At 62.9% G+C, this 57,317-nt stretch carries 50 protein-coding genes (2 of these 50 running past the window's edge); 29 read left to right on the top strand and 21 right to left on the bottom strand.

Annotation, left to right across the window (positions count from 1 at the left end):
• From ACWPM1_RS13485 to ACWPM1_RS13475, 3 genes are all read right to left on the bottom strand, one after another.
• Positions 1-229 carry the beginning of a PD-(D/E)XK motif protein gene (locus ACWPM1_RS13485; protein ID WP_455695423.1) on the bottom strand. The gene continues 782 nt to the left of window position 1, outside the view, so the window shows 229 of its 1,011 coding nt (coding positions 1-229); its start codon is at positions 227-229; the stop codon falls past the left edge of the window.
• Positions 222-2,834 (bottom strand): Z1 domain-containing protein, encoded by a 2,613-nt coding sequence (locus ACWPM1_RS13480; protein WP_455695422.1) that lies wholly within the window; start codon positions 2,832-2,834, stop codon positions 222-224. Before ACWPM1_RS13480 ends, ACWPM1_RS13485 begins: the two co-directional genes overlap by 8 nt.
• 108 nt (positions 2,835-2,942) lie before the next feature.
• The gene (locus ACWPM1_RS13475; RefSeq protein ID WP_455695421.1) at positions 2,943-4,487 is read right to left on the bottom strand and encodes a DNA cytosine methyltransferase; all 1,545 of its coding nucleotides are present in this window, start codon (positions 4,485-4,487) and stop codon (positions 2,943-2,945) included.
• Positions 4,488-4,552: 65 nt separating this feature from the next.
• Between ACWPM1_RS13475 and ACWPM1_RS13470 the strand changes: the two genes are divergently transcribed.
• The 6 genes from ACWPM1_RS13470 (at position 4,553) to ACWPM1_RS13445 (ending at position 12,882) form a co-directional block, all read left to right on the top strand.
• Entirely contained in the window at positions 4,553-4,990 is a 438-nt protein-coding gene (locus ACWPM1_RS13470; protein ID WP_455695420.1) for a very short patch repair endonuclease, read from the top strand.
• Positions 4,991-5,045: 55 nt separating this feature from the next.
• Positions 5,046-6,206, top strand: a complete 1,161-nt coding sequence (locus tag ACWPM1_RS13465) for an HNH endonuclease (protein ID WP_455695419.1) — start codon at positions 5,046-5,048, stop codon at positions 6,204-6,206.
• A 682-nt stretch (positions 6,207-6,888) separates the two neighbouring features.
• A complete protein-coding gene (locus tag ACWPM1_RS13460; RefSeq protein ID WP_455695418.1) occupies positions 6,889-7,344 on the top strand; it encodes a hypothetical protein in 456 nt (151 codons plus the stop codon).
• Positions 7,344-8,138: a hypothetical protein gene (locus tag ACWPM1_RS13455; protein WP_455695417.1), complete on the top strand. Its 795-nt coding sequence runs from the start codon at positions 7,344-7,346 to the stop codon at positions 8,136-8,138. Before ACWPM1_RS13460 ends, ACWPM1_RS13455 begins: the two co-directional genes overlap by 1 nt.
• A gap of 339 nt (positions 8,139-8,477) precedes the next feature.
• Positions 8,478-10,913 carry an ATP-binding protein gene (locus tag ACWPM1_RS13450; protein ID WP_455695416.1) on the top strand — a complete coding sequence of 812 codons (2,436 nt, stop codon included), beginning with the start codon at positions 8,478-8,480 and terminating at the stop codon, positions 10,911-10,913.
• Positions 10,906-12,882 (top strand): hypothetical protein, encoded by a 1,977-nt coding sequence (locus ACWPM1_RS13445; RefSeq protein ID WP_455695415.1) that lies wholly within the window; start codon positions 10,906-10,908, stop codon positions 12,880-12,882. The genes ACWPM1_RS13450 and ACWPM1_RS13445 overlap by 8 nt, the downstream gene beginning before the upstream one ends.
• Before the next feature lie 391 nt (positions 12,883-13,273).
• Here the strand turns inward: ACWPM1_RS13445 and ACWPM1_RS13440 are convergent, their stop codons facing one another.
• Positions 13,274-15,364, bottom strand: a complete 2,091-nt coding sequence (locus ACWPM1_RS13440; RefSeq protein WP_455695414.1) for an alpha-galactosidase — start codon at positions 15,362-15,364, stop codon at positions 13,274-13,276.
• A gap of 152 nt (positions 15,365-15,516) precedes the next feature.
• On the opposite strand from ACWPM1_RS13440, the gene ACWPM1_RS13435 reads away from it, so the two are divergent.
• Together ACWPM1_RS13435 and ACWPM1_RS13430 are read left to right on the top strand one after the other, a co-directional pair.
• A complete protein-coding gene (locus ACWPM1_RS13435; RefSeq protein ID WP_455695413.1) occupies positions 15,517-17,853 on the top strand; it encodes a TonB-dependent receptor in 2,337 nt (778 codons plus the stop codon).
• A gap of 103 nt (positions 17,854-17,956) precedes the next feature.
• Positions 17,957-18,721, top strand: a complete 765-nt coding sequence (locus tag ACWPM1_RS13430) for an SDR family NAD(P)-dependent oxidoreductase (RefSeq protein ID WP_455695412.1) — start codon at positions 17,957-17,959, stop codon at positions 18,719-18,721.
• 6 nt (positions 18,722-18,727) lie between these two features.
• On the opposite strand, the gene ACWPM1_RS13425 is transcribed toward ACWPM1_RS13430, so the two are convergent.
• From ACWPM1_RS13425 to ACWPM1_RS13415, 3 genes are read right to left on the bottom strand one after another with little or no spacing between them, the layout of a single operon-like run.
• Complete coding sequence (locus tag ACWPM1_RS13425) at positions 18,728-19,378, bottom strand: TetR/AcrR family transcriptional regulator (protein WP_455695411.1); 651 nt, start codon at positions 19,376-19,378, stop codon at positions 18,728-18,730.
• A gap of 45 nt (positions 19,379-19,423) precedes the next feature.
• The gene (locus ACWPM1_RS13420; protein WP_455695410.1) at positions 19,424-20,503 is read right to left on the bottom strand and encodes a VOC family protein; all 1,080 of its coding nucleotides are present in this window, start codon (positions 20,501-20,503) and stop codon (positions 19,424-19,426) included.
• The gene (locus ACWPM1_RS13415; protein ID WP_455695409.1) at positions 20,500-22,350 is read right to left on the bottom strand and encodes an outer membrane protein assembly factor BamB family protein; all 1,851 of its coding nucleotides are present in this window, start codon (positions 22,348-22,350) and stop codon (positions 20,500-20,502) included. The genes ACWPM1_RS13420 and ACWPM1_RS13415 overlap by 4 nt, the downstream gene beginning before the upstream one ends.
• 52 nt (positions 22,351-22,402) lie before the next feature.
• On the opposite strand from ACWPM1_RS13415, the gene ACWPM1_RS13410 reads away from it, so the two are divergent.
• Complete coding sequence (locus ACWPM1_RS13410) at positions 22,403-23,410, top strand: alpha/beta fold hydrolase (protein WP_455695408.1); 1,008 nt, start codon at positions 22,403-22,405, stop codon at positions 23,408-23,410.
• On the opposite strand, the gene ACWPM1_RS13405 is transcribed toward ACWPM1_RS13410, so the two are convergent.
• Positions 23,363-24,832: a sodium:solute symporter family transporter gene (locus ACWPM1_RS13405; protein WP_455695407.1), complete on the bottom strand. Its 1,470-nt coding sequence runs from the start codon at positions 24,830-24,832 to the stop codon at positions 23,363-23,365. The two genes, ACWPM1_RS13410 and ACWPM1_RS13405, sit on opposite strands and share 48 nt — an antisense overlap.
• A 69-nt stretch (positions 24,833-24,901) precedes the next feature.
• Between ACWPM1_RS13405 and ACWPM1_RS13400 the strand changes: the two genes are divergently transcribed.
• The 3 genes from ACWPM1_RS13400 to ACWPM1_RS13390 all read left to right on the top strand — a co-directional run bounded on the left by ACWPM1_RS13400 (position 24,902) and on the right by ACWPM1_RS13390 (position 28,216).
• Positions 24,902-26,785: a beta-galactosidase gene (locus ACWPM1_RS13400; protein WP_455695406.1), complete on the top strand. Its 1,884-nt coding sequence runs from the start codon at positions 24,902-24,904 to the stop codon at positions 26,783-26,785.
• A 244-nt stretch (positions 26,786-27,029) separates the two neighbouring features.
• On the top strand, positions 27,030-27,440 hold the full coding sequence (locus ACWPM1_RS13395) for a hypothetical protein (protein WP_455695405.1): 411 nt from the start codon (positions 27,030-27,032) through the stop codon (positions 27,438-27,440).
• Between the two features lie 248 nt (positions 27,441-27,688).
• Positions 27,689-28,216 (top strand): response regulator transcription factor, encoded by a 528-nt coding sequence (locus ACWPM1_RS13390; RefSeq protein WP_455695404.1) that lies wholly within the window; start codon positions 27,689-27,691, stop codon positions 28,214-28,216.
• A gap of 18 nt (positions 28,217-28,234) precedes the next feature.
• On the opposite strand, the gene ACWPM1_RS13385 is transcribed toward ACWPM1_RS13390, so the two are convergent.
• Positions 28,235-28,597 (bottom strand): hypothetical protein, encoded by a 363-nt coding sequence (locus tag ACWPM1_RS13385; protein WP_455695403.1) that lies wholly within the window; start codon positions 28,595-28,597, stop codon positions 28,235-28,237.
• On the opposite strand from ACWPM1_RS13385, the gene ACWPM1_RS13380 reads away from it, so the two are divergent.
• Together ACWPM1_RS13380 and ACWPM1_RS13375 are read left to right on the top strand one after the other, a co-directional pair.
• A complete protein-coding gene (locus ACWPM1_RS13380; protein ID WP_455695456.1) occupies positions 28,596-29,207 on the top strand; it encodes a hypothetical protein in 612 nt (203 codons plus the stop codon). The two genes, ACWPM1_RS13385 and ACWPM1_RS13380, sit on opposite strands and share 2 nt — an antisense overlap.
• The gene (locus ACWPM1_RS13375; RefSeq protein WP_455695454.1) at positions 29,114-29,434 is read left to right on the top strand and encodes a JAB domain-containing protein; all 321 of its coding nucleotides are present in this window, start codon (positions 29,114-29,116) and stop codon (positions 29,432-29,434) included. The genes ACWPM1_RS13380 and ACWPM1_RS13375 overlap by 94 nt, the downstream gene beginning before the upstream one ends.
• Here ACWPM1_RS13375 and ACWPM1_RS13370 read toward each other — a convergent pair.
• Complete coding sequence (locus ACWPM1_RS13370) at positions 29,353-29,832, bottom strand: hypothetical protein (RefSeq protein ID WP_455695455.1); 480 nt, start codon at positions 29,830-29,832, stop codon at positions 29,353-29,355. The genes ACWPM1_RS13375 and ACWPM1_RS13370 overlap by 82 nt on opposite strands.
• 372 nt (positions 29,833-30,204) lie before the next feature.
• On the opposite strand from ACWPM1_RS13370, the gene ACWPM1_RS13365 reads away from it, so the two are divergent.
• Positions 30,205-30,807: a response regulator transcription factor gene (locus ACWPM1_RS13365; protein WP_455695402.1), complete on the top strand. Its 603-nt coding sequence runs from the start codon at positions 30,205-30,207 to the stop codon at positions 30,805-30,807.
• A gap of 222 nt (positions 30,808-31,029) precedes the next feature.
• A complete protein-coding gene (locus ACWPM1_RS13360; RefSeq protein ID WP_455695401.1) occupies positions 31,030-31,326 on the top strand; it encodes a hypothetical protein in 297 nt (98 codons plus the stop codon).
• A 292-nt stretch (positions 31,327-31,618) separates the two neighbouring features.
• On the opposite strand, the gene ACWPM1_RS13355 is transcribed toward ACWPM1_RS13360, so the two are convergent.
• A complete protein-coding gene (locus ACWPM1_RS13355; RefSeq protein ID WP_455695400.1) occupies positions 31,619-32,401 on the bottom strand; it encodes a DUF3703 domain-containing protein in 783 nt (260 codons plus the stop codon).
• Positions 32,402-32,838: 437 nt separating this feature from the next.
• Between ACWPM1_RS13355 and ACWPM1_RS13350 the strand changes: the two genes are divergently transcribed.
• Positions 32,839-33,546, top strand: a complete 708-nt coding sequence (locus tag ACWPM1_RS13350) for a helix-turn-helix domain-containing protein (protein WP_455695399.1) — start codon at positions 32,839-32,841, stop codon at positions 33,544-33,546.
• Positions 33,547-33,763: 217 nt separating this feature from the next.
• On the opposite strand, the gene ACWPM1_RS13345 is transcribed toward ACWPM1_RS13350, so the two are convergent.
• The gene (locus ACWPM1_RS13345; RefSeq protein WP_455695398.1) at positions 33,764-34,171 is read right to left on the bottom strand and encodes a MerR family transcriptional regulator; all 408 of its coding nucleotides are present in this window, start codon (positions 34,169-34,171) and stop codon (positions 33,764-33,766) included.
• Between the two features lie 46 nt (positions 34,172-34,217).
• Between ACWPM1_RS13345 and ACWPM1_RS13340 the strand changes: the two genes are divergently transcribed.
• From ACWPM1_RS13340 to ACWPM1_RS13295, 10 genes are all read left to right on the top strand, one after another.
• Entirely contained in the window at positions 34,218-35,012 is a 795-nt protein-coding gene (locus ACWPM1_RS13340; RefSeq protein ID WP_455695397.1) for a MauE/DoxX family redox-associated membrane protein, read from the top strand.
• A 19-nt stretch (positions 35,013-35,031) separates the two neighbouring features.
• Complete coding sequence (locus ACWPM1_RS13335; protein ID WP_455695396.1) at positions 35,032-35,427, top strand: hypothetical protein; 396 nt, start codon at positions 35,032-35,034, stop codon at positions 35,425-35,427.
• 43 nt (positions 35,428-35,470) lie between these two features.
• Complete coding sequence (locus tag ACWPM1_RS13330; RefSeq protein WP_455695395.1) at positions 35,471-35,767, top strand: hypothetical protein; 297 nt, start codon at positions 35,471-35,473, stop codon at positions 35,765-35,767.
• A 90-nt stretch (positions 35,768-35,857) separates the two neighbouring features.
• Positions 35,858-37,645, top strand: coding sequence for a copper resistance system multicopper oxidase (locus ACWPM1_RS13325; protein ID WP_455695394.1), 1,788 nt, complete (start codon positions 35,858-35,860; stop codon positions 37,643-37,645).
• A 593-nt stretch (positions 37,646-38,238) separates the two neighbouring features.
• Complete coding sequence (locus ACWPM1_RS13320) at positions 38,239-38,904, top strand: copper resistance protein B (protein ID WP_455695393.1); 666 nt, start codon at positions 38,239-38,241, stop codon at positions 38,902-38,904.
• Positions 38,895-39,449 (top strand): hypothetical protein, encoded by a 555-nt coding sequence (locus tag ACWPM1_RS13315; RefSeq protein ID WP_455695392.1) that lies wholly within the window; start codon positions 38,895-38,897, stop codon positions 39,447-39,449. Before ACWPM1_RS13320 ends, ACWPM1_RS13315 begins: the two co-directional genes overlap by 10 nt.
• Positions 39,450-40,004: 555 nt before the next feature.
• Positions 40,005-40,730 carry a PepSY domain-containing protein gene (locus ACWPM1_RS13310; RefSeq protein ID WP_455695391.1) on the top strand — a complete coding sequence of 242 codons (726 nt, stop codon included), beginning with the start codon at positions 40,005-40,007 and terminating at the stop codon, positions 40,728-40,730.
• A 390-nt stretch (positions 40,731-41,120) separates the two neighbouring features.
• Positions 41,121-41,444: an ArsR/SmtB family transcription factor gene (locus ACWPM1_RS13305; RefSeq protein ID WP_455695390.1), complete on the top strand. Its 324-nt coding sequence runs from the start codon at positions 41,121-41,123 to the stop codon at positions 41,442-41,444.
• Positions 41,441-41,965 (top strand): SRPBCC family protein, encoded by a 525-nt coding sequence (locus ACWPM1_RS13300; protein WP_455695389.1) that lies wholly within the window; start codon positions 41,441-41,443, stop codon positions 41,963-41,965. Before ACWPM1_RS13305 ends, ACWPM1_RS13300 begins: the two co-directional genes overlap by 4 nt.
• 94 nt (positions 41,966-42,059) lie before the next feature.
• Positions 42,060-43,922 carry an ABC-F family ATP-binding cassette domain-containing protein gene (locus ACWPM1_RS13295; RefSeq protein ID WP_455695388.1) on the top strand — a complete coding sequence of 621 codons (1,863 nt, stop codon included), beginning with the start codon at positions 42,060-42,062 and terminating at the stop codon, positions 43,920-43,922.
• An 18-nt stretch (positions 43,923-43,940) separates the two neighbouring features.
• Here the strand turns inward: ACWPM1_RS13295 and ACWPM1_RS13290 are convergent, their stop codons facing one another.
• From ACWPM1_RS13290 to ACWPM1_RS13255, 8 genes are all read right to left on the bottom strand, one after another.
• Entirely contained in the window at positions 43,941-45,149 is a 1,209-nt protein-coding gene (locus ACWPM1_RS13290; RefSeq protein ID WP_455695387.1) for an MFS transporter, read from the bottom strand.
• Between the two features lie 75 nt (positions 45,150-45,224).
• Positions 45,225-45,821, bottom strand: coding sequence for a 3,4-dihydroxy-2-butanone-4-phosphate synthase (locus ACWPM1_RS13285; protein ID WP_455695386.1), 597 nt, complete (start codon positions 45,819-45,821; stop codon positions 45,225-45,227).
• Positions 45,822-45,823: 2 nt separating this feature from the next.
• Positions 45,824-46,393, bottom strand: a complete 570-nt coding sequence (locus ACWPM1_RS13280) for an NADPH-dependent FMN reductase (protein WP_455695385.1) — start codon at positions 46,391-46,393, stop codon at positions 45,824-45,826.
• Positions 46,390-47,865, bottom strand: coding sequence for a glycerol-3-phosphate dehydrogenase (locus tag ACWPM1_RS13275; protein ID WP_455695384.1), 1,476 nt, complete (start codon positions 47,863-47,865; stop codon positions 46,390-46,392). The genes ACWPM1_RS13280 and ACWPM1_RS13275 overlap by 4 nt, the downstream gene beginning before the upstream one ends.
• Positions 47,866-47,880: 15 nt before the next feature.
• Positions 47,881-48,975 carry an LLM class flavin-dependent oxidoreductase gene (locus tag ACWPM1_RS13270; protein ID WP_455695383.1) on the bottom strand — a complete coding sequence of 365 codons (1,095 nt, stop codon included), beginning with the start codon at positions 48,973-48,975 and terminating at the stop codon, positions 47,881-47,883.
• Positions 48,972-49,886 (bottom strand): aldo/keto reductase, encoded by a 915-nt coding sequence (locus tag ACWPM1_RS13265; protein WP_455695382.1) that lies wholly within the window; start codon positions 49,884-49,886, stop codon positions 48,972-48,974. The genes ACWPM1_RS13270 and ACWPM1_RS13265 overlap by 4 nt, the downstream gene beginning before the upstream one ends.
• Complete coding sequence (locus ACWPM1_RS13260) at positions 49,886-50,896, bottom strand: LacI family DNA-binding transcriptional regulator (protein WP_455695381.1); 1,011 nt, start codon at positions 50,894-50,896, stop codon at positions 49,886-49,888. The genes ACWPM1_RS13265 and ACWPM1_RS13260 overlap by 1 nt, the downstream gene beginning before the upstream one ends.
• Entirely contained in the window at positions 50,893-52,893 is a 2,001-nt protein-coding gene (locus tag ACWPM1_RS13255) for an alpha-glucosidase (RefSeq protein WP_455695380.1), read from the bottom strand. The genes ACWPM1_RS13260 and ACWPM1_RS13255 overlap by 4 nt, the downstream gene beginning before the upstream one ends.
• A 132-nt stretch (positions 52,894-53,025) precedes the next feature.
• On the opposite strand from ACWPM1_RS13255, the gene ACWPM1_RS13250 reads away from it, so the two are divergent.
• A complete protein-coding gene (locus ACWPM1_RS13250) occupies positions 53,026-55,341 on the top strand; it encodes a TonB-dependent receptor (RefSeq protein ID WP_455695379.1) in 2,316 nt (771 codons plus the stop codon).
• Positions 55,342-55,418: 77 nt separating this feature from the next.
• Here ACWPM1_RS13250 and ACWPM1_RS13245 read toward each other — a convergent pair whose 3' ends face one another.
• Positions 55,419-56,702 carry an MFS transporter gene (locus ACWPM1_RS13245; protein WP_455695378.1) on the bottom strand — a complete coding sequence of 428 codons (1,284 nt, stop codon included), beginning with the start codon at positions 56,700-56,702 and terminating at the stop codon, positions 55,419-55,421.
• Positions 56,703-56,779: 77 nt separating this feature from the next.
• Here ACWPM1_RS13245 and ACWPM1_RS13240 point away from each other — a divergent pair, with 77 nt between their 5' ends.
• Positions 56,780-57,317, top strand: the 5' portion of a protein-coding gene (locus tag ACWPM1_RS13240; protein ID WP_455695377.1) for a YeiH family protein. It continues 584 nt past the right edge of the window; the window shows 538 of its 1,122 coding nt (coding positions 1-538); the start codon lies at positions 56,780-56,782; its stop codon lies beyond the right edge, outside the window.

Below are 57,317 nucleotides of genomic sequence, written 5' to 3'. Positions count from 1 at the left end.
AGTGCTCGTCGACGATCCTCAGCGTGGGTGTCTCCGCGATCGCCGGCACCCTCTCTGACGTACTCAACGGCACAAGCAGGCGGCCCTCACCATGCCGGCCCAGGGCAAATCGCACCGGCCCCGCATCGGCATCGATCCCGGAGAGCAGGCTGGGAACATCCTCGCCGTTCGAATCGTGGCCGCCCTGCCTGAGCCGGCGCCAGCATTCGGCCGCAGGACGATCAGACAAGGCCCCCAGCCTCCATTTCGCTGATCTCGGCTTCAAGGTCGTCGAGCTGCTCGGTGTCCTCCGGATTGAGGTCGACATGATAGTATCCGCCAGAACCGGTGGTCGAGCCCGGGAAGACGATTCCCAGACCCACTTGGTCGCCGACAGCGTCGAGAGGCACGCGCTCCCTTGAACCGGTGCGCGGTTCGGAATACCGGTCGATCGGGTAGAGAAGAAGAAGCGGTCGGTCCCCGATCCGGGCCCGCCTCAGGTTCTTGAGTTCCGTCCACTTGGTGTCTCGCCTGAATTCGGCATCGGGACAGTCGAGCATCACATCCTGACGCGACATGAGCGCCTTGATGTTGGCGGGACCTTCTGCCTTCGGCTTCAGCTTCGAGCGGTTGACCATGGGGACCGCACCAAGCGGTCCCAGCTCCCTTTCCGAACGGTGCGCGCCGCCTGACGTGATGACCCCGACATTCCAAGTCTCGAGGTCCTCGTCCTCCCGGTTGATGTAGCCCCTGAGGAATTCCGTCTTCATGTCGTTACGTGAAGTCTCGACATGGAACTTGCGAAGGAACTGCATGATGAGGTTCTTCGGCACCTCCTCGAACAGGATCCGGTCGTCACGGGGCGACCGGCAGCCGACGCTAGTTGCCGTCGCGAGCAGATCGGCTGCGGCCTGCCAGTTCCTCGACGTGATGGCCTGGTCCAGCTCGGCGAACTGGATGGTCTGGATGTGCTGACCCGAATAGCTGATGTCGCACTCGATCGCGTGCCGCATCTTTGCGGCCGCCGTGATCGCCATTCCCGGGATCGAACGGACACGCACGGCAAATTCCATCGGCGATACGCCGCGCTCGGAATACTGCGCCACATCCTCGCGGATTTCCTGCTCGATCGAGGCCAGCGCTCGGAATGATTCCTCGAGAGCCGCTGTCATCCAGATGCGCGGCAGGTCCTCGTATCCCTTCCGGTAACCGAACCACCGCCCCATCTGCAGCAATGTGTCATACTGGCTCGAGCTGCGCAGGAAGTAGCTGACCATCAGGCCTTCGAGCGTCAGACCCCGCGCAAGCACCGATCCGCCAACAACGATGTATGTCTTGGGTGCGCCGGCGTAGTCGATGCGATCCTCGCTTACACCGTTCTCTATCGGCACCTCGAGGACGTTGAGAACCTCATCGAGCTTCTGTGTCAGCTCGTCGAAGCTGACCGGTTCCTCCAGGGTGATGCCGTCTGGAAGACGGCCGGCTTCCTCCTCCCAGACCGTCTTCATGCGCTCGCTGATTTCGCTACCCGGCGTGAGGATACCGGTGCGATTCTTCTTGAGCCAGGCCTCGATCAGGCCGGCAAGCTTCTCGTGCATGATCACGAAGCTCGAGGTGTGCACGAGCATGGACATGTGTTGTCCGGCCTGACCCCTGACGCGCCGTGCCGCACAGCACGCGAGAAAGTACAGCACCGATTTCTCGAGTGTGGAAACGAGAAGCGGCTGGAACGCGTCCTTTTCGTCCCGGCGCCGCGGCTGGAGCAGGGCAATCTCCTCGTCCGGTACGGTGCGTATCACGTCTAGACCCTCCTCGCCCTGTGAGGGGTTTGAAGGATCGACAGGCTCTACGCCGAACAGCTGTTCCGTCCCGAAATATCCGTCGGGTCGTTCCAGCGCCGTAATGAAGTCCTTGGGATATAGATCGTCGAGATTGCCGTGCCGGTCGTGAGGGCTGATAAAGACATTGGCGAAGGGCGTCGCAGTGTACCCCACATAGGAATTTGCCGGCAGCACATGCAGCAGTTTGCGCACGAGCTCATTTATCCGCGTCATGTTGAGCTCGTTCGAGGCCGAATTAACGCTGGCCTGATCGGCTTCGTCGTCGATGATCAAGATCCTCATTTGGCGAAGCACTGAAAGCGGTGTGCGCTCGACCGTCTCGATGAGACGCTTCAGCGGCGCCACGTTCTTCTTGACGATCGCCATCTGGACCGACGGCGCCGCGGGAACGAAGAAGGCCCGGTTGGCGAGCCCCCTGAAGTCGCCAGCGTCGTCACCTGTCGTGAGCATCTGCCAGAGCGTGCGGTGGCGATCCGCCACGTCGGCCTCAAGCCTGCGCTGGGTTTGCTGCCGTAGCTTGTTGGTCAGGCCCGCAAGAACGATGATCGTGTTGTAGCCAGCGTCGAGGGACTTGGCGATCACCGCAGTCATGTTCGCGGTCTTGCCTGACTGGACATGGCCGATCACGAGCCCCCGACACGCGAACTTCTCCTGGCTCGGGTCGCCGAGCAGGGAGACGATCTCCGTCGAACTGTCGCCGATCGTCTTCAGGACAGTTCCTTCGCTCCATCCCTTCGCGTTGACGAGATAGGCGGAAAGCGCCGGCCAGTGTCGATCGGTCGAAGTGGGCCCGGCGTACCATTCCGGCTTCGGATCGAACATCGAACTCCGGCGCAGGATCTCGACCTGCTCCTCCTCCTCCTGGCGGACAAGCTGGTACGCTTCCTCCAGCCGCTGGATCTGCAGATCGGAAAGTGCCTCACCGAGATTTTCCTCGGTCTCGGCACGGAAGGCATCGCGCGCCGCCTCCAGCGAAGCGTGCTCCGCACGGTGGCGGCGAAGCGCCTTCGCCATCGACCTTATCTGTTCAGAACTCATGCGTCCCCTTCGCAGTCCGTTTCGACAAGCTCCTGAAACAGGACATCCAAGTCAACGACTTACTCCGAACAAGGTAACATAATGTCACCGCATTCTATGCTGATCGATGTCGGTTCCGAGTAATCGCGCGACGACAAGCGCTATCTGTCTCGCAAGCAGGGGGGGGACCGCGTTACCGACCTGGACGAACTGCTGGGTTCGATTGCCTTCGAAGAAGTAGTTATCAGGAAACGTCTGCAGCCGTGCGGCCTCCCGCACTGTCAGGCTTCTGCACTGCGTGAGATCAGGATGGATGAAGTAGTGGCCATCCTTCGAGATGTGGCTCGTTACGGTTGTCGAAGGGCGGCCCCAGACCTGGACCCGGAAACGATCGGCGAATTTCCCGGAATCCCAGTTCTGATGGTCGGGCGCCAGATCGCGCGGAAACTCGCTCGCCTTGGGTGACCGCTCGTGGATTTCCGCAAAGGCCGCCGCGAATGCATATCTCGCGAGATCGGCTTCCATGTGCCCTCGACTCTCGTGGTTCGGCAGGAAGTCGAGATCAGGATCCGAAATCCAGTCTCCCAGACAGTTGCTCCTAACCGAGCTCGGGCGGGTCGAACTTCTTGGCAGGGCTTCTCCCCGGTTCCTGATCTCCTTGGCGGCACTGGATAAGCGTTTGGCCACCGAAGAAAGCCATGGCTCGTCACTCCGACACGACGTCGCAGCCTTTCTGAAACCTTTCGATACCGCGGCTATCCATGCAGCATCAGAATCCTCACCGCGGCTAAGTCCGCTGCGCAACTCGGGCATCCCTTTCAGAACGTCTTCCACGGTAGCAGATGGCTCAGTCAGTTGCAGAAAAGCGTCGTCCAATGTGCCCGGCGGCAGTCGGTCGGCGATGTCCTTGCGCAGACCTACAAGGATGACTCGATGCCTGGCTTGCGGAATACCGAAGTCCTCGCTCCTTATCAGAAACCCGGGCAGGACTCCGCGCGCGTCGACTACGATCGGAATGAGAAGGTAGCTGTCTTTCGTGCCGCCTGCGGCTCTCAGATCCTCGAGGATGAGGTCGACTATGCGTTGTCCGCCGACCTTGGCGGAGGCCATTCCCTTGACATTTTCCATCACGAAGGCCGCAGGCTTGAGCTTCCGCAGAATGCTGATGTATTCTCGATAGAGAAAGTGACGATGATCCTCGGCTGGGTCATAGCCCTCGATACCCTTGTTCCGGGCGCGTCCGACCAGCGAATAGGCCTGACACGGCGGACCTCCAATGACGACGGTTTGCGCAGCGCCTTCGGCAACGAGATCCGAAAGACGGGTCGTCAGTTCCGCATCAGCTTCGGGCTTGCCCAGCTCCAGCATTGCGGTCTCCTGCTGTGCCTTCACCCATTCGGCCGGATGCGTGTCGATCATCTCCTGCTTGGAAATGCGACCCGAGACATAGTAGTGGTATTCCCGAGGCGCCCTGTCGAATTGCCGCACAAACGAGCGAAGCCTCAGCGTGGAAAACGCCGAGGGTTCCTTTTCGACGGAAAGCGCGATCGGAAATACACGCGCGCCCGACGAATTTCTGACACTCGAGAACCCTTCGGCGAGACCACCGGGGCCAGCAAATAGGTCTATGGTCTTGTAAGTACGGCCCATCGCGACAATGATTCTCCTCGAGCGCTTCCTGATACCAGGTTGCCCGAGGAGCACCAGGGTCAGAATTGGCAGATATCGTTGATCCCGAAACCCGATCGCGAATGATGGCTGGGATTCGCGGAAGGAATACCAGGCCGGAACTAGCTTTGCGCCATGCACTTCATGCGGCCGGCTACAGATATCGACTTCATCGCAGGGATCTGCCGGGGAGCCCGGATCTCGTCTTTTCGCAGTACAGGGCAGTCATCTTCGTGAATGGTTGCTTCTGGCATCGCCACGAAGGCTGTCGATTTGCGACGACACCGGCAACGAGAACCGAGTTCTGGCAGCAGAAGTTCGATGCAAATGTCGAGAGAGATGTCAGGAACAGAAATGAACTAAGTACGGCTGGCTGGCGCACGGGAATCGTCTGGGAATGCTCACTCAAGACATTGGGCGCTGAAGAGATGGTGACGAGGGTGGCCGACTGGTTGAAATCATCCAGCGAGTTTTTCGAAGCGTAATTACCGTGACTCTTGAGACCTCACAGCACCGGTCTCGGTCAATCAGGGGGGCAAGTTGGACTATTTCCTGCAATCAGACGATGACGGCCTGATCGAGGCTCGTATCACAATCGAAATCGGATCAATCGTCCTTCATAGTCGCAGTGGGGCGAGCAAGACAGCGCCGGCACGAAACCCGCAGTATGACATCGCGCTCACCGCCATTCTTGACCGGCTGGCACCCTACGTAGCCAAGGTTCATTCGATATATCTGGACAGCGAACCTGCTCGTCTCCGACCTGAATCAGAGCGCCTCCTCGCAGACACGGAGGCCATCGGGAAAATAAGCATCGGAGAGCTGCGAACGCTCGTCAGGCGGCGCATGAAGGCTTTCGGTCGAACACCCGGAATGCCGAAGGGTCAGGGTAACGCCAACAAGAGGCTCAGGATCGAGACAGACCTAGCCGGCAGCGAGCTTCTGGGACTGTTGCGAGCCAAGCCGCTTGCATCAGACGCTGCAACTTCGATCACGAATAAGACGACTGCCATTGTCCAACGCCTGCCGTCCTCCGAGCTGCGCAAGGTGAAGCCTGAGCACATCGAGAAAGCTCTGCACCGTTTGACGACAGGCGACGAGGCAACAAACTTTGCTGATTCCACCGACTATGATGTCCTCACGCCTGACGGTAGAGCCTTTGCCCCAAAGAAAGTGTTTGGTCTGGCCCTCGAAGAGGCACTGGAAATTGAGGCAATGCCCGGACATTTCAGTGCCGGATGGGGCACGCCGTGCTTTGACATCCTCGAAGACTGCAATCTCTGGATCGTTGCCAAGCGCCCGGAAGCTGTCCGACCGCCGCAGCCAAACGCCAATACCGGCCTGAGTGACAATGCAGTTCCCGCTTCGGACGAGGAAAGGGTCTGGATCGAAGGCAATCCGCGTATGGTTCGTCACTTGCGTCGAGAACGCAAGGCTGGACTTGCCAAGGCCAAACGCGAGGAATTCAAGGCACTCCACGGCGAGCTCAAATGCGAGAGCTGCGGATTCCAGCCAAAGGTATCATTTGGAGATGAGACTGGTGATGCCTGCATTGAGGTTCATCATGCTGCGATCCAGGTCTCGGAAATGGAGGGCGCTCACGAGACCAAGCTTTCTGATCTCAAATGCCTTTGCGCAAACTGTCATCGAGTGCTGCATCGAAGGCTGGCGCTCGGCAGGCAAGGCGGCAAATTTGCCTGAAGCCATCAGCAAATGCAGCATCTTCTGGCTGCAGCGGTCAATTGCTCCTCTTAGCCTAAGAAATTCGCCTAGTGGAAACCAGCAGGTCCTTTCCGTAAATTTCACTAATTCAGCAACAGATCAGCGGACCTTTTAATTTCAGCTGTGAGGGAAACGACGTTTGGCCACCCTATTCAAGAAGGATGATGCTGGCTTTATCAGCTGGCGAAACCGTAATCCGAGCGGTTACATCTGCAACATGCCAAACCCTGTGGCGGGCAATGAGCGCGACTATTTCCTAGGCCATATTTGCCTACATAAGGTTGGCTGTTGCACGATTTCGCCAAACAAGAACGGCGAAAAACCTTGGACTAGCACTGACTACTTCAAAGTTTGCGCAGGTGAAATTCGAGAGATCGAGTCCTGGATCCGCCACAATGCTGATTTACCTGCGAACTGGAACATCAAGCGGTGCGCCAAGTGCGCGCCTTAGGAAGCAAGGAAATTCAAAAGCTGAACACGCGGCCAGCCAGTCGATGGCCACGGCGAACCAGTCCGGACCCCGATCGACTGCCATCCCTTGAGAAACGCAAGACCAAACCCGTTGTTCGCAATCAAACGCGACTGAAGCGTTCGCGGCGTCGCCTTCAGCGCGATCTCGCCAAATGGTACTACTCCTGTCAAAACGTCGGCAGGAGACATTATGGCCGTCAACGAAGATGTCATGACAATCATCCGCATCCTCAACGAGGAAGGATTCAGCGTCCTTGCCGGCGACCTCATGGTCGAAATCAGCCAGGGACGAGACTCACGCCAACTCGATGAAGAGGCGCTCGATACCGAGAAAGCCGATTACGATGCGCGAGATCCGATCTCGCCCGAGGATCAGCTCCCGGCAGCCATGCAAATCCTGCATCGCCGACTCGTCGCACCGGCAAGGGCGCTTGCCGAAGCGGAGCGTCTGCTGGGTGAACTTGGGAAGGGCAAACCGGTCCGCATCCGGTTCGTCGACCCCGTCGAAGGCACCGACCGGCTGGCGACGGCCCGCGACGACAATCCCAATTCTCCGCTCGGCCGCGACGAAATTGGCCAGAGCGATGTTGCCGACAAGCTCGACCAACTGTTGGCCCGGATCGCAACACCCGGGGCGATCGTCTGATGGCGCTCAACTCCACCGCCGAGACCGAATTGCGCAACATGCTGCGCGCGTTTCGCGCGGCGCACGGACCGACCGCCGTGCCCAATGGCGATGGTAAAGCGCTCGAAGCGTGGCTGCTTGTGAAGATTGCCATGGAAGCGAGACGGACCGGTCACTGGACGGTCGAGTTGCGACGCGGCGACGGCTCACCGCTCCCCGCTGGCCAGCCTTTTGACTTGCCGGGAGGTCCGAGCCAATTGCGCCCGAGCAATCCGTCCGGTCCCTGTTTCGTCCATCTCGAGCACAATCTGCATGGCACCCGGCTCGAGATCCACGGTAGCCTGCAATGGATGGGACGCAGCAATGCGCGGCACGAGTGCGATGTCTCGGTAATCCCGGCGGAAATCGCTGAGCGGCTTCGGTTCAACGGTGGTGGCTATCCGCACGGACTCCCAATTGCTGCCATCGAGTGCAAGGACAAGACGGGGGACGGCGTGCTCGACGAAACGCGCCAAACTCTAGCACGGATGTTCGACCTTGCCTTAATCACGGCGCCGCAGGGCATTGGCGAGTGTCGTATTTTCGAAGTGTCTACCAACTCCCGCTGGGGAATTCGCAACACCACCTATCGCGGACTTTATTCGACCGGCACATTTGCCATTGCTCGCGCTGGCAATTTCCAACCTGGCGCGCGGCGCTTGGCAACGCACTACTACATCGCAACGCTGGATTCGATTTACGCAGCGCCGGGAGCATCGGTGGGTGCCCTGATGTCGCGATGGCGGATGACACTCGCAGGCATCACCACCTTCTAAGGGGCGTCTGGGGTCGATCCACATGGCGGCTGCCGTCACGCCTAATCTCGCGCCCTGTCCAGCGATGACCCCTGCCGGACATTTGCGCCGAGCGGCTGGCAGCCCGCCATAGCGAGTACTCTTCCGCTGAGTGAACTGGAAGGGACCCCGCGGGGCCTTCGCCAGATAGTTGCGGCGAATGTTGCCCAATTCCAGCAGCCTTGTTCAGCGGCGTGGCGAAGCGGCTCTGCCGCCGACTGCGGCGAATAATCTTTCAAAAGCGAGACGGGACTAGGGCGCCGGTTGTCAAAGACCGTCCGCTACGGTTAGGCCAAGGATCAACCCTGAACGACGGAAATCATGACCAGCAGCCTCAGCCCCAGCCCCGCCAGCGCAACCCTCGAAGACTATCTGGCCAGCGACTACCATCGTGATGTGGCCGACATCCGCGAGCTTGAAGGGATGATCGAGCGCGCAGCGAATGTGTTCCTCTACGCGCAGGCAGACGACGGAACATGGGCGTACGACATTTCCCGGGACGAGAAGCCGGTCGTGCCGGAGAGTCCGAAATTGTCGCATGGTACGCAGGGCATGATCGCCGCCGTCCTTTCGAAGATAACCGGAGACTCCCGTCTTCGGGCAGTGAAGCTTGCCCGGCTGAAGCCGGAGTTCAGACGGCATCTCGGAGCGGCGCTGAACGCGGGCCTGAACCGGCTGGAGCAAGATGTTGCCGATAAGATGGCCCTCATCTCCGGGTCGTTCGGCCGGAATGACCCGATCACCGCGAGCCACGTCAGCGAGCTTCGAGGAGGGCAAGTCGGCAACGACATCTGTACGAGCGCGTCCAAGATCCTAGGTTCGGCATCCGTGGCAATCACCAAGTTGGTGAGTGTCGATCCAAATGGTGACAGCTCCTTGCTGCCGACGTTACCCTTTTACTATACAAAGCCTACCGACGCGCTGGATGCAGAGGGCACGAAGCCTACGGATGAGGCAGAGGCAAAGGGCACGAAGCCGCCAAAGTATCTGCGCAACGCATTTGTGCCGCTGCGCATCGCTCGCATGGTTGCCGAGTCCGACGCTTACAAGAAGAACCTGACCAGCTCGAGTGACGTTCAGGATCAGACATGCGAAGGCATTTTTGAAGTACAACCGAGCTTCAAGGCGAACTACCGGCGTTTCTTCGAGTCGACCCTGCATGAGCAGCTTTCGTACAGCGACATACCCGACAGCCGGTTCGATCCGGCTGAGCTCATTTTTTGCCTTGAGGGCTTGCTGATCGTTTCCCGGCGATCGGTGGACGAGCGGCTGATGGCTCGCGTTCTCGATGTTCTCGAGGCGAGGCAGGACGAAAGCGCACACTGGCGGCCAAATCGCCCTCTTTACGCCACCCCGCAAGGCATGACGATGCTTCCGATCAGCGTCGAAGGCGCCGTTTCCGTGATGCGATCGATCGCGGCCTTCGACGAGAACAGCGATTTTCAGGAGTTCAGCCGTCGCGCCGTCGGCATGCTGCGTCGCTTCTGGCAGTGGCTGCTCGCCCGGTCAGTGGCATTCGAGCTAGAGCCGAAAGTCGTGACGGCGCAGACGCTGGCGGAAGCGGCAGGCGATGGCTCTCAGCCGGAAGCCGGGAAGGGCAACTACCACAAGCTTTTGGGCTGGCACTCCGAGCATGTGAACAACCCAGGCCTGATCCAGCTTTGGGACACAAGCCAGGTCGTCGAGTTCATGCTCGGCTATCGCGACTTGCTCCAGCGCTCGGTGGCCGGACAGACGCTGGAGCTTTCTGGCCTGAAGGTGAATCGCTCCGCCGGTCGCCGCTCGGATGACCCCGTCAAGAAATGGGCCGAGATCGAAAGGGATTTCGAACCACAACTTGGTTCCTCGAAGGAAGACCAAGTCTACGACAAGATCAGGAAATCCTTCATCGTGCCCTGGGCTGAGAACCAAGAGGACAAGGTCTCCTCGATGCTGCTTTACGGGCCGCCGGGCACCGGCAAGAGCACGGTCGGGGAGAATATCGCCAAAGCGCTGGGCATGCGCATGATCACCGTCACTGTGAGCGACTTTCTCGGCCGCGGCGGCGCTTACGTGGAGGCGCGCGCCAAGGCCATCTTCCAAACACTCGAAGCGCAGTTCGACACCGTCATCCTGTTCGACGAAATCGACGCCTTCCTCCTCGATCGGGACAGCGCGCGCTATGATAAACAGGACACTTTATTCCAATTCCTGACGCCTGGGATGCTCACCAAAATCAACGACCTGCACAAGCTCGCGCGATCGATCTTCATCATCGCCACTAACTACAAGGACCGGATCGATCCCGCCATCCAGCGCAAGGGGCGCATCGACCAGCATTATCTTCTCGGCCTGCCGGACAAGAAGCGGCGAGAGGCGATTTTGAGGAAGGAGATTGGGCTTCGAGACGACAGCACAGTTCTAAGCGAGCTCGTCGATAGATCTGTGTTTTATGGCTACTCGGACATCAAGGCTGCCGTCCAAGATGTCGGCGGGAAGGGCGCGAGTGAAGAGGCAGTCGCTGAGAGGCTCGCAGAGCCGGAGCGCGCACCTGCGACCGTCGCGTCATACCTCAAGCGGGTGAAGGTGAAGGACGGAGAGTTAGATTGGAGCGACTTCCCGCCAATCGAGTTTGATGGGCTTTGGAAACTCTGGCACGAGACGCATCAAACCAAGGGGATCGACGATCTGTTCGCAGCTTACAAGAATGGCGCCCCCCAGCACGATAAATTGCTCGAACAGCTCAAGGAGCAGCTCAAGCTGAATGTGGATGCCTGACTTTCCCCCCCAGCCCCTCGCCGCTATCCGCCAGATCTGGCGCTCGGCCTTCGGCTCCACCCGCGTCGCTTATCTCTCCGGCCCGATCACCACCGGCCGCCGCTTCATCGACTGGTGGCGCGGCGGCGGGCATGCGCTCGCGGCGGATTCGGAAGAGTATCGCGCCGCCCTCCGCGAGCAAGTTATTGCGCCCAACGAGGAGGCGCTGAAGCTCGCCGCCGAGTTGCTGCGCACCCGCCATGCCGAGCCGGTGATCGAGCCAGCCACCTTGTTCGTCAGCCACTGGTCGCAGACCGACTATCTCGAGCTCTGGGAGCGGTTCATCACCGATCATGCCAGCCGCATCCTGCTGATGGAGGGTTGGGAGTTCAGCGCGGGCTGCGCGTCGGAATTCTGCCGCGCCCACCTCGAGGGGGTGCCGACCGCGCGGATCGACGGCACGCCCGTGGTCGCGCGCGACGGTATTGCCGCGATCCGCCGAGCGCTGGCGGAAGTCGAGGCGCTCGATCCGGTGCCCGCCTATCTTGCGGAGACACTGCGCACGACGGCGCAACGTCTCGAAGCGACGCTGCCAGCCATCGTCTACGTTCCCGGCGGAGGCGTGCCGCGCAAGGACGCATCGCTGGACCGTCTTGCCGAGCTGATAAATGTTGCCCAATTCGTCAGTTATGAGCCGCACCGCGGGAAGCCGAAGCAGGCCTTCTCACGGGTCCTCGGCGAAGAGCCCAATCGCGGCTTTTCCGGCGTGCGGGAGAGCGCGGAAATCTTGCTCGCTCGCAGCGCCGACGGCTCTGTCAACGTCCGCAGCTTCACTCCAGAAAGCCCGCTCAGCCGCGAGTTCATCTACGGCCTCAAAAGCGTTGACGAGGTGAGCTCGGCCGTTCTCCGCCTGACTCGCGAGGGCCTTCATACGATCGTGAACGAGACGGTCGACATCCACGATGGCGGCGTATCGGGCGTGATCCTCGGCAATCTCATTGAGTTCGCACCCGACGACACGCCGCGCGCTGTCGAGAAGCCCGGCACGGCCTCGCTCCCGCTCGGCTGGGGCTCGCGCCTACTCGTCACAGTCTACGGCTTCGAGCCCGACCTCGCCGTACCCGAAAACACCCGCCTCGAATTCAGCATCCACCCTAAGCCGCGCGGCTGGCGGCATACGCATACGCTCGGTTGGGAGATCGCCGAGCATGAGGGGCTCGGACTGCCGCCGCCGATCCAATGGCCGAACCGCTTCAGCCGCATGATCGGCGACAAGGTGTTCGGCCTCCTCGTAGCGCACCATATAGGCCTTCCGGTCCCCCGCACCGCCGTCGTTAACCGACGCGTCGCGCCGTTCAGCTTCGGCCAGCGGACGGGCTCTGCCGAGGTCTGGTTCCGGACCGCGCCGACCGAGCAGATGCCGGGCAAATTCACGACCACGCGCGGCTGGACCGATCCCTTCCAGATCATGGCGGCAGAGGATCCCGAGCATGAGGCGATCGCGTCGATCGTCAGCCAGGCGAGCGTCGTCCCGCACTATTCGGGCGCTTCTATCGTGCTTCAGTCGGGCGAGATCGCCACCGAAGGGGTAGCCGGCGCAGGCGACGCCTTCATGCAGGGCACCGCTAAGGCTCAGCTGCTTCCGGCGGCGGTAATCGAGGACGTGAGGAGGCTCCATGCCGCCGCGTCCGAGCTGGGCGCGATCCGGCTCGAATGGGTGCATGACGGCGAGCGGGCGTGGGTTGTACAATTGCACCGCGGCGCCACCGTCAGCACGGCGGGCGTGCTCGTTCCCGGCGGGGCGCGGCACTGGAGGCCGTTCGAAGTGTCGAACGGCCTCGACCAGCTGCGGAGATTGATCGCCGAACTCCAGCCCGATCACGGCCTCGAGCTGATCGGCGAGGTCGGCTTGACTAGTCACATCGCAGACGTGATCCGCAAGGCGAAGATACCAGCACGGTTCCACTCCGAGGGGGAGAGGGCTGCCTAAGTACGCATGACTCACAATCGAAGAGCGAAACGGAGGTTGATATCTGCGATTGGGACTCGCATCCTATTCACTTGCACAACCTTGGCGCTACTATCGGGGCCTCATTAAAATTTGCTGTGCAATTTATAATTAATGCCAACTAGTTGGGTGGTAAAAGGCGAGTCCTCTTCTGCCGGGTGAATCGGGAGGGACCCACAGCGGGGGCCTCCACGGGATAGGGTCTGCGAAAGCGGCCCGATCTTAAGAGCCTTTTCGAGCAAGTCGAAGACGGTAGTAGGACCCACACAGACGTCTGCTGATGGGCCGTAAGCGGCGAGGCAGCTTTCAAACAATAAGCAGCAGTTTGCCGTCATAATAAAGACGATCGACCGGTTAGAAATCGTGATCAGCCTTAAGGTCGCTCCAGAAGGAAGATAGCGACTGACTCTCCTGCCAACGGAGGCAAGGGCAATCCTACCTTTGCCAACCAATCGCCTTCAATCCGGACGCTTTGACCGTCGCGAATCCCCCAAGGTTCAGCGCCGAGCCAGCGACTGGGACCGGCAAGCTTGAGAAGCCGGACATTCCATTCCCCACCGCGAACGCAGGGCAAAGGCAGCGGCGGCGAGCGGCGCATCTCGGAAATGGAGGTGCGGATCGCATACAAGAGGCAACGATCACCCCCGTGGTGAGCCTGCCATACGATCCCTTCCCCCTCTCCCAAGTGCACTTGCCCACAATGTATGAGGGAGCGCCACGCCTTGTAGAAGCTGATCCACTCAGACAATCTAGCCTTATCGCCCTCGGCCAAAAGCGTCGGATCGAGCTCGATCCCGAAGTGACCCATGCTGGCGATCGCCGCCCGAAAATTCAGCGACTGGCTTCGTCCGGTCGCGTGGGCCGGGGCGGCGCCGATGTGGGCTCCCATCAATTCCTGCGGCAAGAACGCTGCGAACCCACGCTGGATGCTCACCCGTGCCACGGCATCCAGATTGTCGCTGGTCCAGAAGCGGTGAGTGTAGGCGGCGATGCCCGCGTCAGACCGTCCTCCGCCGCCGGCGCAGCTTTCGATCTCCACCGAAGGATGGGACGTGCGCAACCGTGATATGAGGTCGTACGTGCCCGCCACCTGGGTCGCTCCACCCGGGGGAGCAAGATCGCGGTTATGATCCCACTTCAGGTAGCCGATCGGTGCGTCGCGCAGAAGGCGATCAAGCGATGCGAACAGGTAATCGCGGACATCGGGCCGGCGCATATCGAGCACCAACTGATGCCGGGCGGTGGGTCGATCCCGATCTGGCAGCGCAAGCACCCAATCTGGGTGCGCCCGATACAAGTCGCTATCGGGATTGACCATTTCCGGTTCCACCCACAAGCCGAATTGCATGCCGAGAGCCTCGACTTTTCGTGCCAGCGGTCCGAGCCCGTTGGGATAGATTACCGGATCGGGAGTCCAATCGCCCAGCGCGCGGCGATCGTCGCGGCGGCCTTTGAACCAGCCGTCGTCGAGCACGAAGCGCTCCACGCCCATGTCCGCGGCAGTCTCGGCGAGGGCGCCAATCCTGGCCTCGTCATGCGCGAAGTAGCATGCCTCCCAGGTGTTGAGATGCACTGGGCGGGGCTGCATCGCGCCTCCCGGCCAACGCACGCTGGCGCGCACAGCCGCGTGGTGCTGAGTCATGGCGCCGTTCGTCCCCAACGCGGAGATCGCCAGATACGCGGCCGGCGAAGTATAGCGCGAGCCCGCCTCTAAGACGACTTCACCCGCCTCGAAACACGCCTCGGCGCTCGCAATCCAGCCGCCCTGGTCGTTTCGTTCGATTGCCAGCCGCGTGTTGCCCGACCAGGCGAGCTGCAACGCGAACACGATACCCGTGTCGCGGGTCGCGCCCTCGGCCAGGCAGTAGAAGCCGGGCGGGCCGCCATGGCCGCCAATCCCCCGACGCGTTTCGCGCAACCATGAGTGTGCGGGCATGGCCTCGCGGCATTCCGCGAGTTCGGCCGCATGAACCCCGCGCCACGAACGCAGCTCACTCGAGTATGCGGGCAATGGGAAAACCGCGCTCGGGAGCCGTTCCACAACAACTGCCTCAACCCCGCGATTTTCAATCGCGGCTGAAAAGTTCAACGCTCCGCCCGGGAGCGATACGAGCTCGACTGACGCCCACAGGTGAGAGACCGGATCGCCAAGCTCGATCCTCAAACGGTTGCCGCAATGGTCAAACGAGCTTTCGCTGAAGGCGACCGGTAGGCCCGTGCCGTCCAGCCGGCGCAACTCCAGCGCGGCCGGGCCGAACCAGCCCAGGCCTCGCGTCGGCAAGAGCGGTAGGCCGACCTCGCTATCGAGCGAGAAGGTCGCATTCGCCAGCCAGCGCTCGAGCGGGCCAGAGGGCGGGTTGCTCGTGCTCTCGCCAAGATGACGCCAGACGACGTCGCCGGCAGTCGTCTGCTCAACTACCGCACTCCATTCCGCGCCATCGAGTCGGGCCGGGGCTCTTGTCATGTGCGACCTCCTCATCGCGCCTTCTTACTGACGCCTCTGCCACTAAGGCGCTCGCCGGTATGCCTACAAGAGGCATATGGACGGCAACGACGCACACGCTGTTGACGATTTATACAATATGGCTATATGGTCCCTCAGGGAGGAGACACCACATGACTATCACGACTTTTCGGGCCGCCACATCATCGATCGCGCTCTCGTTTGCGCTGGCCGCGTCGCCCGCGTTTGCTCAGGACGACGCTTCATCATCCGACGGCCAGGACGCTGAAGCCGACAACGTCATCGTGGTGACCGCCCAGTTGCGCGAAGAAAATGTCCAGGAAGTGCCGATCGCGATCACCGCGCTCACTTCGGATGACCTCGAGGCAGCGAAGATCGAAGACGCGCTCGACCTCCAGTTCAACGCTCCCAACGTCACGCTGTCGGCCAACCGGAACCTCACAATACGTGGCGTGGGCTCGCAATCATTTGGCGGCACCAACGACACCAACATCGGCGTGCTGATCAACGGCGTCTTCCTCCAGCAGGGCAGCACCTTCGGTGAGTTCTTCGACCTTGAGCGCATCGAAGTCCTCCGCGGCCCCCAAGGCACACTGTTTGGCCGCAACACGACCGGCGGCCTGATCAACCTCGTGACCAAGAAGCCAACCGACGATTTCGAGGGCTACGTTAGCGCCCAGTACGAAAGCTATGACGGCAAGCGGCTCGAAGGGGCGATCAACATCCCGGTCGCGCCAGGCTTTGGGTTCCGGATTGCCGGCAATTACGTCAAGCGCGACGGCTACACCAAGAACCTGTTCGACGGCAGCCGGATTGACGGGCGAGACCAATACACCCTTCGCGGAAGCGCCGGGCTCGACACCGGCGAAGGCACCACGGTCGACTTCGTGGTCACCTATTTCCACGAAGACAGCAACCGCGCCAATGCGGTCAAGACCCTGTGCACCCCCCACCCGACGTTCGGATGCTCACCGGACACCGTCGCAACCGACTTCCCCTCGACAAACTTTCCGATTGATCTCGGGTTACTGCCAGGGGTCGTCCGGCCTGACACCTTCAGCGAGAATCCAGCTAACCTGCGCGAGGTGCGCATTGATATCGCCCCGATCCAGAAGGTCGAGGATCTGCTGGCGACGTTTGAAATCAATCAGGACATCGGAGATTCGCTGCGACTGACGTCGGTCACGGGGTTTCGCGACGGCAGCAACAGTTCGCAGCGCGATTTCGATCAGGGCACCCGGCCTAACGCATTCAACGTTACCGCCGCGACGCCCAACAACGGCCAGGGCAACGGCGTTCTTACCTACCTGATCGGTCCGGGTAACGTGATCAGCTCGACCGACTATCGCACCGCGCAGTACGGCGGGGGCGAGCGCGACCAAGTGAGCCAGGAACTGCGCCTCGCTTCTGATTTCCGGGGTCCATTCAACTTCCTCATCGGAGGCTATTACCTAGAAGCTAACGGTAGTGGGTTTGTGGATACATACACGCCGGCAAATCGCACGTTTGGGGCCATTGCCCTAGCTACAACCCGCGATTCCAGCGTCAAATCGAAGGCGGTGTTCGGGGAGGCCTATTTCGACCTGTCCGACACACTCAGCATCCTGGCGGGTGCGCGCTACACCAAGGACGACAAGTCCATCAGCACCGCCAATGGCAACTTTGCGCTCCCGCCCTTCTTCAACGGGAAGGCGTCGTTCGACGCCTGGACGGGGCGCGGTAGCGTCCAATGGCAGCCGACCTCCGCAAACAACGTCTATCTTACCTATTCGCGCGGCTTCAAATCGGGTGGGTTCAACCCCGGCAACGTCGCGGTCCCGACGTTCGAGTCGGAATTCATCGATGCCTACGAACTCGGGTCGAAGAACAAGTTCATGGACAATCGGGTCACGCTAAACGCCGCCGTGTTTCGCTACGATTACAAGAACCTCATCGTCGGTAACATCGTCGGCATTCTTGCGACAAACGTGAACATCCCCTCGTCGCGGGTGCAGGGGTTCGAACTTGAAGCCAATGCCGAGCCGGTCCCGGGCCTCGTATTCGAAGGCGCGCTGGGTCTCCTCGACACGGAGATTCGCAGCTCGTTCCTGTCATCCGACCCATCGCGTGGTGCAGCGTTCTTCCAGATCCAGGGCAATTCGCTGCCAAACGCGCCCAAGCGCACCCTCAAGCTGGCGGCGGAGTACACGGCGAATGTAAGAGGCGATTGGTCGGTTCGACCGCGGGTCGACTTTTACTCGCAAAGCGGTTTCTTCAGCCGCGAGTTCAATACCGGTGCTGATCGCGTTGGAAGCTGGAAGCAACTCGATGCGTCGCTCCAGATCGCCAACGAGGCTATGGATCTTGCAATCACGGCCTTTGTGAAGAACGCGCTCGACGAGGACAGCATCACGTTCCTCGAGACTAATTCGAACCTCGTGGGCAGCTTCCGGAGCGCGTTCCTGCTCGATCCGCGCATCTTCGGCGTGTCGGTCCGAAAGGGCTTCTGAAGGTTCTCTCCGCCTCCCGGGCGGCAAGTCGAACTTGCCGCCCGGACTGTTTTGGCGCGCGGAAAACAACCTGGCCGCGACGACATATTGGAAAGCACGGCGCATGAATGATCTCTTCAACCTCACCGGACGGGTGGCGCTCGTTACCGGCGGCAATGCCGGTCTAGGCCTCGGGATGGCGCGCGGCTTGGCCAAGGCGGGCGCCAATGTCGCGGTATGGGGCCGCAAGGCCGACCGGAACGAGGTAGCAGTCGCGCAGCTCCGCGCTCTGGGCGCTGATGCGGACGGTTTTGTCTGCGACGTCATGGACCCGGCAGCGGTCAACGCGGCTATGGCGGAGACGGTGAGCCGGTTCGGCCGGCTCGACGCATGCTTCGCCAACGCCGGGGGAGCGGGGATCCGCAAGCCATTTCTCGACCTCGAACTCGCCGATTGGGCCCATACCCAGCGCCTCAACGTCGACAGTGTCGTGAGCACATTCGGTGCCGCGGCGCGCCAGTTCGCGGCGCAGAAGTCGGGCGGCAAACTCGTCGTCACCTCCTCGATCGCCGCGCTGCTCGGCTTGCCGGGCGGATCGTACTCGGCCACCAAAGCCGCGGTCTCGGGTCTTGTCCGGTCCCTCGCGATCGAGCTCGCCCCGCTGGGAATCCAGGCCAACGCCATCCTGCCCGGTTTCATCGAAACCGAGATGTCGCTCAACACACCCAAGGCATTTCAGGACGCCTGCAAACGACGCACGGCGTCGGGCAAGCTGGGGACACTCGAAGACATGGAAGGCATCGCGGTGTTTCTTGCGAGCCGGGCGAGCAACTTGATCACCGGTCAATCGATCGTGATCGACGGGGGCCAGTCAATCTTCCCGATGTAACCCAGCTTACAAGGGCCGGATGCGCGGCTCCCGCTTGAGCGGTTGCATGCGCGAAATGTGCTCGGTCTTGAGCGCGGTCATCGAACCCAATATCATCGTCACCGTCAGGTCTTCGAGTTCCTGGTGGCTCATCCCGTGGCGCAGCAAGTACGCCCCGGCCGACGCCGGAAGGCCGAAGCTGATGTCGGTCGCCGCGCGGGCGACCTCCGGCGGCAGGTCGAAATGGCGCATCACGATGTCGGCGAGATAGTCGACCGCCGCCTCGCGGCCGTATTCGGTCGGATCGTGGATCGCGCTAACCGTCGGCTCAGACTGCAAGCGTTCGATGATCAGTCCGCGCTCCTCGATGTACTTGAGATATACATGGGTCACGGCGCGCACGAGGCCCTCGAACGTGGTCGCGCCCTCGGCCGCTTCCCCCTGCATGCGACGCAGTCGCCGCAATTCGCGCTGGAGCAATTCGCTTAGCAATTCGCCGAGGTTCGGGAAGTAGTTGTAGACCAGCGACTTGCTGATCCCGGCCTCGCGCCCCACGCGCTCCATCGACAGCGCTGCAACTCCCTCGGCGGCAATGATCTCGGCGGTATGATCGAGAATCAACGAGCGGCGCTGCTCGGGATCGAGCCGGGTACGGCGCTTTGTGGCAGTGCTGCTCATGCGACGTAGACTAGCAAAGCCGCGCGGATAATCCAGCAACCGCGATCAAGTGCGCGGCGTCGACGGCGTCCGACCGTTTGTCACCAGCATGGCGTCGATCGAGCGACCCATTCCGGCCGACATGTTCTGCTGGAACCCCAGGATATTCCCTTCGGGATCACGGGCGTAGCGTACCCGGAAGCCGGCAAGCTCGAACGTCTGTCCGATCAGCGTCACGCCTTCGCGCTCCAGCCGGGCGAGTGTGCCCGGCAGGTCGGTGACTTCGAACATCAGGCTGTTGTAGCCGATCTCGTCGAACATCCGTGGAGTTACGCGATGCGGGGTGGTCGGATGGCTGTAGTGCCAGAACTCGAGTTCGAAATTACCGGCATCGAACCAGCTCGCCGAGACCTCGATGTTGTCGATGGCGACAACATCATCGAAGGTTTTGCGCCGGGTCGGCGGCAGTTCGCGCCGCGGACCGTAGCCGAGGATCTTCGAGTAGAACGCCACCATTGCCGGCTTGTCGCCGGGGACGTTGGCGAGGTGCGTGGCCCACGCTGGATACTGCGAGCGACGCGCACCGGTCACGCCCTGCGCGGCGATCACCGCGGGGCTGAGTTGCTCCATCTCGATCATGATGCCGTCCGGATCGAACCCGTAGGCGTATGTGACCCCATATCCACCCAGGTCGACTGGGCCACTACCGCGCGACAGCATATCGAGCCCGATGGCCTTGAACCGGTGGTATCCGGGTGCGGCTTCGGGCGTCTGGAAGCATATGTGGGTATAACCCGGGCCGATCACCGGACGGCGCGCCGGCCCTTCCTTGCGCGCCGGATCGACATCGATCAGCTGCAGGAATACCGTCGGCGTGCGGATCAGCGCGACCTCGACGTCTCCGCTGCGCTTGGCGAGCAGAGCAGTCGGAAAGGCTCGCGCCGGGATGCGCTTGCGCTCGACGAGCTCATAGGGGACCGCCTTGCTGTAGAACGCGATTGTGTCGTCGATGTCGGACACGGTGATGCCGACATGGTGTACGCCCTTGATGGCGTCCGGCGCCGCGACCTGGGCGGTCGGAACTGGTTCCGGCATGGTGGCGCAGCTGGTCAGCGCCAGTGCGAGCATCGCTGCGAATGGCTTCATGGCCGGTCTCCCTTGCGCCGGTACACCAGCAACACGTTGCCGCCGATCTCGCCGAACTTGTCGTAACCCGAATTGACGATCACCATCCCCCCGGCGACCACGGGGCCCTGGCCATCGATGGTGCCGCCCTTGGCTTCGACACCGTTGACGGTCGTGAACGCGCGGTTGGTCTCGGCCGTCCACAGGGGCTTGCCGCTTCGGGCGTCGTAGACGATCAGCCGGCCATTGTGGGCGCCCGCGAACACGACTCCCGGGCTTGCGGTAAGCGCGGCCGAGAGCGCCGTGGTGCAGGCAAAGCCCCGCTCCCCGCAAGTGGGCGGCTCGATACGCGACCACAGCGGTTTGCCGGTAACGACGTCGAACGCATGGATCCCGGGCCGGGGCGGGCCCTTGGCGAAACGGTTCCCCGGGGTGTCAGCGATCGGGACCCACACGGTGCGGCCATCGGTGGCCATGCCCCAGTGAATCCCGCCGTTGAAGCCGCCCATTCCTGCGCGCGCGCGCCACAGGATGCGGCCGCCATCATCGGGATCGAGCGCGTAGATCTCGCCAGATTTCTGGCCCGCGAGCAACAGGTCCTTGCCGGACGCCGTCTTCACCAGGATCGGCGGCGCGCCGAAGTCGAAATCGGGGCCGTCCTGGCTCGGGCAGTTGGCTCCGCCGACCGCGCCGCACGCGGCGTTCCAAGCATCGCCCTTCGTCACCTGCTGCACCCAACGGGGACGGCCGTTCGCGAGATCGAGCGCGACAATCGCGTCGCTGTTGCCGTTGGCCGGCGACGAGTAGTTCTCACCCGTCCCGACGTAGAGCAGGCCGCGCTTGGCATCGACCGTTGGCGTGCCCCACACCGGCGCGCCGCTCGGGGCCATGATCGTTGCTCCCGCGCGGGTCTTGCCCGCCGGCTTGGGCTCTGCGGTGCTGTACCAGCGCCACTTACGCCTTCCGGTGGCCGCATTGATCGCCGTCACTCCGCCGCGGAAAGTACAACAGGCGTATTTGTCGTCGTAGGCACTCAAAACTTCGGTTGAGGACATCGGCACGAACAGCACCCCATCGTGCAGCGCGAGGCTGCCGGTGCCGGTCCCATCGGGGTGATCCTTGACGCTGGCGGTCCACAGCGGCTTGCCGCTCTGCGCATCCACCGCGTGCACTTTGGCGTTGAAGTCCACGAAATAGAGAGCGCGGCGGCCATCCGGGCCACCTCCGAGCAAAGGGGCGGTGCGGACTTCCGCGCCGGCGGCGTAGGTCCACCAGGTGCATCCGTCGCGCGGGCCCAGGGCGTAAACATGGCCGGACTGGCTGCCGACGAACAGCGCTTCCTTGGTGACCGCCGGTTGCGACCTGGCGCGCTGGGCGCCAGGGAAGCCGAATGCCCACGCAAGCTCGAGCTCGCCGACGTTGACGGCGTCGAGGCCAGCGTTCTGGGCCGACTGGAAGCGCGCATTGGCGGGGCCATTTCCCCACCTGTTCCACAGCGGTGCACCCGACAGTCGAAGCGAGCCTTCGCACCTAGGGCCAGCGGCCGCGGGGACTGCCGCGCCGCGGCCGAGGTGTTCACCAAGTATGCTGATGTCGTAAGGGTTCAGCCCTTGGGCTTGGGCCTTCATAACTCCGGAGAACAACGCTGCCTTGATGAAGTCCGGGCTGCGATCTTCCAGCGCGGCGCGCAGCGGTGCGCCGCCTACCCCCTTGTCATGGCACCCCGCACAGCGCTCCGTATAAATCCGCTCGGCGAGCGCCGCTTGTCCGCTTTGCGCAATGGGCTTGTCCCGGCTAGCCTCCCCTTGCGCACAGGCGGCGGCAATCAACGCAAAAACGAGAGCCAGTAATGCACGCAGAGTTGGCATTCGACTTCGGCTCCCTTATTGACGGTTGATACAATTGATCGTGAGGTTGTCAATGCGCGCTGTTTCCATCGCCGCCCTCCTGCTCGCGGGTTGCGCGACTGCTCCCTCCTCGACGCCGGCGTTTGTCGACCCTGCGGTCGCGCACATGGACGCCCAGACCGGGGGCGGAATCTATGGCGAGCGCTGGTCAGGCGAAGGCGCCGAGCGGATTCACTATGTCGAAGCCGGCCGTGGCCCGACCGTCGTCTTCGTCCACGGTTTTCCCAGCTTCTGGTACACTTGGGCCGACCAGCTCGACGCCTTCCGTGCGTGCCGGCGGGTGATCGCCATCGATGCGCCCGGTACCGGGCTTTCGGGTCGGGGGGAGAGCGACGAAGGGTACCGCGTCGCCAATCTTGCGAAGCGTCTGGACGCCCTGATTGCGGAGCTCGCCCCCAATGAGAAGGTAACGCTGGTCGGTCACGATTGGGGCGGCGCACTCGCGTGGTCGTACGCCGAATGGAAGCCGCAGCGAGTCGAGCGGCTCGCTGTGTTCAGCGCGCCGCCCTACGATTTGTTTCTGGAGCTGATCGCGGCCGATCCAGAACAACGGTCGCGGTCGGGCTACATGCAGACCTTGCGGGGCCTTGATCGCGGCACGATTGCCGCCCGCGGAGTGGCGGACAGCTTGTTCAAGACCGCGTACGGGCAGATGGTCGCCAAGGGCGCGCTCACCGAGACAGAGGGCAAGCTGTTTCAGAACGCGCTCAATGTCGAGACCGTCGATGGCGGAGTCGGCTGGTACCGCGCCAACATTCCTGCCTTCGATGCGATCGACCCGCTCCGCGATGCGTGGCCGTCGGCCGGCGCGCGCGCGGCGGTGCCTGTGCTGCTTGTCGAGGGCGGCGATGACCGCACCTTCGTTCCCTTGGCCCAGCGCGCGCGCGATCACGCAGCCTCGCTAGAGGCCGTTACGCTGCCGGGAGTCGGCCACTGGACCCCGTTCGAGGACCCGGCCGCCGCCAACGCCGCGCTAGGTCGCTTTCTCGGTCTCCCCGACGGGCGTTGTCCCGCGCCATAACGACAGACCGATCCATTCCGCGCGCCTGCCCATCGCAAGGCGGTTGAACGCCAGGGCTGCGACCACAGAACTCGCCAGCGTCACAACCATGAAGTCGATGTAATGCAGGCCGACGAACCCGGCCGGCTGCCACCAGAAAGTGTAGGCGCCGTAGAACGCCACGCCCCAGACCACCCCGGCGACCGCTGCGCCCGGTGCCACACCGCGAAACAGCAGGCCCACGACGAATGCGGACAAAATCGGCATCGAGGCAAGACCATTGAGCTGCTGCAGTAGATTGATGATGCTCTTGGCGCCCTGAAAGGCGGGGACCATCAAGATCGAGGTGACGGTCAAAATGGCGGATACCACCGCGGCCAGCCGCCAGTGGTTGGCAACCGGGCGGATAAACTTCGAGTGGAAGTCGACGTCGTAGAGCGCCACCGAACTGTTGAGGATCGCCGCGGTGTGCGCGATCACCGCCGCCGCCATCATTGCCGCGAACGCGCCGGATAGCCATTCCGGCAGTACCTCGGCGACCACCCGGCCATAAGTCGCGTCGTCGGCGTCGCCGAACAGCTTAAAGCCGACCACGCCGGGGATGACCACTATCGCGGGCACGATCAGGATCCGCACCGCGGCCGCCGCAAACACGCCCTTCTGAGCCTCGCGCACGGTCGGCGCGGCCATCGCCTTCTGGGTGATGTTCTGGTTGGTCGACCAGTAGAAGATCTGGATGAAGACCATGCCGGTGAACAGCGTGTGGAAGGGGATCGGGGAGTCGCGGTCGCCGATCATGCTCAGGCGCTCGCCCGGGATGCCCGACAGGTCCCATCCGATCGCGTTCATGGCCAGAATCACGACCAGAAAGGCCACTGCGAGGACGCCGATGCCGCTGATCGTGTCCATCACCGCGACAGCCTTGAGACCGCCGGTGATCGTGTAGAGCGCCGCGATCACCGCCATCGGCGCGGCGAACCACCACAGCGGCCAATCCACGCCCAGCATCGAACCGAGAAACAGCGATCCGGAATACAGCGCCGCCGGCAGGTAGATGAGGATGTTGCCGATCAAGAATATGCCGCTGATCAACGTGCGGATGCTCCCGCCCCCGTATCGCTGCTCGAGCAGTTGGGTCACGGTGGTGCACTTGTAGCGATAATATATGGGCACGAAGACGAACGCGAGGATCAGCAGACCGATGAAGCCACACAACTCCCACCAGGCGAGTAGCAGCATCTGGTTGCCGTTCATACCAACCAGCTGCTCGGTTGAGAGGTTGGTGAGGGTGATCGAGCCGGCAACATACAGCCAATTGAGGCGGCCAGACGCGAGATAAACGTCCTTGGCCGACTCACCATCCGTCCCGCCGCCGCGCTTCGTGAGATAGATCGTCAGGGCTGCGATTGCCGCCATCAACGCGACAACGATAGCTATTTGCATGCCCACCCCTTATTGTAATTATCGTCAACGACTCTTGACCGATTTCGCGGTCTCGGACAAGCCCGCAGCATGATCGGCGACCAGCCCTGCCGACTCGGCGTGTGCTACTACCCAGAGCATTGGGAAGAGGCGCTGTGGGCAGACGACGCTCGCCGCATGCGCGAGACGGGCATAACTCGTGTACGTATCGGCGAGTTCGCCTGGTCGCGCATCGAGCCGGAGCCAGGCCGGTTCGAGTGGGGCTGGCTTGATCGCGCCATAGAATCTTTGGCCGCGGAAGGTCATGGGATCATCCTCGGCACGCCAACCGCCACGCCGCCCAAGTGGCTGGTCGACCGAATGCCAGACATGGTTCCGATCAGCCGTGACGGCCGGCCGCGCAGGTTTGGATCGCGGCGGCATTACTGCTTCAGCCATGGCGGATATCGCGCCGAAGCGGTGCGCATCACGCGCGCGGTCGCGGAAAGATATGGGCATCACTCCGCGGTCGTCGCCTGGCAGACGGACAACGAATACGGCTGCCACGATACGGTCCTCAGTTACTCGGACGCGGCCAGGTGCGCCTTTCGCACATGGCTGGCGGCGAGATACGGCGAGGTTGAAGCGCTCAATTCGGCATGGGGAAACGTCTTCTGGTCGATGGAATATCGCTCGTTCGGCGAAATCGAACTGCCGAACCTGACGGTCACCGAGGCCAACCCCGCGCATTGGTTGGCGTTTCGCCGCTTTTCTTCCGATCAGGTCATTGCTTTCAATCGTGCTCAAACGGATGTCATCCGCGCACTGTCGCCGGGGCGCGACGTGGTCCACAATGCGATGGGCTTCTTCACCGACTACGATCATCACGCGCTAGGCGCCGATCTCGATGCGATCGGGTGGGACAGCTATCCCCTCGGGTTTCTCGAACAGTTTCCTTTCGCTGAGGCCGACAAGCTTGAGTACGCCCGACAAGGCCATCCGGACATCGCGGCCTTCCACCACGATCTGTATCGGGGCTGCGCGAGGGCCGAGCGATGGTGGGTGCTCGAGCAGCAACCGGGTCCGGTCAACTGGGCACGATACAACCCGGCGCCGCTGCCGGGCATGGTCAAGCTATGGACGATCGAAGCCGCTGCCCACGGCGCCGAGTTGGTCAGCTACTTCCGGTGGCGTCAGGCGCCTTTCGCCCAGGAACAGATGCACGCCGGCTTGTTGCGGCCTGACAGCACGCCGGCGCCCGGTCTCGATGAAGCGCGCGAGGCGGGAGAGCTTCTGGCGGAGCTCGGTCCGATGGGAGCTCCCTTGCGACACGCGGCGCTGATCTTTGCTTACGATGCGGAGTGGGTGACCGCGACTCAGCCCCAGGGCGAAGGCCGCTCCGCACTTTGGGCTGCGTTTGCTTGCTATACGGCGCTGCGCCGGCTCGGGCTGAACGTCGACATTCTGCCGCCCGACGCTTCGCTCGTAGACTATGGGCTGGTAGTGATCCCGGGCTTACCGATTGTGCCGGAAGTACTCGCAGAGAATTTGCGAAATTACGGCGGACAGGTCGTCATTGGCCCGCGGACCGGCAGTCGGAACGAAGAATTCGCTATCCCAGCAAGCCTCCCTCCGGGTCATCTCAGAGAATTGATCGGAGGGCGGGTGACCCTGAGCGAAAGCCTGAGGCCTGGTTTGGCATCCGCCGGCGCGGGCTGGGAAATAGCCCACTGGCTCGATCACTTAGAAGGTGACGCGGTGCCAGAACTGGTGGCCAACGACGGAGCAGTCGCGTGTTGGCGAAACGGACGAACGCGATACTGTGCGGCATGGCCAGAGGCGGCTTTGATCGAAACGATAGTCGAAGCCGCGGCCATCGATGGAGGCCTGCCTGCATCGAAGTTGGCCACGGGACAGCGAATGCGCACGACAGAGCGTCAGCGTTTCGTCTTTGATTATGCGGTGGCAAAATTGGAGATCCAACCGTGCCCTTAGCTGAGAGGGCTTCGCGCCTCTGCGAACAACGTACGTCCGTTATTGGACATCATTGATGATCAGCCGAACGTCCGGCCCTGGGCGCGTTGCCACTTGGCAGCTTATGGGCCGCCTGCAGATGGTCTGCTTTGGAGGTCGCGACTGCAAAAAGCCGCCAGTCGGCAGAATGATCTGGTGCAGCGCTAACTCTTGCAGATAGGGCCATATTGGACCTAACACGTCTAAGGATTGCCAGGGGGCGCTAATGCTTGAAAGCCACTGGCGGATCGAGATCGAGCGCGTCGCCGAGGCGCTTGCCGATTCCAATGACGCCACGTTCCCTCATCTCGCTCTGCGGCTTCACAAAGCACTGTGCATCGCACCGCCTGAAGTCGGGGCAGCGCTAGGGCCTCCCTGCAGTCGGCAACAAATCGAATCGCTGCTGGCTTGCGGCGCACAGAGGGAGGCAGCGCTGGAGCTATTCGGCAAGGCGCATTACATGGTGAGCCGCGGTGTCCATGGGTTTGCGATAGCGTCGGTCACCAGCGACTTGTTTCCCGAGTCAACCCTCAGCTCCGATCATGAGGCTACGGCTTATGCGGGAGCGCTCGCCTTGGGGCTACGGGACTGGGCACGCGCCGCAGCTACGTTCTCGGCTTCGCGGGCCGCTCGCTAAGAATCGCTAACACATTTGGCGCGCCTACCATGGCGACGTATCGCCACAGCTTATGGCGCGACAAACAATCACATCATGTTTGCCGCTCAGTTCGCCTGTATCGTTAACGGGTGGAGTAGGCGCGCCGACCGGTATCCCAGCTCCCCAGGAATATGAAAACCTGAATAATCAATGTGTGAATCGTTCGTGTCTAATACCGGATGCGAACCGCGGTTTGAACGTTGAATGAAGTTAGGTTACCTCCTAATATGGGTGTCACCGTGCAGACGACATTTGGCAGTCGGACCTCCGACCGATCCTTGCAGCAGTTATCTGACCGTGAGCTCGACGTGCTTGCTCATCTCGCTGGACATAAAACCAGTAAGGCGATCGCGCGCGACTTGGGCATTCACGAAAACACCGTCAACAAACATCTCGCGTCGATCCGCGCGAAGTGGAGCACGACCGACCGCTACGAGACAGCGCAGGTATTTACGCGCTTGAGCGAGGGGGATGAAATTCATCCCTCCCAAATTCCGTCCGGTGACGACTACCTCATTGTGCCTTCAGAGCCCGTAGCGGACCTGCCGGATTCGGCGCATTTCCGGTTATCAGATGTGCTCGCTCCCGAGCCGTTCGGATTCCGGGATAGCCTCGCTCCGAAGGGTCTGGAGGCTCTCGACCGTCGTTATGGAAAGGTTTGGCGGATTGCGGCAATTCCGATCATCGGCATCCTTTTTGGAATGGTGATGTTGGTAGTGGTGGCAACTGCACAAGTACTCAACGACCTCTTCTGAGAACGCCTTCGTCCTGACTTAACTGGCTTTGGCCATGGAGACGAAGAAATGACACCTCAAGTTGCTGCGTTGCGCATCGGCCGCGGGCTCGCCGCTAGTGAAGACGGCATCGACGCCGTGCTTGCACACACGGGTGGGCTTATAGCCGCGATGACTAACGCTCGAGTCGAAACTGGCAGCCCAGCCGCGACCGGACACCGCGCCATCGCGCGTGTGGCCGCCGCTCAGGCAAAGCTCGTAGAGGCGCGCCAAGATCTGATCCGTGCTCACGAGGATCTTCGCCGCATTGCCGAGACCGCCGACACCCCAATGGACTGTCCGCCGCAACAAGGGTCGCATCGCGACGAGGATCGCGCTGCCGCATGAGCCGTAGGGTACCATGACCGCGGTCCTTCTCACCGCCTTTTACGCAGTCATGGTGTCATCACTTGCTTTCGCCTGGTTCAGGGGCGGGGGTGCGGAACGGATCGCGGTGCTTTTGCTCCTCGCCTTCTTCGCTTTCCGAGTGGCAGTCCATCCCCTGATGCCAGTGCGGTTCACCGGGCTAGATCCGCTCGCGCTCACACAAGACCTCATCGGTTTTGTCGGCTTCGTGTGGATCGGGCTCCGCGCCAGGAGGTACTGGCCATTAATAGCCGCAGCCCTGCAGTTGCTCAGCCTGTCCGCGCACTTCGCGCGTGTGCTACACCTGCCTGTAGATCCGTGGGCCTACTCGGTGCTCAAGAGCGTGCCGACATTGCTCGTCTACATCGTCCTCGCGATCGGCACGGCGAACTACCGGCGCCGCGTTCGGGCAAAGAGGCATTTGAAATCGTCCCCGACCTTGTTTGGCCAGGGGACGGAGCCCTCTTGGCGCAGGCCTTCGCTGGACTCAGTGCCGCCCGAAGCGAGACGCTCATCGTCACACTCCACGACAGCAAAGGACGCTACTCGTCGAGCCTTCAGCGCGAAGGAACCCACGGAGGAATCGAACTCGACTACCGCGATCTGATTGAAGTTGCCCTCGCGAGCCGAGCGAGTGGCCTGCTTTTAATCCATAACCATCCTTCGGGCGACCCCACCCCGAGTGCGGATGACATTGCGGCGACACGCATGCTCGTTGCGCTATGCCGTCCTTTACAACTCAAGATCCATGATCACCTTATTGTCGGGGCTGCGACCCTGGTCAGTATGCGGCGCGCAGGACTCATTGACCCACCGGGCAGTGCGGCAGCGTGAGAGCGCGTCTCCCGCTTCATTCGAAGGTCCCAGAAGACGACGTCTTGGGGCGAGCAGCCGCGGAGCTGGAAATCCTTCATCGCCGCCGCGTGCGCATACCCCGTAGCTGCATCACCGATCAGCAATGGGCGATCCTGCTTGAGCTGTTTGTTGCCGAAGAGAGTGGACAACACCTTCCTACAACGGCGCTTGCTCAGGTCGCCGGCGCGCCGAAGTCTACCCTGTTGCGGATGATTGACGACCTTGCCGCGCGAAGCTTGATCCAGCGCGACCGAACTGGTCCTGACGGTCGCGTAACGCTTATCCGACCCACGACTGCCGGGCGTGTGCTTGTCGCGGCTGTGTTCGAGGATGCCCCATGAGAGTGACGGTCCGCCAGACAAAAAACGGTAGACCATATAGCGTCCGCATGCGCCGGCTCGCAACGAGGTGGGCCGAGGCCGACCCGATCGCAGCTGCGCCAACCTGCACCGCAAAGTTCTCCCGAGAACCGAGCACGAAGAGCCGCTCATGAACGCGCCCACCAATCATAGCCTTCGGTGTGCCTTGTCTCAAGCAGGTGAACTATCCGGCACGCGGGAGCATGTTCGTGAAGCAAACCGACAAGCGCTGGAGCGCGCACGCGTACGAGCGGCACTCGGCAACCCTCAGGCCCATCTGCGCCCCGCCAAATCGGGTGCAGCATTCGTTTGGGGCCTTGTGATCGGTGCCGCCGCGATGGGGCTTGCTGGGGCGATCGTTTTTGTCATGTGAATAAGAAGGGGGCCGCCATGTTCAAACGCCAAGTAATCCATTTCGTTGACGCCGATGCCCGAATGCGGGGCCATCTAGCCCGAACCACTCTTGCACTCGGGCATCATGCCGAAGTTTACGCGGACGTCGTCGAGCTATGCGAGCATTCTCCTCAGCGAGGCATCGCGGTTGTGCGCGATGATTTCGAGCAAGGCGGAATCGAGGCTGCAATCGAGTTGCTCGGCAGGTACCAAGTGTGGCTGCCAGTGGTAGCCATAGACGAAGCGCCAGAGACTTCCCGCGTGGTGGCCGCAGTGAAGGCCGGTGCCTTAGATTACCTTCGACTCCCCCTGGATCCCAGCCAGCTGTCGCAAATGCTGCTGAGCATCTCTCATGAGGCAGAGGCAACGGCTGCAGCGCGCCGCCGGATGATCGAGGCTCGAAGCCGAATAGACAATCTTTCTGTCCGCGAGCGAGAGGTGCTCGAGTGGCTCGCGCAGGGCAGCAGCAACAAGGCGATTGCTAAGGCGCTCCAGATCAGTCCTCGGACTGTTGAGATTCACCGCGCGAATATGATGAACAAGTTGGGAGCCAGCCATTCAGCAGACGCCGTGAGATTACGTCTTGAGGCGAGTCTGTAATGCCATGCCTTTCCCCGGCGGCACTCTCCTGGCGCGGGCTCCTGTCCCCTGATCAAATAATGTTTAATCGGTGGAGTATGGTCGCCGCCCGCCGCTTAGGTATTGTCACGCAGGTTCGCAGCAGCCTGATTTCTAGAAAAGGCGAGTAGCTCTCCGGTTCATCGATTTGATCGATCGAGTAGCTCTCCGGTTCATCGATTTGATCGATAAAGGGAGAGCCACATGAAGTTTTTAGCCGTCACGATGATTACTGCGATTTTGTCCAGTCCTGTCTCCGCCCGACCCCACGGGAATGAGCCCGGCTCCCAATCGGCGGGACGCGATGCCGGTCAGGGCGCTGTGAGGTTCTGGGACCGGGTCGACCACGAGTCTTGTTTCGGTTTGTCGCGCGCTTACTACGCCGAGTATCTTGCGACGCTCGGCCTCAATTACGGCGATTCCTGGACCGTTGGAACTGGCGAGGCCCACGAACTCAACCAGACGTGGACCGACATGTGGTGCCGCAGCAAACCAGAATAAGCAGCTATTCGACAATGTAGGCACGACGCTCCCGGGGATCGCCCATATCTGCTTCTGCGTCAGCGGACGCTTGGCACCGACGGTCTTGCCGGCGTCCCAAGGTGCCCGACCGTGCATCGATGGATTATATTGCGAGTAGCCCATGGCATTTCTCCACGGCCGAAATGGCCTTCAGAGAAACAGAGCGGCCGGTCAGATGCTGGGCCGTTTGCGGCCTGTCCGGTTTCAGCGATTGCAAGGGCAATGCAGACAACGACCTGCGTGCCATGAGCGCTGTGTCATTCGCGCCCAATCAGAGCCGGACTGGGGCACATTGATTTGGGAAGCGCGCGCTTTCGATGGCCGCTCTGAGGTCAGGCGGGATATTCATGGGTCTGAACGGGCTGACGTCGGCGCCCCCTGTGTTGCCGTGCGGGACGAGACCGGCCCACGTCACGCCTGCCGCTGCCGAAACTCGGAAAGTCTGGCCCACCACTTCTCGGAAGCTTTGGCGGCGAATTGACCACATCAGCATGTGCCAATGCACTCGAACATGATGCACTGTCGATCTCTGACCCAATATGTGCGCGCGCTCCAAGTGTTGGAAGGCGGCGCACGGATCTCCGCCGAGTTCAGCCAACCGGGCGGCAGCCAGTTCGGCGTCCACATCAACTTTGATCCGCGTGCCAAACGTCAAAGGATCGGATGCATTGATCTTCCGGGAAACGAGTCGCCCAGCCAAGTAAGCTCCAGCGGCTCCATCAAAACTCAGGCAGAACATCGCCCACCAGGTAGGCACACCCTCATTTTCAACCAACCCGTGATGGTACCAATCGAGCAGTCCGTGCCCCGCAAGGGCCACGACTACCATCCACAAGTTTGTCTTGAAGCCGATAGTGGCGGCAAGGCCAAAGCCGAAAAAGATGGCGAGCTCTCGCGACAACGCTGCGCTGTCTCCCATGACAGCGAAAAGAGCATAGTAAGAGGCGATCACAAGCAAGATGACAGGATACACTGAGCGATCTCGATCGATGCCGGACGCAGTGAGAAAGGCACCAACCGCGATTGCGAGGGAAATCCCCATGAAATAGCCCATCTCTTGCTTCCTTCTGCTTAGATCTTTGTCTTGGTGGCGGATGGCGGCGAAGCAGTCAGGTCGAGCGATTGGGGACACATACCCCCTTCTCCGTCACCGGCCGCTCCGCCGCATTTCCGTCAGTTTGCGCAGCCGCAGGACTGATCGCACTTGCACGACGGTCCGCAGTTGCAGGCCTTGGCAGCGGTGGCGCACTTGCAGGCTGGGGTGCAGTTGCAGGGGTTGCATTTGCAATTCTCGGTCATGTTGAACTCCTTCTTCGGTTTGTGGAGTTCGTGGGATAACCTTCGAATCGGGTTGAGACTTGAACGTAGCGGCTAATCTGAATCCAAGTGATCGGGACCTGTATTGAGCATGAGGCCGCTCAGGGGGAGTAGGGAACCGTGCCGGTTGTCGGCCAAGGAAGGATCGTGGTTTGGGAGGGCGCGGCCCTTTGGATGCTCGAGGGCGAAGAGACTGCGAATGTGCACCCGCATTCGCACCATGCGATCCAGGTTACGTTCCGACTCAAGGGCTGGTTCGAGATCAACGTCGGTCGCGAAAAGCTTGCCGGCCCCGTGGCGGCGATCGGTTCAGATACGCAACATAGCTTTCGGGCGAGCGGCGCGGTGGCGTTTCTGTTCATTGCGCCCGAGAGCTTAGTCGGCGCTGCGATCAAGAACGTTTTGTTCGAGGATCAGTCTTGGGCAGGCATCACCCAAGGCCCATTGGCAGAGGCGCTGGTAACGCTTCGCGAATGTTTTGAGCGGGGAGCGCCCGAAGTGGAGCTTCAATGCGTCGGGCAAGCTGTCTTGAATGCGCTGCAGCCAACCGAATTGCCGAGGATGCCCGACCCTCGGGTGCTGGCGATGATTGACTATGCGAAGCGTAATCTCGACGACAGAATAAGTCTGCTCGCCGCTGCGCGAGACGTTGGCCTATCGCCTAGTAGAGCACGCCACCTTTTCGTCGCGCAGACCGGATTGCCTTTCAAGACATATGTTTTGTGGCTGCGAATCGAGATGGCCGTAGCATTATACGCATCAGGAAGTTCGCTTACCGCGGCCGCCCACGAAGGCGGCTTCGCGGATTCTGCCCATTTCAGTCGAACGTTTAGAACGACCTTCGGCCTCGCCGCTATGGGATTGCGCCTTCACCACGAGTAAGGTGCAGCATTCTTGACCGCTGACAGATGTGCCGTTCGCCACCCGGAACGTCGAGATGGAGCGCACAGCCAAATAGCCGATCCTTGGCCGATAGCGGAATTGGAGCGGCCGTCCCGAGTAAACCCAATGCTGCCGCTCCTAAGCACCCAGAGGTACGAACGAATTTGCGCTCCACGTCACGCTTCGCTTGTGGTGCACTGCTGGCGACAACGGCGAATTAGCTCGCCTCGAACGACGTTAGGATTGGGCAAGGTCCGGTGGTCCCGGTTCCGCACTCATCCGCCAAGCGCCGAAGAGACTTTCTTGCACTCTGAAGGTCCGCGATCTTTGCTTCCAATGCCTCAATCCGGCTTTTCGCAAGCGTGCGGACGCGGGCGCGGTCGTCACTCGCATCGAGATCTAGCAATTCTTTGATCTCTTCAAGCGTGAACCCCGCAGCCTGGGCCTGCCTGATAAAACGCAGCCGGCGCAGATCATCGGCACCGTATCGCCGAACGCCGACTTCCCGCGAGGGCGTCTCAAGAAGTCCCCGGCGCTGATAAAATCGAATTGTTTCGACCCCGACACCGCCAGCAGAAGCCAACCGGCCAATGGTCAACGAAGATGGCGCTTGACTCTGTACCATAGTACGCACCCTATATCCGCGCCGACAAGATCACAAGGAGTGTCAAATGTCGGACCAAATCGGCGCCATTCAAGGACGGAAAAGCGCAGTCATCCATCGGATGGTAATGCAATCGCACACCTGCCCCTATGGGCTCAAAGCGGTCGATCTGCTCAAGCGCTCAGGATACGCGGTCGACGATCGGCATCTCACCACTCGCGAGCAAACCGATGCCTTTAAAGCAGAGCACGGCGTCCAAACCACTCCGCAAATCTTCATCGGCGGTGAGCGCATCGGAGGATACGACGATTTGCGTCGTCACCTTGGCAAGCCGGTCGCCGACCCTAAGGGTACCAGCTACCGGCCGATAATCGCTCTTTTCACAATGACGGCTCTGATGGCTGGAGCAGTTAGCTACGCGGTCTTTGGATACCCCTTTACCGTGCGCGCAGCCGAGTGGTTCATTGCCTTCTCCATGATCGTTCTGGCGCTGCTCAAGCTTCAGAACATCGAAACATTCGCCACGATGTTCTTGAACTACGATCTGCTGGCGAAGCGGTGGGTCCCCTACAGCCACATCTACCCGTACGCCGAAGGACTGGCGGGGGCGTTGATGGCGGCCGGGGCGCTCACGTGGCTCTCGGTACCCATCGCGCTGTTTATAGCCACCATCGGCGCCGTGTCGGTGTTCAAGGCCGTTTATGTCGACAAGCGCGAACTCAAATGCGCGTGCGTCGGTGGTTCGAGCAACGTACCGCTTGGCTTTGTCTCGCTGACCGAGAACCTGATGATGATCGCGATGGCCGTCTGGATGGGGCTGGGTGCGCTAGGACTGGCTGCGGCCGCTACGCACGCAATGTGAGGAACCAGGCGAAGGTCCGATGATTGCAACAACTTCCCAGAAGGCTTACCTCGTGTCGATGCTTGCCGCCCGCTTCATGCTGATCTTGGCTTTGCTAGTAGCGCCGCTCGGCATGTGGGGCGGGCCATCCATGGCATTGACCCCGTCAGCTTCGGCGTCTTCTGAGCAGCAATCAGCTGACCACGCGACCCATTGTGCCGAGATGGCTGGCGAGAACGAAGGACCGAGTGATCGCGGCTCTTCACAGAGCGACTGCCTATCTGATTGTGCGATGGCGTGCTCTGCAATCGCAGCGCCTGGCAGCCGCATCGCCGAACGTAAAGTCGGCGCTGCGGTCATCGATGCGAACTCGCCTATCGACACGCTCCATGGCCTAAATCCAGAATCAGCAGACCCGCCTCCCCGAACTGCCTGAGACACGAATCTCTTATTGATTTCGAGTTTTCGGGAGAAATGAAATGAAGCTTCTAGTTGGAGCGATCGCGCTCGCGTTCGCCATGCCCGCCGCCGCTCAATCGGCGCCCGCTCAGATGGACCATTCGGCCCATGCGCAGCACCAGACGAGCAACGGTCCAGCCTCGTCGGGCCATACTCAGCACGGTGACCACCAAAAGCCGCAGGGCGGCTCGCAAGAAGGCCATTCCATGAAGGACGGCTGCTGCGCCGACAAGGACGGCAACGGCAAGATGGACTGCTGCGAAAGGATGGCAGCCACGAAGGGCGACCAGCCGCCTGCCGAGTCCAAAGGCAACTGAATCTTCGGCCTGCGGAGGGGGGACGACATCACCAGCGGTCGTCCCCGAACGCCGCCTGATTGGAAGGTCGCAGAGCGACCTGTGTGAACTATGGAAAATACGCTTTCATTGGGCCGACGGGCCCTGCTGCGCGGCGCGGCCGTTGGCGGCGCTGGGCTCGGTTTGTCATCGATGTTCCCCGCGTGGGCGCAGACGACGAGCCACGGGCTCGCCCGGAAAGGCTTTGGCACCCTGACTGGGCCCGTGGTCGATTTGACCGTCTCGGAACATCAGTTCACGGTGGATGGGAAGGCCGGCCACGCGATAGCCATCAACGGCACCATTCCGGCCCCGCTGATCCGGCTAAAGGAAGGTCAGAACGTCCGGCTGCGGGTGAACAATCACCTGGATGAAGATACCTCGATCCATTGGCATGGCCTCATCGTGCCGTTTCAGATGGACGGCGTGCCCGGCGTCAGCTTCCCGGGTATCAAGGTACATTCGAATTTCGATTACGAATTCCCGCTCAAGCAGGCGGGGACCTATTGGTATCACAGCCACAGCGGCCTGCAGGAGCAGGTAGGCCACTACGGCCCCCTGATCATCGACCCGGATGGTGCTGATCCGGTGGCTTACGACCGCGAGCATGTGATCGTGCTGTCGGATTGGAGCTTCCTTCACCCGCACACGATCTTCACGCGGCTTAAGCAGGAAGGCGGTTTCTTCAATCGCCAGAAGCTCACGCTGGCGGATCGATTGACCGGCAAAGCCGAGCAACTCTCGGACGAAGACCGGGCGATGTTCGCCCGGATGCGGATGGACCCGACCGACATCTCGGATGTGACCGAGGCGGCCTACACCTTCCTAGTCAACGGCCACAGCCCCGCGGAGAACTGGACAGGCCTATTCCGGGCTGGTGAGCGAGTGCGGCTGCGGATGATCAATGCAGCGGCGCAGACAACCTTCAACTTGCGCATTCCCGGTCTGCCGATGACGGTGGTGGCGACGGATGGAATCGACGTTCGCCCGGTCGAGGTCGATGAGTTCCAGATCGGCAATGCCGAAACATACGACGTGATCGTGCAACCCCGCGACCAGGCATACACCTTCGTTGCAGAGACAATCGACAGGTCGGGCATGGGGGTTGCTACTCTGGCCCCGCGCGCGGGAATGCGCGCAGCGGTGCCCCCGCTACGCGAGCGTCCGACCCTCACGATGACCGACATGGGCATGATGGACCACGGCTCCGAGGCAACCGCGGATGCGACGGATCACGCAGCCATGGGCCATGCCATGCCGGAAGCTGGGGCGAGCGCTGCTGGTGCCTCGATGGACCACAGCAACATGGACATGCGCGACAAGTCAAAGGTCGACTTCCCGGTTGGCGTCGGAGTGGATGCGATCGCTCCCATGCCGATGAACCGCGTCGGGCACCCAGGCATCGGGCTCGAGAATGTCGGACACCGGGTTCTGACTTATACGGACCTCGTCTCGCTCACACCGCGCACCGACACGCGCCAGCCGACCCGAAAGATCGAAATCCATCTGACCGGTAACATGGAGCGTTTCATGTGGTCGCTGGATGGCGAGCAGCTTTCGGAAAATCCGGAGCCCTACCGCTTCGCTCGCAACGAGCGGGTTCGCATGCGGCTGATCAACGACACGATGATGACTCACCCGATGCACCTCCACGGGCACTTCTGGGAGATCGTCAACGGCCATGGAGCCCATCAGCCGCTCAAGCACACCGTGCGGGTCTCGCCTAGTGGCTACATTGACCTCGATCTGACAGCCGATGCGCCCGGCGATTGGGCTTTTCACTGCCACCTTCTCTACCACATGCACGCCGGAATGATGCGCGTCGTCAAGGTGCGGCCTCTCGACGGAGATCCGGCATGAAGACGCTCATCGCACTGCTTCTAGCCGGTGCGGCCAGCCCTGTTCTTGCCCAGCAGGACCGTTCGCAAGCGACCAGCAGCGCTCCTGCTGCGCCTTCGTGCACTCCAGAGCATTCCGCGATGGGACACTGCACTTTGCCCGCTGCAACAGCGAAACCAGCTGCTGCTGCGTGCACGCCTGAGCACGCGGCCATGGGCCATTGTACGCTTCCTCCACCGTCCGCACCGCAGCGATCTGCACCGACACCTAAATCCGCGAGCTGCTCACCCGAGCATGCGGCTATGGGGCACTGCACGTTGCCGCAGGATCCCCCTCAAGCGGTTACGCCCCGCCCGGCACCGGCAGAAAGCTGCTCGCCGGAACATGCTGCGATGGGCCACTGCACCTTGACGACGCCACTGGCGCAATCGGCAGAGCCCCCGGCGCAATCGCCACAGCCCCCGGCTGGAGCGGCGGCCTGCGCGCCTGAGCACGCGGCAATGGGGCATTGTACCCTGGTATCGAATGACCCTCCGATAGCCACACCGCCGCCAGCGGCTTTGTGGGGCCCCGAAAACGCTGCCGATGCCGTCTATGGAGCCGGAGCGATGGCAATGGCGCGTGAGACCCTACGCAGCGAACATGGCGGGATGCTCGCGTACAAGGTGCTGTTCGACCGTATCGAAGCTCGCATTCACGATGGAGACGATGGCTACCTCATTGACGGCCAAGCCTGGTATGGTGGTGACATCGACAAGCTGTGGCTGAAGACGGAGCTTGAAGGAGAGTTCGAGCACGGCATTGAGGAAGCGGAGATCCAGGCCCTCTGGAGCCAGGCGATCAATCCTTGGTTCGACCTGCAGGCGGGCGGGCGATACGACGCTCGCAGCGGCCCGGATCGGACATATTTCACGATAGGTATTCAAGGGCTTGCTCCGTATTGGTGGGAGGTGGACGCAGCCCTGTTCGTATCGACGAAGGGCGACATCACTGCCCGCGCCGAGGCCGAACATGACATTCGGATCACGCAAAGCCTGATCCTTCAGCCGCGCGCCGAAATCGATCTCTCGATGCAGGACGTGCCAGAGCTTGCTTTAGGCGCTGGCCTGACGAACGCGGCGCTTGGGGCACGCCTGCGCTACCAATTGGCACCGACATTCTCGCCCTATGTGGGCATCGAATATGACCGCGCATTCGGCGATACCGCACGCCTTCGGCGCCTCAACGGTGAACGCGCGGGAGGCTGGCTCTTCCTCTTAGGGGTCCGGGCATGGTTCTGACTGCCGTGCGATCGCTGCAAACGATGCTCTTCGCTGTGCTGATGGCCATGGCGATGTCACCGGCGTCAGCTCACGAGGACCACGACAAGCAGTCGCGGCAGCGTGCGGAGGTGACTTCTCAGCCGAGCCAGATGACACCTGCTGCGATGCACGAGATGATGGAGGATCACGCCGTTGCCATGGAGGCAGCTGCGCCGAAGACGCTCGATCAACGAGTCATGAGCTGGGCAGGGCGGACGCACCCCTTCGCGGTGCACTTTCCTATCGCCCTTTTTCCCGTTGCTCTCGTTGCGCTCATTCTAGCCAGGCGGCGGGGCGAGACCGTCGAACTGATCCGATCACTCATCATCGTCGCAGGCGTGGCGAGCGTGATTGCAGGGGCGCACGGCTGGCTACTGGAGGCTTTTCCCTGGCTCAAGATGACGCGTTGCAGTTCTGGCACCGATGGACGGGCACTGGTCTTTCGATTGCGGGAGCCATTCTTGCGATCTGGTCCTATCGACAGCGGAGCTCGGTGTTCAGTCGGACAATGGTCTTGGCGTTAGCCGCAATCACAGTGGTTTTGCTTGTGCAAGGCTGGCTAGGGGCAGCCCTAGTGCATGGCATGGACCACATGAATTTTGAACTCGGACGGGAAACCGGCGCGGCAGCGCGCAATCAGGAGAATGACGATGAGGCGACTAGCGATTAGCCTACTGGGCGCGACCGCGCTCGCACTGGCGGCCTGCTCAGAGAGCGAAACAACCGAAGGGCAAGAAGCAAAGCCCGAGGCCACCACAGCGAGCGAAGCTGCTGAGGTAGCGGAGGCGTCGCCAGAGCCCACGCCTACGACGGCACCGGAAACAACCGCCTCGCCGAAGGCCACGACCCCAAATGCATCCGCACCGCGAGCCGCAATCAGTCCGCGGGCAACAGCAACCGCGAAGCCTACCCCGACGGTTCGCCCCACAGCGACGCCTAAGGCCGCTGAAGAGCCCAAGGTTGCCGAATGTACGCCTGAGCACCGTGAGATGGGTCACTGCTGACAGTCTAGCATTTGTGTTGCGGGGGCGGGCTGGCGGGAGCGCTGCCAGTTCCCTCTCGATCATAAGGGGGAGTGAATGTCGGCTGCAGCGCGGGTCGCGGGCAAGGTGCACAAGTGGCTCGCCCTGCTCATGGCCATCCAAGTTCTGTTCTGGTTCGTCAGCGGGTTGTTTTTCGCCATCGCCCCGATCGAACAGGTGCGATCAGAGCACGTCAAAGCAAAGGACATTCCGGCGCCTGTCTCAGCCGAAGTGGCCGCGACTGGGCTGCAAAGGATTGGCGGTCAGGCCCGGGGCGAGAAGATCGAAATTCGGACCCTGATGGGTTCCCCGGTTGCACTGATTTCACCGCACGATGGGCGACCGCGTCTGTACGACCTGGAAACAGGCCGGGTGATCTCTCCGATCTCTGCTGCCCTCGCTCGCGAAATCGCCGAGGCCGACTATGCGGGTAACCGCCGCGCGGCCCGCGTTTCACTCGTTACGAAGGAGTCGACGGAATACCGGGCGGCCCTGCCTGCCTGGCGGGTGGACTTTGATGATAACGCGAACAGAGCGCTTTATGTGGCGCAGGATACTGGCGCGGTTACAGCCAGGCGATCAACACTGTGGCGAGTCTTCGACTTCCTCTGGTCATTGCACATCATGGATTTTGAGAACCACGAGGATTTCAACACACCCCTGCTGATCGGCGCAACCGCGCTGAGCCTCGTCATGATTGTCGCAGGGATCATCCTCTTTCCTAGCAGGCTCGGCTTCAATGCCTGGCGCAGACGCAAGAGAAGGGGCAGCACCTCAGCCTGAACCAACCGAGAGGCGGTACAGCGACTGCTATCGGGTTCTGAGTTTAGACGGATAGATGGCCGGAATTGGGCGCTCAGCGGACGTCATCCGGGCGATTCGCAACGACGATCGGCCCCCTGAGGACTCGCACCCTATTCGGTTTGAGGGCCAAGGGGCCACTATCGGGGCTCGGTCAAAATCATGACCCTAATTGGTAATGAAGCCAAACAGTTAGGATGCTCTTGCGAGTCCTTTTCTGGCACCATTTCCTTCCGATTGAGCCAAGAGCCCTCGGAGGCCTGCGGTCGCGCCAGGCGCGGAGTTCACTTGCGCGAATCAGGTAGGCAGGCCATCCAACGGAACGATAAACCATTTGGTTGACTCTCGAAGTCGAACCGGTTACTCAACCATATGGTTTACTATCATCTCGACAACACTTTTGCCGCTTTGGCAGATCCCACTAGGCGGGGGATGTTGGCCGCGCTCGTGCAAGGGGAGAGACCCGTCAGCGAACTCGCTGCGCCCTACCGGATGACTTTGGCCGGGGCCGCCAAGCATGTCGAGGTTCTTGCCCGCGCAGGCCTTATTGAGCGGCGCAAGGTGGGGCGGCGACAGATGTGCCGCCTCAACCCCGACCATTTGCGGCACGCCAGCGACTGGTTGCTGCAGTGGCAGCAATTCTGGACGACCCGTCTCGATGCTCTGGAAGCTGCTCTCAAGGAGGAACAGGCATGAACCGTCCGGATCTCATCACATCGGAGATGCTGCGCTTCGAACGCACGATTGACGCACCGATCGAGCGAGTGTGGCAACACCTGGTCGATCCGGAATTGCGTGCGCGATGGTTCATGGGTGGTCCGACCGATCTGCGCGTCGGGGGCATGATCGGCATGACCATGGCGCACGATAATCTCTCCGACGAGCCTGTGCCGATGCCAGAGCGTTACCAGGAGCACGTCGGCCAAAGCTGGCCGGAGCGCATTATTCGGGTGGAAGAGCCGCGCCTGCTTTCGTTCACGTGGGACGAGGGCGCCGCCGGAGAAGTCACTTTCGAGCTGTTCGACGTGGATGGTCGGAGGACCCGCCTGGTCCTGACCCACACCGGCCTGCGTGGGCGTGATGACGCGCGCGACTTCGGAGGCGGCTGGCACTCCCATTTGGCGGTGCTCCAGCGACGCGTCAGCGGCGAACCGGTCCCCGACTTCTGGGCACTCCATCGTAAGGCCGAGGAAATCATGGACAAGGCACTTGGCTGAAGCGGGCGTGTGAAACGGCCGATCTTGGCCGGCTTCCAAGCATTTAGACCATGTCATTGTTGCGCGCGCTTCGAGGCGCTAGGGGCGCGCGGCGATGATCTCGATCAACAACCTTACCGTCCGACTTGGCGGACGGACCATCCTGGACGGCGCGACAGCTGCGTTGCGGTCCGGCGCGCGGATCGGGCTGATCGGCCGAAACGGGGCGGGCAAGTCCACGCTGATGAAAGTCATCATCGGCGAACTTGAACCCGATAGCGGCGAGATCGATATGCCGCGCCGGGCGCATCTTGGCTACATCGCCCAGGAAGCGCCAAGCGGTGAAGCGACGCCCTTCGAAACGGTCTTGGCGGGCGACGTCGAGCGCACCCGATTGCTCGAAGAAGCCGACGGCTGCCTTGATGCGGATCTTCTCGGCGACATACACGACCGGTTGATCGCGATCGATGCCTACTCGGCGCCTTCGCGAGCGGCGATCATCCTCAACGGGTTGGGCTTCGACGAGGCGATGCAGTCGATGCCGCTCGACAGCTTCTCGGGCGGCTGGAAGATGCGCGTCGCCTTGGGTGCGCTGTTGTTCTCGGCACCTGACGTACTGTTGCTCGATGAGCCTTCCAACCACCTCGATCTCGAAGCGACGCTGTGGCTGGAGAGCTTCCTCAAGTCCTATCCAGGCACGCTGATCATGATCAGCCACGAGCGGGATCTGCTGAACAACGTCGCCAACGCGATCCTGCACCTTCAGGGCGGCAAGCTGACGCTCTATCCGGGGGGGTATGACGCGTTCGAAGCGCAGCGCGCGGAGCGGGCGGCCCAGTTGGCTGCCGCCAAGGCGGCGCAGGACGCCCAGCGCGCGAAGCTGCAGGATTATGTTGCCCGCAACAGCGCGCGCGCCTCGACCGCCAAACAGGCCCAGTCGCGCGCCAAGATGCTCGCCAAAATGCAGCCGATTGCCGCGCTGATGGAAGATCCCAGCCTGAGTTTCGACTTTCCGAGCCCAGACGAACTGAGACCGCCGCTCATCGTGCTGGATCATGCTGCGGTGGGTTACGGAACCACCCCGGTCCTGCAGAAGCTAAACCTGCGCCTCGATCCGGATGACAGGGTCGCCTTGCTCGGCCGCAACGGGAACGGCAAGACCACCCTCGCGCGCCTTCTGGCGGCACAGCTGGCGCCGATGGTCGGGGAGGTGCAGGCCTCCGGCCGGATGAAGGTCGGCTACTTCACCCAGTACCAGGTCGAGGAGCTGGCGTCAGACGCCACGCCTCTCGAGCACATGACCCGGGCGATGGAAGGCAAGACGCCTGCGGCGGTCAGAGCACAACTGGGACGGTTCGGGTTCGCCGGTGCCAAGGCGACGACGCAAGTGGCCAAGCTGTCGGGCGGAGAGCGCGCGCGGCTCGCGCTCGCTCTCATCACCCGCGACGCGCCCCACTTGCTCATCCTCGACGAGCCGACCAACCACCTCGACGTCGATGCCCGCGAAGCGCTGGTGCAGGCCCTTAATGCGTATGAGGGCGCGGTGATCCTGATCAGCCACGATCGCCACATGGTGGAACTGACCGCCGATCGCTTGATCCTGGTCGATGGCGGGACCGCGGTCGATTACGACGGCAGCATCGAAGATTACATCGACTTCGTGCTCGGGCGAAACCAGCCCAAGGAGAAACGTGCAGCGGGTGTCAAGAAAGATCGCCGCGCGGACGCCAAGGCGCGCGAGGAGGCACGGCTGGCGCGCAGTGCCGTAGCACAAGCGGAAGAGCGCATCGCCCGCCTTCAGTCCGAACTCGCGGCGCTCGATCAGGCCTTGATCGACCGCAGCTCCTGCCGGCCCGAACTCGCCAGCATGAGCCCCGGTGCGCTCGGCCAGCGTCGCTCGGCGGTACAGAAGGAGCTTGTCGAAGCGGAGAGGACCTGGCTCGCGGCCAGCGAAGATCTCGAACGACAAGTGGCCTGATCGCCAGGCAGCGAGGGTTCAGTGGCTTCGGGTCGGGAAGTCTCGCCCTCCGTACAAGCGCACGCCCAGCAACGACAACGCTGTGAGCGCGACGCAAGAAGCGATCACGTAGAGGGCCGTGCCCTCCCAGCCCATCGCGGCGAAAATCGCGGTGCCGGCGACACTGCCAATACTGCCGCCGATGAACATCATCACGATGTAGATCGTCGTGAGCCGGGTGCGCAGTTCGGGCTCGAGAGCGAGATAGGTCATGCGGGTGGTCACGTCGATCGCAGGCCCCACGATGTTACCGAGCAGGAGCGGGATCATCAGCAACCATAAGTTGTCGCCGAACGGCAGGAGCAGCGCGACGCCGGCCGTCTGGACTATCGAGAACATGACCCGCGCCTTGCGAGGTCCTACCCGGTCGGCGAGCCGACCCCAGTAGGGCGTCGTGATTACGCTGACCGCCGCGAAACCCGCAAGGTAGCCGACCACGTCGGTGCCGTAGCCCATCTCCGGGCCGGTCAGATGCAGGGCCAAGCCCAGCCAAAGGGCAATGAACTGCCCGAAGCCGATGCCTTGGATCGCTCCCGAGAGGACGATTTCGCGATGCGAGCGCATGAGCCCCAGAAGGGAGCCGATCAGCGCGCGATACGAAAGATCGCCGGCACTTCTCTCCCGCGATCCACTATCCATGATCGACGGCAAGACCAGGGCGATGGCGATCATCGCCCCGCTGGCGATCCAGTACACCGAGCGCCAGCCGAAATACTCCGCGACGATGCCGGCACCGACACGGGCCACCAGTATGCCGAAGATGACGCCCGCGGTAATAATCGCCGTTACATGCCCCAGCCGCTCCGGGGCGACCCGCTTCGATGCGTAGGCCGGAAGAAGGTATGGGGCGATGGTGAAGAACCCCAGCAACGTCGATCCGGCGGTGAAGACCGCGAAGCTCTGGGCCATCGTCATCGTCAGCAGTCCCACGCACTGACCCGCGGTAAAGGCGATCGTTAGAGTGCGATTGGAATAGCGGTCGCCGAGCGGAAGAAGCAGCAGAATGCCGAGCGCCACCGCAAACTGGTTCAGCGCGGGAACGAGCCCGATCCGCGCGGTGTCGACGCCGAAGTGATGTGCGACGTCGCCGATGATGGGGTGGATGTAATAGGCGTTGGCCGTCACCACCGCGGCCGCGACGGCCAGCAGATACTCGCGGGCCGGTGTCAGGCGATGCGGGGTGTCCATCGGTGTGCCCTTCATGCCTGGGGCGCCGCGGTCAAGAAGGTGACCGAGAAACAATCCGCTGGAAGCGGACGCCTCCTAGCTGGCGTTCAGCAAATCTCCGATGTCGGCCACCGGAATCCCGTGCTCGGCTATGAAGCCTGAGATATCGTCGATCCGGGCCATCTCTCCGTCGTCGCGCAAGATCGCGCAAATTACCGCAGCATCGCCAGCGCCGGCCCGGCGGCAAAGCTCGATCGCAGCTTCGGCGGCGGCCGGGCGCTCGGAGACGCCATTCCCGGCGGTGATCAGGGGGAAGACGTGACCGGGCGAAACGATATCGCTCGCGGTCGCGCCCTCGGCCACCGCGACGGCGATCGTATGCGCGCGATCGGCGGCCGAAATGCCGGTGGACACGCCGCTGGCGGCCTCGATCGAGCGGCCGTGCGGCCTGCCCGACTGGTTTTCGCGGCCGGGATTGATCAGCTCTATGCCCAGGCGGACCGCTCGCGCCGGCGTTACGGCCAGGCAGATGAGGCCGCGGCCATGGATTGCCATGAAGTTTATCGCCTCGGGGGTAACATGGCGAGCCGCAACGCAGAAGTCGATGTCGCCGCCCCGCAGCCGGTCGCCGGTGATGACGACCATTCCTCCGTTGGCGAGCGCGTCGAGTGCTGGCTGGATTGCATCGTTCATGGCTATTGCTCCCCCAGCGCCAGCGCGCAGGCGCCGCGGTAGGTCTGTTGTCCGACCAGCTCGATCTGCAGTCGGGCACGGTCTTCGAGGCATTCACCATCGGGCGAGAACAGCCCGTCGTAGACCTTCACGGTCGCTCCCATCGGGGTCGGCCATCCGCGGAGCGCGTGCACCACCGAACGCAAGGTCTGGAGCGTGCTCATCGTGGCCTGGTCGCCATAAGCGGTGGCGATGAGGCCGACCGCGCGCCCTTCGAGATAGGGGCGCTCGTCCTTCGCGAGATCCTCGAGGTAATCGAGTGCGTTCTTGACCAGTCCCGATATGCTCCCATGGTAGCCGGGGGCCGAGATGATTACGCCATCGGCCTTGCGCAGTGCCTCGACGAGTTCTGCGCCGTCCTCGATTCCGTGGCGTTCACCGCGGTAGTGGGGGAGCGCGTGGAGGTAGCGGCCGCCGAATACGTTCACTTCCGCTCCGGCCTCCTCCGCAACGGCGACGGCCAGGCGCATCGCCCGCTCGGTCGAGCTGTCGGGGTTCACGGTGCCGCCGATGCCGACGATACGGGTGGTCATTGCGGGCACTCCTGAACGAGAAAATCATCGAGCCGCTGCGCTTCTTCGGAGGAGAAACGCAGGCCCAGCTTGGTACGGCGCCACAGCACGTCATCCGCACTGCGCGCCCATTCGTGCTCGAATAGATACCTGACTTCGCGCTCGGCGAGGCCATGGCCGAAGTCTCGGCCGCAGCCGTCCCGGTCCATCACACCAGCGAATATCGAAAACGCTGTCGTGCCGTAGGACCGCACAAGGCGGCCGGCGTCTTCAGCGAGGAAGGGAAAGCGCCGGGTGAATTCGGACTTGAGCGCGGGGACCCCGTCGACCGCGAAGTCGCCCCCGGGCAGTGGCGCCCCTCCTGTCCAATCCTCACCCTGCAAAAACGGTAGGCGTGCGCCGAGCGCGTCGACCGCTTCCGCGGCCAGATGACGATAGGTGGTGATCTTGCCGCCGTACACCGAGAGCAGGGGCGCACCCTTCTCGGCTTCCGACAGGTCAAGATCGTAGCCCCGGGTCGCCGCCTCGGGCCGGCCCGAGCCGTCGTCTATGAGCGGGCGTACGCCGGAGTACGTCCACACCACATCGCCAGGGGTAACGGGGTGACGAAAGAACCGGCTCGCGCCCTCACACAAGTAGGCGATCTCTTCGGCGCTGGCCTTGATCGGGCCGCCGTGGTGATCGACGTCGGTAGTGCCGATCAGGGTGAAATCCTCTTCATAGGGGATCGCAAAGAAGATCCGCCCGTCGGGAAGCTGGAAGAAATACGCAAACGGGTGGTCGAACAGCTTGCGCACTACGATATGCGAGCCGCGGACCAGACGCATGGCCTTGTCGGGCTCGAGGCCGCTACCCGTCAATAGGTCGATCACGCCGGGGCCGGCCGCGTTGACCACTGCCCGCGCCCTGAAGCTTTCGCCGCCGGCATCGATCAGCCAGCCCTCGCCCTCACGGCGCATACAAGTGACGCGGCAGCGGGTACGCACCTCCGCGCCTCGGTTCGCGGCATCCCGCGCATTGAGCACGACCAGGCGGGCATCGTCGACCCAGCAGTCCGAATAGACGAACGCGGTGGCAAATTCGGGCTTCAGCGGCGCGCCCGCGGGATGGCTGCCGAGCGATACCGTCTCGGTCGCGGGCAGTCTTTTGCGGCCGCCGATGTGGTCGTAGAGAAACAGGCCCGCGCGGACGAGCCAGCGCGGCCGCAGGCCGGGGACGTGCGGCAATACGAAGCGCATCGGCCACGCGATGTGCGGCGCGATGCCCCACAGTCGCTCGCGTTCCGACAGGCTTTCGCGGACCAGGGCGAACTCGTAATGCTCGAGGTAGCGCAGGCCGCCGTGGATCAGCTTGGTCGAAGCGGAGGAGGTGCCGCTCGCCAGATCGCCCGCCTCGAGCAGCAGCACTTTCGCCCCGCGCCCCGCGGCGTCGCGGGCGATGCCGCAGCCGTTCACCCCGCCGCCGATCACCGCGATGTCGTAAAAAGGTGTCAATGAAGCGCTCGATTCCTAGTGGAACACCAGCGGACCATGCTGAATCTGCGGCAGAACATAGCGCGCGAACATGTCGCACTCGTTCATATGGGGATAGCCGGACAGGATGAACGCCTCGATCCCCTCGGCCTGGTAGGCGCGCAGCTTGGCGAGCACCTGGTCGGGGGTGCCGACGATCGCCGCGCCGCAGCCGGAGCGGGCGCGGCCGATTCCGGTCCACAGGTTCTCTTCGACGAAGCCGTCGCCGTCCGCCGCACCGCGCAGCTCGGCCTGCCGCTGGACGCCATAGTTCTTCGCATCGAGCGAGGCCTCGCGGATGGCGCGCCCCTTCTCGTCGTCGAGCTTCGAGAGGAGGCGGTCGGCGTAGGCCCGGGCCTCGTCCTCGGTCTCGCGCACGATCACGTGGACGCGGTAGCCGAACGTGAGCGTGCGACCGTACTTCGCGGCGCGGCTCGTCAGGTCGGCGATGTTCTCGCGGACCTTGTCGATCGTGTCGGGCCACATGAGGTAGACGTCGCACGCCTCCGCGGCGCATTCGCGCGCTTCGTGGCTCAGGCCGCCGAAATAGAATGGCGGGCACTTGCCGCTGATGGTCGTGATGCGCGGCGGATCGAGCTTGAGCTGGTAGTGCTCGCCTTGGTGGTCGATGCTCTCTCCGTTGAGGAGGGCGCGGACGATCTTCATCACCTCGGTCGCGCGCCCGTAGCGCGGGCCGCCCGGCATCGACTGCCCGGGCATGTCGGACGAGATCACGTTGACGTTGAGCCGCCCCGCCGTGCCGTCGGCGTTGGGGCCGAGGATGCGGTCGAGCGTGGCGATGCGGCGCGCGAGTTGCGGCGGCCAGTCCTCGCCGATGCGGGTGGCCCACAGCAGCTTCATCCGTTGGAGCATTGGCGCCAACGCCGCGGCGAACACCGTCGTATCGAGGCCGAGCTGGTAGCCGGAGGGCAGGAGGATGTTGTCGAACCCGCCCTCCTCGGCGCGCAGGACGATGTTACGGCAATGCTCCCAGCTCGACTGGAGCTGCGGATCGGGGACTCCGAGAAACTCGTAGTCGTCGTCGCACAGCGCGGAGAACCACGCGATCTCGCATTGCTGGGTCAGGGTCATGGCAACTTCTCTCCTCGCGCGGCGACGAACACCGCATACCAATCCTGCCGGGTCCAGCGCATCGCGAGCGCCTGCACGGCCTCGCCGATGCGGTCGGCGCTCTGCGAACCGACGATGGGAACGATGCCCGCCGGATGGGCCATCAGCCACCCATAGGCCGCGACGCTTCGGCTCACGCCTTGCTTCTCCGCCACCCGGTCGAGCTCGGCGGCGACCGCCTTGTCGCGCGCCGTTTCCGGAGCCAGCAGGCGGCCGCCGCCCAGCGGCGACCATGCGAGCGGCGTGAGGCCCAGGCGCATGGCTTGGTCCAGCTCGCCGTTCTCGAAACAATCGGTCCGCATCGGACTGATCTCAGGCTGGGTGGCCGCGATCGGCAGGCCGAGGAACTCCGCAAGCGCCTCGATCTGAAACACAGTGTAGTTCGACACCCCCAGCGCCCGGACCTTGCCCGCTGCAACCGCATCTTCGAGCGCGCGGGCGACTTCCTGCGGGTGGGCGAGGATGTCCGGCCGATGGACCTGCCAGAGATCGACCGTGTCGGCCCGCAGCCGCTCGAGCGAGGCATCGATCGCTTGCGTCAGGTAAGCGGCCGACTGGTCGTAGGGCAGCGGCGGGCGGATCCCGCCCTTGGTCGCGAGCACCATGCGCCCGCGCAAGGATGGGTCCTCGGCGAACACCTCGCCGAGCAGCGCCTCGGCGTCGCCGAACCCGTTCTCGCCATCGAAGCCGTAGATGTCCGCAGTGTCGAGCAGTGTGATGCCGGCATCGAGAGCGGCGTTGACCAGCCTGGCCGCATCGGCTGCGCGGCGCCCGCCTTCGGCGAGCCGCCACATGCCCCAGGCGATCGGCGACACCTCGATCCCGCTTTTCCCAAGCATCCGGCTTGCAGGCGGTGCGGGCAGTTGGCTCATTACGGTCTCCTGGCGGGGGGCGCGACGGACGCGCGCTCGACAAGTTGATGAGGCAGGCGGCGATGGTTGATCTCGCCTCCGGCGATGAGGATTTCGGCGGCGGTGCGCGCCAGTTCGGCCATCGGCTGATGGATCGTCGTGAGCGGCGGCCAAACCGTCCGCGCCAGCGTGGTGTCGTCGAACCCGCCCACCGAGAGCGCGCTCGGCACGTCGATACCGCGGCTGTGCGCCTCGGCGAGGACGCCCGCCGCCATGTCGTCGTTCGAAGCAAAGATCGCGGTCGGTGGCTCGGGCAGGCTCAGCAGTGCGGCGGCGGCGCGAACCCCGCTGTCGAAGTCGAATTCGCCGTCGATCACCAAGGCGGGCTCGAAGGCGATGCCTGCCCGCTCGAGCGCTTTGCGGTAGCCGTACAGCCGCTCTTCGCTGGCCATGTGGCTCGGGTGGCCCTTGACGAAGCCGATCCTGCGATGGCCGTAGTTCACTAGGTGCGTCGTCATGTCGTCGCCTGCCTGGGCGTCGTCCATGAACACCGAACTGGTCAGCGCGTGGTTGGTCCCGGGCGAAATCCGCACGAAGGGAATGTCGAGCGTGTCGAGCACCGCGAGCACCGCGGCGCAATCGGTCACCGGGGAAGAGAGGATTATCCCGTCGACATGGGTCTCCGAGATCAGTCCGCGCACTTCGGCGCCCACCGCCGGATCGTCCACGTCGACCGGCTGCGCAAGCAGGCGAATGCCCTTCGCGTGGCAATAGTCCCAGCAGCCCTTCTGGATCTGGAAGGTGTAATAGGGGCTGTGGTTGTCGTAGATCAGCGCCACCTGGTTCGACTTGGCGCCGGACAGGATGCGGGCGGCGACGCTGGGGCGGAAGTCGAGATCGGCCATGGCGGCTTCGACGCGTTTCCGGGTCGCCTCGCTGACATACGGATGCCCGTTGAGCACGCGGCTAACGGTCTTGACCGCTACCCCCGCGCGCGCAGCCACGTCGCGAATGTTCGACCGGCTGCTCATCGCGCGAGCGCTTCGGGGAGGCGGGCGAAATGCCGGGCGAAGACGCTGTCCGGCCGGTAGAATACGGGCGGGCGGCCGATCGGCGCCGCGACGGTATGCACGCCGGGCGCGAACACCTCGGCCGACCAGAGATGCGTCCATGGCTCGGCGCCCGGCAGGATCACCCTGCGCTCGCTTGCACCTTCCTCGATCACCGGGGCGACGACCATGTCGGGCCCGTAGAGATACTGGTCCTGGACCGCAAACGATGCGGCGTCGTCCGGATATTCGAGGAATAGGGGGCGCTGGAGCGGCAGGCCGGTCGCGGCGGCTTCGTCGCTCAATGCGCGGACATAGGGCGCGAGCGCCGCGTGGACCCGGCTCCAGCGGGCGAAGCACGCCAGCAGTTCGGGCGTGCTGTCGTACTGCAGGTTTTCGTCGGGCCGATTGCCTTCGTGGCTGCGCATGACGGGCGCGAAAGCGGCCAGCTCGCACCACCGCAACATCAGTTCCTCGGTGCGAACGTTGCCCAGCAGCGAGGTATAGCCGCCGCAGTCGGAGTGGCTGTAGGCGTTGCCCACCAGTCCCGCCGAAAGCGCGGCGGTGATAACCGTGCCGATGCCGTCGTGGCGGCTGAAATCGACGCACTGGTCGCCCGCCCACAGCAGCGGGCAATGTGACTGCACCCCGGAAAATCCGGCACGCATGAAGAACACCGCGTCCCCGGTCTTGCCGCGGCTCGCGAGCGCCATTGCGTTGACCTCCGCCCAGAGCACCGGCCAGCGGTTGTGCATTTCCATCGGATCGCTGCCGTCGGCAAGCCGTAGGTTGGTGGGGAGGTATTCCCCGAAGTCGGCCATCCAGCCCATGATCCCGCGGTCGAGCATTTCGCGCCCGAGGACGCGCTCGGCGAACCAGGCCTTCGTTTCCTCGCGGGTGAAATCCACCACCGCGCAATCGAACTCGCCGAAATCGACGAGGTATGGCTCGTCGCTGTCGATCTTCCGGCAGAAATGCCCACCGGCCAGCGCCTCGGCATAGAGATCGGCATCGACCGACAAGTAGGGGTTGGCATAGGCCATGAACTGGATGCTGCGGTCCGCCAAGCAGGCGATGTGCGCCTTGAGATCGGGGTAGCGCGCGGCGCTGCGCGCGCCGACCTGCCAGTCCCAGAACAGCCGGCGGCCGAAGCTGGTCTCGCGAATGCCGGCCCAGTCCTCGCACCACAGTCCCGAGACCGCGGCGCCGGCTTCGATGAAGCGTTCGAGCCGTTCGAAGCTCGACGCACCCGACTTTAGGCCGACGATCGCTCCTTCGATGGCCCAGTCCGGTAGCGGCGGCTGGCGGCCGAAGCGATCGGAGAGCTGACCGACCAGGTCCTTGGGACCGCCGGCTGCGAACAGTTCGAAGCGGGCCGAATTGGTCCAGGCCTCGACCGCGTGGGCCGCCGGATCGGTGAAATCGAGCGCGCTGTAGCAACTGGCATCGAGATGGACGCCGAGCCATCGCGAGGTGAGAAAGGTGGGCTGCGGATAATTGGTGTTCCAATAGTCGCCGCCCGCCATCCCGGCTTCATCCATCGCGCGGGTCAGCTCGGTCGACTTGTCGCGGCCGACGCCCGGCTCGCTGGTCCACATCGGAAAGCGGCGCCCGTTGAGCGCGAGGTAGCTCATTTGCTCCCCGCCGCCCCACACGACCTCCCCGGGTTCGGCATGGAAACGGATATAGATGCGATCGACCGACGGGTCGCTCGCCCAAACGGTCAGCGTGGTGCCGCTCCAGGCGAGTTCCGCTCCGGCGAACGATACGCCGCCGGCGCTGGCGGTCCATTCGGCAAGGTCGCAGCGATCGCTCGGCGAATCCTCGATGCGGAAATTGCCTCGCACCATCGCCACTTGGGGATGCCCCCGGGCAATGGCCAGCGCAGGACAGTCCGGGCTGTGGCGAAGCACCACCCGGCCGCCCAGTCGCAGCTGGAACCCATCGCCATCGGCCTCGAAGATCAGGTTTTCGGGCAAGCTCTCCCCCCGGCACGACTGTTCGAACGAACTCGCGTCGCCCGCTTGCCGCAGCAGTATGACACCGCTTGACATAACCGGGCGTCCGGCGCATTTCAAGCGTAACAAAGGGTGAATTCAGGGAGAGGTTTCATGAACCGTATGGGTTTCCGCGCGCGTGCGCTCGCGCTTTCGGGCAGCATGATCGCGCTCGCGGCAGCATCGCCGGCTTTCGCTCAGGACAATCCGGCTTCCGAGGAAGCGATCGCCCCTGGAGAGATCGTCGTCACCGCCCAGAAGCGCAGCGAGCGACTGCAGGACGTGCCGATCGCGGTTACCGCGATCTCGGGCGCGAAGCTGGAGGAGCAGGGCGGGATCAATCTCGAAACCGCGCAGACCATCATCCCTACGCTCAACATCCAGAAGTCGGGCACCACGCTCAACCAGTCGCTCTACATGCGCGGCGTGGGCACCGCGACATTCTCCATCGCCGCCGAACCGAGCGTCTCCACGGTCGTCGACGGCGTCGTGTACGCCCGCGCCGGCGAAGCCTTCTCCGACCTGATCGATATCGAGCGGCTCGAAGTGCTGCGCGGCCCGCAGGGCACCCTGTTCGGCAAGAACGCCAGCGCGGGCGCGATCAACATCGTCACCAAGCGGCCGGGCTACGAGGTGGGCGGAACGGTAGAGGCCAGCTATTTCAGCGAGGACGAGTTCAGGGGCAAGGTCGCGATCGACCTGCCGATTGCCGAGGGGGTCCGCAGCCGCTGGACCGGGTTCTACGGCGAATACGACGGCAACATCCGCAACGTCGCGGTCAACCGGACGGTCAACGGATACAAGCACTACGGCTTTCGCGGGATAGTCGAGGCGGACCTTTCGCCCACCACCACCCTGACCGTCATTGGCGATTGGCGCACGGCGGACGACGATTGCTGCGCCCAGCTGATCGGCACGACCGGGACCGGCCTTGCCTTCTCCGTCCTGCCGACCCCGCTCGACGAAGAGTCGCGCACCGTGAACCAGAACCTGGTCACGAGCACCGAGGAAACCGCCTGGGGGCTCTCGGCCCAGCTGGACACCGAGATCGGCTCGCACTCGCTGACCTCGATCACCGCCTACCGTGATTGGGAGAACACCGAGATCCGCGACGGCGACTGGCTGCCGCAGGCGTACATCGGGCTGAACCAGTTGCACGATGAAGGCCCTCAGCAGGCGAAGACCTTCAGCCAGGAACTGCGGCTCGCGTCGCCCACCGGGCAGACGGTCGAGTACCTGCTGGGTGCCTATTACTCCAACGCCCAGAACGACCGCGTGTTCACTCGCCGGAGCATCGTCTGCAGCGCCGCGGCCGCTCCGGCGCCCGCGACCATAACGCCGTGCACCAGCCCGCTCGCCGCGCCTTCGCGCACGCCGGTCGGTAGCACCGCGCACGGAGCCGAGTTCAACAACTTCGCGCTGTTCGGCAATGCGACGGTCAATCTTACCGAGGCGGTTCGCCTGATCGGCGGCCTGCGCTACACGGTCGACAAGCTGTCCGTTTACCTCACGCGCACGGTCAGCGGGCTCGACACGAATGCGGCGGGCGCCCCTGTCGCGACCGGCGGCATCAACCCCGCGTTCGGGCCGTTCACCAGCAAGATCAAGACCGAGAACCTGTCGGGCCGCGCCGGCGTCCAGACGGATATCAGCGACGCCGTGATGGGCTATGCGACCTACACCCGGGGCTACAAGGGGCCGGGCTACAACATCTTCTTCAACCTCGGCGCGACCGGTACCGCTCCCGTGGACGCGGAAACCTCCGACGCCTTCGAGATCGGGTTGAAAAACACGCTGCTCGATGGTCGTGCGACGCTCAACATCGCTGCCTTCTACACCAAGTTCGACAACTTCCAGGCGAACAACCCCGACCTCGCCGGCGGGGTCGTGGTCAGCCGCTTCACCAACGCGGGCAAGGTCTCGACCCGAGGCGTCGAGCTCGACTTCAACTTCGTGCCCTTCCAAGGGCTCACGGTCTCCGGCGGAGGGGCGTACACCGACGCCAAGGTCGACGAGTTCCGCGCGGTGCCCGGTGCCAATCCCGCCGACATCATCCCCCCCGGCACGCCGCTGCTGTTCGCGCCGAAGTGGAAAGGCACGCTCGGCGTCGATTATCGCGGCGCGGTGTCGGACGGGCTCGACCTGTTCCTCGGCAGCCAGATTTCCGGACAGACCAAGCAGCTTTCGATCTTCTCGCCGAACGCCGCGTTGCGCGCTCTCGGGACAATCGAGGGATATTCCCTTGTCAATCTGTCGGCCGGTGTCGGCGACAGCGACGATCGCTGGAAGATCCTGTTCCAGGTCCGCAACGTGTTCGACAAGGCGTATGTCGCGCACAAGGAAAGCGGCGGGCCAGGCGGCAGCATTCGCTACCAGATCCCCCGGGATGCCGATCGCTACTGGGGCGTGACCGGCCGGTTCAACTTCTGACACCGGTAATCACGTCGGACTAATCGGGCCGCGGGACGATCATCCCGCGGCCCTTTTGCCGAGTGGCCCGCGCGAACCTAGACCGTCTCGTCCTCGGCGACGATCCGCGGCACGAGGAAGTGAATCCACGCCAGTGCAGCGAGGTAGGCGACTGCAGCTGCCATGAACAGCGGGGCGTAGCCGATTCCCGAGGTCAGCAGTGCGCCAGTCGCCTCCTGGATGCCGAAACCGGCCACATTGCCCGCGATCGCGCCGATGGCCATCACAGTCGCCACGCGGCGCGCCGGAATCGCATCCGCGGCAAACCCAAAGATGTTGGTGGCGAAGCCTTGGTGCGCGAACAGGCCGAGGCCGATGATCACCGCCGCGGTCCACGCGCTGTTGACCGTGAGCGCCAGCGGGATGGGCAGGATGACCAGTGCGTAGAGTAGCATCCCGGTCTTGCGCGCCGAATCCACCGAGCGGCCCCGGCCCAGCAGGATGCCGAACAGCTTGCCCGCGGTGAGCGCGCCCACCGCCGCCATAGCGAAGGCCAGCGCGGTCGGTCCGACCAGCTCCGACTGCGACAGCTTGAAGACCTTGTGGAACAGGTCGGGCAACCAGAAGGTGAAGAACCACCAGAACATGTCAGTCATCGCCTTCGCGCCGGCGATCGCCCAGGTCTTGCGGTCGGACAGCGCCTCGCCGTAGGACGAGCGCACGGGCGCGCCCTCGGCGAGCGCGGCTCGGGGAAGCGGGCGCAGCTTGCGCACCCCCCAGATCCAGGCGCCGAGCCAAATGAAGCCGAGCAGGCCAGTAACGATGAAGGCTGCTTTCCACCCATAGATGACGGCGAACGGCACCACCGTCAGCGGGGCGAGAATATTGCCGATGTTTGGCGCGGTGTTGACGATGCCCAAGGCCATCGTGCGCTGCTTGATCGGCAGGAATTCGGCCGATGCCTTGACCGCGGCAGGTGTGTTGACGGCCTCGAACGCTACCAGCGCGACGCGCGCGGTCACAAACTGCGAGACGGTGGCGGCAACTGCGTGCGCCATGCCCGCGACCGACCAGAACGCGACAGCCGCTCCATAGACGAGCTTCACCCCGAACCGGTCGATGATCCATCCGACGAACAGCAGGGCGGCGGCGGCGGCGAGCTGGCTGGCGGACGCGAAATGCGCAAATTCGGCATCACCCCAGCCATACTCGGCCGAGATCGTCGGCTTGAGAAGCGAGAGAACCTGCCGATCGACATAATTGATGATCGTGCCGAAGAAGAGCAGGGCAATCAGCCAAGTTCGCGTCCGTGCTATCGCCCGGTCGTCCGCCGCGCCAATCGCTCGCGAAGGGACGTCGGTCGACTTATCCCGGTCGCTCATCACGCCCTCTCCCAGCGCATCTATGCAGCGCGTCTCGCTTGCACGATAGTCATTCCCGGGCGTAAGGGAAGGACAATATGACACCGCCGGACAACGGGGGCCCGAAAGGGCGGATAGACTGGGACGCGCTGCCCTATGGCGGCGACCTGTTCGGGGAAATCTATCTCGCGGAAACCGCCCCGTCCGAGCCGTCCGAGCGAGGGCCCCGGAAGCCCTTGTCGCGCTTCTTTCCGGGCCTCGCGGTGGTTGCGGTGGCCGCCGGCACGGCCGCCTGGCTTGCCGAGCACTACGGGTTCCCGATCATCCTCCTGGGCCTGCTCATCGGCCTCGCTCTCAACTTCGTTGCGCGCGAGGACGCGACCCATCCCGGACTCGATCTGGCCAGCCGCTCTTGCCTGCGCTGGGGCATCGTCGCGCTCGGCTTCCAGGTGACGCTTGCGCAGGTGCTGGGGCTGGGCCCTTGGCCGTTCGCGGCTCTTATCGCGATCATGCTCGTCGCCTTCTTCGCCGGTGTCGGCGGCGCCGCGATTTCCGGCCAATCCCGCTATGCGGGTATTCTGGCGGGCGGAGCGACAGCGATCTGCGGAGCGAGCGCGGCGCTGGCGCTCTATGGGG

This window comes from Tsuneonella sp. HG249 (assembly GCF_053819205.1).
The sequence above is the reverse complement of the archived record's forward strand: the minus strand, read 5'-3'. Positions and strand labels throughout refer to the sequence as shown.

Bases quoted from the DNA above. Each gene is read 5' to 3' on its own strand.
- ACWPM1_RS13260 (WP_455695381.1), bottom strand. From the start codon at position 50,896: ATGAGCAGCCGGTCGAACATTCGCGACGTGGCTGCGCGCGCGGGGGTA.
- ACWPM1_RS13295 (WP_455695388.1), top strand. From the start codon at position 42,060: ATGATCTCGATCAACAACCTTACCGTCCGACTTGGCGGACGGACCATC.
- ACWPM1_RS13355 (WP_455695400.1), bottom strand. From the start codon at position 32,401: ATGGGCTATTTCATGGGGATTTCCCTCGCAATCGCGGTTGGTGCCTTT.
- ACWPM1_RS13280 (WP_455695385.1), bottom strand. From the start codon at position 46,393: ATGACCACCCGTATCGTCGGCATCGGCGGCACCGTGAACCCCGACAGC.
- ACWPM1_RS13410 (WP_455695408.1), top strand. From the start codon at position 22,403: ATGCGCGCTGTTTCCATCGCCGCCCTCCTGCTCGCGGGTTGCGCGACT.
- ACWPM1_RS13345 (WP_455695398.1), bottom strand. From the start codon at position 34,171: ATGGTACAGAGTCAAGCGCCATCTTCGTTGACCATTGGCCGGTTGGCT.
- ACWPM1_RS13335 (WP_455695396.1), top strand. From the start codon at position 35,032: ATGATTGCAACAACTTCCCAGAAGGCTTACCTCGTGTCGATGCTTGCC.
- ACWPM1_RS13430 (WP_455695412.1), top strand. From the start codon at position 17,957: ATGAATGATCTCTTCAACCTCACCGGACGGGTGGCGCTCGTTACCGGC.
- ACWPM1_RS13300 (WP_455695389.1), top strand. From the start codon at position 41,441: ATGAACCGTCCGGATCTCATCACATCGGAGATGCTGCGCTTCGAACGC.
- ACWPM1_RS13325 (WP_455695394.1), top strand. From the start codon at position 35,858: ATGGAAAATACGCTTTCATTGGGCCGACGGGCCCTGCTGCGCGGCGCG.
- ACWPM1_RS13370 (WP_455695455.1), bottom strand. From the start codon at position 29,832: ATGGTCTACCGTTTTTTGTCTGGCGGACCGTCACTCTCATGGGGCATC.
- ACWPM1_RS13330 (WP_455695395.1), top strand. From the start codon at position 35,471: ATGAAGCTTCTAGTTGGAGCGATCGCGCTCGCGTTCGCCATGCCCGCC.
- ACWPM1_RS13440 (WP_455695414.1), bottom strand. From the start codon at position 15,364: ATGACAAGAGCCCCGGCCCGACTCGATGGCGCGGAATGGAGTGCGGTA.
- ACWPM1_RS13315 (WP_455695392.1), top strand. From the start codon at position 38,895: ATGGTTCTGACTGCCGTGCGATCGCTGCAAACGATGCTCTTCGCTGTG.
- ACWPM1_RS13445 (WP_455695415.1), top strand. From the start codon at position 10,906: ATGCCTGACTTTCCCCCCCAGCCCCTCGCCGCTATCCGCCAGATCTGG.
- ACWPM1_RS13380 (WP_455695456.1), top strand. From the start codon at position 28,596: ATGACCGCGGTCCTTCTCACCGCCTTTTACGCAGTCATGGTGTCATCA.
- ACWPM1_RS13455 (WP_455695417.1), top strand. From the start codon at position 7,344: ATGGCGCTCAACTCCACCGCCGAGACCGAATTGCGCAACATGCTGCGC.
- ACWPM1_RS13310 (WP_455695391.1), top strand. From the start codon at position 40,005: ATGTCGGCTGCAGCGCGGGTCGCGGGCAAGGTGCACAAGTGGCTCGCC.
- ACWPM1_RS13360 (WP_455695401.1), top strand. From the start codon at position 31,030: ATGAAGTTTTTAGCCGTCACGATGATTACTGCGATTTTGTCCAGTCCT.
- ACWPM1_RS13390 (WP_455695404.1), top strand. From the start codon at position 27,689: ATGGGTGTCACCGTGCAGACGACATTTGGCAGTCGGACCTCCGACCGA.
- ACWPM1_RS13270 (WP_455695383.1), bottom strand. From the start codon at position 48,975: ATGACCCTGACCCAGCAATGCGAGATCGCGTGGTTCTCCGCGCTGTGC.
- ACWPM1_RS13250 (WP_455695379.1), top strand. From the start codon at position 53,026: ATGAACCGTATGGGTTTCCGCGCGCGTGCGCTCGCGCTTTCGGGCAGC.
- ACWPM1_RS13285 (WP_455695386.1), bottom strand. From the start codon at position 45,821: ATGAACGATGCAATCCAGCCAGCACTCGACGCGCTCGCCAACGGAGGA.
- ACWPM1_RS13350 (WP_455695399.1), top strand. From the start codon at position 32,839: ATGCTCGAGGGCGAAGAGACTGCGAATGTGCACCCGCATTCGCACCAT.
- ACWPM1_RS13365 (WP_455695402.1), top strand. From the start codon at position 30,205: ATGTTCAAACGCCAAGTAATCCATTTCGTTGACGCCGATGCCCGAATG.
- ACWPM1_RS13340 (WP_455695397.1), top strand. From the start codon at position 34,218: ATGTCGGACCAAATCGGCGCCATTCAAGGACGGAAAAGCGCAGTCATC.
- ACWPM1_RS13385 (WP_455695403.1), bottom strand. From the start codon at position 28,597: ATGGTACCCTACGGCTCATGCGGCAGCGCGATCCTCGTCGCGATGCGA.
- ACWPM1_RS13480 (WP_455695422.1), bottom strand. From the start codon at position 2,834: ATGGCGAAGGCGCTTCGCCGCCACCGTGCGGAGCACGCTTCGCTGGAG.
- ACWPM1_RS13265 (WP_455695382.1), bottom strand. From the start codon at position 49,886: ATGAGCCAACTGCCCGCACCGCCTGCAAGCCGGATGCTTGGGAAAAGC.
- ACWPM1_RS13450 (WP_455695416.1), top strand. From the start codon at position 8,478: ATGACCAGCAGCCTCAGCCCCAGCCCCGCCAGCGCAACCCTCGAAGAC.
- ACWPM1_RS13435 (WP_455695413.1), top strand. From the start codon at position 15,517: ATGACTATCACGACTTTTCGGGCCGCCACATCATCGATCGCGCTCTCG.
- ACWPM1_RS13305 (WP_455695390.1), top strand. From the start codon at position 41,121: ATGGTTTACTATCATCTCGACAACACTTTTGCCGCTTTGGCAGATCCC.
- ACWPM1_RS13320 (WP_455695393.1), top strand. From the start codon at position 38,239: ATGGCGCGTGAGACCCTACGCAGCGAACATGGCGGGATGCTCGCGTAC.
- ACWPM1_RS13425 (WP_455695411.1), bottom strand. From the start codon at position 19,378: ATGAGCAGCACTGCCACAAAGCGCCGTACCCGGCTCGATCCCGAGCAG.
- ACWPM1_RS13290 (WP_455695387.1), bottom strand. From the start codon at position 45,149: ATGGACACCCCGCATCGCCTGACACCGGCCCGCGAGTATCTGCTGGCC.
- ACWPM1_RS13395 (WP_455695405.1), top strand. From the start codon at position 27,030: ATGCTTGAAAGCCACTGGCGGATCGAGATCGAGCGCGTCGCCGAGGCG.
- ACWPM1_RS13415 (WP_455695409.1), bottom strand. From the start codon at position 22,350: ATGCCAACTCTGCGTGCATTACTGGCTCTCGTTTTTGCGTTGATTGCC.
- ACWPM1_RS13460 (WP_455695418.1), top strand. From the start codon at position 6,889: ATGGCCGTCAACGAAGATGTCATGACAATCATCCGCATCCTCAACGAG.
- ACWPM1_RS13475 (WP_455695421.1), bottom strand. From the start codon at position 4,487: ATGGGCCGTACTTACAAGACCATAGACCTATTTGCTGGCCCCGGTGGT.
- ACWPM1_RS13245 (WP_455695378.1), bottom strand. From the start codon at position 56,702: ATGAGCGACCGGGATAAGTCGACCGACGTCCCTTCGCGAGCGATTGGC.
- ACWPM1_RS13420 (WP_455695410.1), bottom strand. From the start codon at position 20,503: ATGAAGCCATTCGCAGCGATGCTCGCACTGGCGCTGACCAGCTGCGCC.
- ACWPM1_RS13405 (WP_455695407.1), bottom strand. From the start codon at position 24,832: ATGCAAATAGCTATCGTTGTCGCGTTGATGGCGGCAATCGCAGCCCTG.
- ACWPM1_RS13400 (WP_455695406.1), top strand. From the start codon at position 24,902: ATGATCGGCGACCAGCCCTGCCGACTCGGCGTGTGCTACTACCCAGAG.